Below are 57127 nucleotides of genomic sequence, written 5' to 3' on the forward strand. Positions count from 1 at the left end.
TCAAAACTAGATAACATTGCTTCATATTATATGGTTAAGTCCTCGATCTATTAGTATTCGTCAGCTCCACATGTCACCATGCTTCCACCTCGAACCTATCAACCTGATCATCTTTCAGGGATCTTACTAGCTTACGCTATGGGAAATCTCATCTTGAGGGGGGCTTCATGCTTAGATGCTTTCAGCACTTATCCCTTCCGCACATAGCTACCCAGCTATGCCCTTGGCAGAACAACTGGTACACCAGCGGTGCGTCCATCCCGGTCCTCTCGTACTAAGGACAGCTCCTCTCAAATTTCCTACGCCCACGACGGATAGGGACCGAACTGTCTCACGACGTTCTGAACCCAGCTCGCGTACCGCTTTAATGGGCGAACAGCCCAACCCTTGGGACCGACTACAGCCCCAGGATGCGATGAGCCGACATCGAGGTGCCAAACCTCCCCGTCGATGTGGACTCTTGGGGGAGATAAGCCTGTTATCCCCGGGGTAGCTTTTATCCGTTGAGCGATGGCCCTTCCATGCGGAACCACCGGATCACTAAGCCCGACTTTCGTCCCTGCTCGACTTGTAGGTCTCGCAGTCAAGCTCCCTTATGCCTTTGCACTCTACGAATGATTTCCAACCATTCTGAGGGAACCTTTGGGCGCCTCCGTTACACTTTAGGAGGCGACCGCCCCAGTCAAACTGCCCACCTGACACTGTCTCCCGGGTCGATAAGACCCGTAGGTTAGAATTTCAATACAGTCAGGGCGGTATCCCACCAGCGCCTCCACCGAAGCTAGCGCTCCGGTTTCAATGGCTCCCGCCTATCCTGTACAAACTGTACCAAAATTCAATATCAGGCTACAGTAAAGCTCCACGGGGTCTTTCCGTCCTGTCGCGGGTAACCTGCATCTTCACAGGTACTATAATTTCACCGAGTCTCTGGTTGAGACAGTGCCCAAATCGTTACACCTTTCGTGCGGGTCGGAACTTACCCGACAAGGAATTTCGCTACCTTAGGACCGTTATAGTTACGGCCGCCGTTTACTGGGGCTTCAGTTCAGAGCTTCGCTTACGCTAACCCCTCTCCTTAACCTTCCAGCACCGGGCAGGTGTCAGCCCCTATACTTCGCCTTACGGCTTCGCAGAGACCTGTGTTTTTGCTAAACAGTCGCTTGGGCCTATTCACTGCGGCTTTCCGTTAAGAAAGCACCCCTTCTCCCGAAGTTACGGGGTCATTTTGCCGAGTTCCTTAACCAGAGTTCTCTCGCACACCTTAGGATTCTCTCCTCGCCTACCTGTGTCGGTTTGCGGTACAGGCACCTTTTATCTCGCTAGAAGCTTTTCTTGGCAGCGGGGAATCAAAGACTTCGCTCCATAAGGAGCTTCCCCATCACAGCTCAGCCTTCACGATAAGCGGATTTGCCTACTTATCAGCCTAACTGCTTGGACGTGCACAACCAATCGCACGCTTCTTCTATCCTTCTGCGTCCCTCCATTGCTCAAACGATAAAGAGGTGGTACAGGAATATCAACCTGTTGTCCATCGCCTACGCCTGTCGGCCTCGGCTTAGGTCCTGACTAACCCTGAGCGGACGAGCCTTCCTCAGGAAACCTTAGGCATTCGGTGGACGGGATTCTCACCCGTCTTTCGCTACTCATACCGGCATTCTCACTTCTAAGCGCTCCACCAGTCCTTCCGGTCTGACTTCACTGCACTTAGAACGCTCCCCTACCACTGATACCATTGGTATCAATTCGCAGCTTCGGTGGTGTATTTAGCCCCGGTACATTTTCGGCGCAGAGTCACTCGACTAGTGAGCTATTACGCACTCTTTAAATGGTGGCTGCTTCTGAGCCAACATCCTAGTTGTCTAAGCAACTCCACATCCTTTTCCACTTAATACACACTTTGGGACCTTAGCTGGCGATCTGGGCTGTTTCCCTCTTGACTACGGATCTTATCACTCGCAGTCTGACTCCTAAGGATAAGTCATTGGCATTCGGAGTTTGACTGAATTCGGTAATCCGATGAGGACCCCTAGTTCAATCAGTGCTCTACCTCCAAGACTCTTACACTTAAGGCTAGCCCTAAAGCTATTTCGGGGAGAACCAGCTATCTCCAGGTTCGATTGGAATTTCTCCGCTACCCACACCTCATCCCCGCACTTTTCAACGTGCGTGGGTTCGGGCCTCCATTCAGTGTTACCTGAACTTCACCCTGGACATGGGTAGATCACCTGGTTTCGGGTCTACGACCACGTACTAAACGCCCTATTCAGACTCGCTTTCGCTGCGGCTCCGCCTCTTCAGCTTAACCTCGCACGGGATCGTAACTCGCCGGTTCATTCTACAAAAGGCACGCCATCACCCATTAACGGGCTCTGACTATTTGTAGGCACACGGTTTCAGGATCTCTTTCACTCCCCTTCCGGGGTGCTTTTCACCTTTCCCTCACGGTACTGGTTCACTATCGATCACTAGGGAGTATTTAGCCTTGGGAGATGGTCCTCCCAGATTCCGACGGAATTTCACGTGTTCCGCCGTACTCAGGATACATTCAAGAGAGAACGAAGTTTCGACTACGGGGTTGTTACCCTCTGTGACGGACCTTTCCAGGTCGCTTCGTCTACCTCGTTCCTTTGTAACTCCGTATAGAATGTCCTACAACCCCAAGAGGCAAGCCTCTTGGTTTGGGCTAGATTCCGTTTCGCTCGCCGCTACTCAGGAAATCGCATTTGCTTTCTCTTCCTCCAGGTACTTAGATGTTTCAGTTCCCTGGGTCTGTCTTCCATACCCTATGTATTCAGGTAAGGATACCATACCATTACGTATAGTGGGTTTCCCCATTCGGAAATCTTCGGATCAAAGCTTACTTACAGCTCCCCGAAGCATATCGGCGTTAGTCCCGTCCTTCATCGACTCCTAGTGTCAAGGCATCCACCGTGCGCCCTTTCTAACTTAACCAAACTAAAATTAAAAAAATATGAGCTACACTGTTATCTAGTTTTCAAAGAACATACATTTAAACTTGAGAGATAGTTCTCTCAAAACTGAACGAAACGAAACAAGTCAACGTTTATTGATGAACTGCGTTCATCAATTCTCCATAGAAAGGAGGTGATCCAGCCGCACCTTCCGATACGGCTACCTTGTTACGACTTCACCCCAATCATCTGTCCCACCTTAGGCGGCTGGCTCCATAAAGGTTACCCCACCGACTTCGGGTGTTACAAACTCTCGTGGTGTGACGGGCGGTGTGTACAAGGCCCGGGAACGTATTCACCGCGGCATGCTGATCCGCGATTACTAGCGATTCCAGCTTCATGTAGGCGAGTTGCAGCCTACAATCCGAACTGAGAACGGTTTTATGAGATTAGCTCCACCTCGCGGTCTTGCAGCTCTTTGTACCGTCCATTGTAGCACGTGTGTAGCCCAGGTCATAAGGGGCATGATGATTTGACGTCATCCCCACCTTCCTCCGGTTTGTCACCGGCAGTCACCTTAGAGTGCCCAACTTAATGATGGCAACTAAGATCAAGGGTTGCGCTCGTTGCGGGACTTAACCCAACATCTCACGACACGAGCTGACGACAACCATGCACCACCTGTCACTCTGCTCCCGAAGGAGAAGTCCTATCTCTAGGATTTTCAGAGGATGTCAAGACCTGGTAAGGTTCTTCGCGTTGCTTCGAATTAAACCACATGCTCCACCGCTTGTGCGGGCCCCCGTCAATTCCTTTGAGTTTCAGCCTTGCGGCCGTACTCCCCAGGCGGAGTGCTTAATGCGTTAACTTCAGCACTAAAGGGCGGAAACCCTCTAACACTTAGCACTCATCGTTTACGGCGTGGACTACCAGGGTATCTAATCCTGTTTGCTCCCCACGCTTTCGCGCCTCAGTGTCAGTTACAGACCAGAAAGTCGCCTTCGCCACTGGTGTTCCTCCATATCTCTACGCATTTCACCGCTACACATGGAATTCCACTTTCCTCTTCTGCACTCAAGTCTCCCAGTTTCCAATGACCCTCCACGGTTGAGCCGTGGGCTTTCACATCAGACTTAAGAAACCACCTGCGCGCGCTTTACGCCCAATAATTCCGGATAACGCTTGCCACCTACGTATTACCGCGGCTGCTGGCACGTAGTTAGCCGTGGCTTTCTGGTTAGGTACCGTCAAGGTGCCAGCTTATTCAACTAGCACTTGTTCTTCCCTAACAACAGAGTTTTACGACCCGAAAGCCTTCATCACTCACGCGGCGTTGCTCCGTCAGACTTTCGTCCATTGCGGAAGATTCCCTACTGCTGCCTCCCGTAGGAGTCTGGGCCGTGTCTCAGTCCCAGTGTGGCCGATCACCCTCTCAGGTCGGCTACGCATCGTTGCCTTGGTGAGCCGTTACCTCACCAACTAGCTAATGCGACGCGGGTCCATCCATAAGTGACAGCCGAAGCCGCCTTTCAATTTCGAACCATGCAGTTCAAAATATTATCCGGTATTAGCCCCGGTTTCCCGGAGTTATCCCAGTCTTATGGGCAGGTTACCCACGTGTTACTCACCCGTCCGCCGCTAACTTCATAAGAGCAAGCTCTTAATCCATTCGCTCGACTTGCATGTATTAGGCACGCCGCCAGCGTTCATCCTGAGCCAGGATCAAACTCTCCAATAAAGTTAGTTTGTCTAGCATCTAAAAATAAAAATTGACGTTCACGTTGTTTGTTTCGTTCAGTTTTCAAAGAACTACTTGGTCGCTCATTTGCGACTTCCTTATGTTAACATCTTCATTTTTAGATGTCAACTAAGTTTTTCAATTTCTTTTTTGTCGTTTTCTGCGTTTCTGCATCAGCGACGGTTATTAATTTATCATATACTTACTCTTAACGTCAACACTTTTTAATAAAAAATTCTTTTTCTTATATAACGAATACATTCTTCTCTATTAGCAACTCTCCGAAATAAACAAAAAATGATTTTATACCTTTCTTCCATCGCCTTTTTCACAACGCTATGTATACGCTCATCTTCAAAATCAAATAAAAGTTCCTCTAACTCTCTCTTCAGTATGTATTCCATTTCTTTTTTCTCTTCCTTCGTCAACATAATCCCAAGCAAATTATCACCCCAATAACTCCTTACATGTACCGATAAACGCCCCACTCATTTTCAATTATCAATAATGTATTATCAAAAAACAAAATTCTATCACTCATTATATCCACCACTTACGATATTAATCCCTTGTTCTCTTTTTTTAATTTAAAGCATATATGTAACTGAAAAGGATTGGACAAAGGGGCGTAATATTATGTTTTTCTTTTTTATTACGAGTAAAAGAACATTTAAACACATTAGCTTAATAGTCGTACTTTCCTTATTTACAGCATGGCTACTCTTTTTAAAAACATATTCACATGAATCTGCTTTTTCAACTGCTACTGGCCCTAAGGTGATTTACAAAGGGGACACTGCAAAAAAACAAGTTGCATTCACGTTTGACATTAGTTGGGGAGACCAAAAAGCTATTCCAATCCTTAACACACTCAAAGAAAGAGAAATTAAGAACGCAACCTTCTTTCTCTCTGCTGCATGGGCTGAAAGACACCCTGATATTGTCGAACGCATCATGAAAGATGGACATGAGATTGGTAGTATGGGCTATAATTACACGTCCTACACTTCACTAGAAGCAAATGAAATACGAAGAGATCTTTTGCGGGCACAGGATGTTTTTACAAAACTTGGCGTAAAACAAGTCAAGCTATTACGTCCACCTAGTGGCGATTTTAACAAAATAACTCTTAAAATAGCGGAATCACTCGGATACACCCTCGTTCATTGGAGTAACAATTCAAATGACTGGAAAAATCCCGGCGTAAATAAAATCGTTTCCACAGTCTCTAACAATTTAAAGGGTGGAGATATTGTCTTATTGCATGCTTCTGATTCTGCTCTTCAAACAAATAAGGCTTTACCATTACTCTTACAAAAATTAAAGAGCGACGGATATGAACAAACATCTGTATCACAACTTATTTCCAACACAAGTACAAAAAGTGAAGATATTAAGTAGTTCTTTTCCACACGGTTCTTCACACATAAAAAGCTCTGCTATCTTTCGTTAAGATAGCAGAGCTTTTTTTATCCTAGTATTTACAAACGATAAGAATCTGGCTAATTAAAAACCCAATCTCTCCTCATTAAGCTGACTCACTCTTTTGTCCAATTAAACGATGCAATACAAGTAACTGATATGTATTACACAATAGAAGTGGTATCACCATTAAATACAACCAATCTGTATCATTAATCCGGAGCGCTGGTACCCATTCAAGAATTGTTACAACAACCATAAAGAACAGAGCGGGAACAAATGCTTTTTTATTTGTTTCTTTACTCTTTATGTAAGCGACAATTGCCCCAAACACAAATAACAGCCCAGCAACAAGTATGTTATTCCCTAATGAAACTTCTCCATTTGCAATAAGTACTGACCTTAAATAAACGAAATCAAATAATACGAACGCAATAAAGAACAGTTGCACTGCATTCCATAAAGAAGATGACCGGAACATCCCTAATCCAAAACGATGGATCGTTAAATACGCAAAGAACCCCATTTGACTTATAACACTAAAAATAAATCCTACGCCCATCAACCAGAAAGAAACTGCTAGAATTTCCTTTCCGTCGAAATTTTGAAAAAATTTAGCGTACTTGTCCCACTCTAAAACAAAACCAATAAAGACCGTGCTAATCCCACCAAGAAACAACGTCGTAAAAAATAGTCGTACCCACTTGCGGCTATTCACAACACATCCCCCATTATTCTTATATTTCTAATTAAATTGTATCAATGACAATTTCAAAAAGCTAGCCATGTTAATGTATAAATTCCTTAAAGAGATTTATATTAAAAAAAGAGAACTGTGCTGAAAGGAGCTCCAACTTATGAAACGGATGCTGCTCGTTTTGATTTCTTCTTTTCTATTTATGGCACTAGTGGCATGTGCACAAGAAAAAGAAGCAAAATCCGAACTTGATTATGATCAAACAAAAAAAATGATTGTTGATATTTTAAAAACCGACCAAGGAAAAAAGGCAATCAAAGATGTATTAACTGATGAAAAAATGAAACAAGCCCTCATACTAGATGAAACAGTAGTAAAGAAAACGATTGAAGATGCGATGGTATCTGAAAAAGGGCAACAATTCTGGGAAAAGCTCTTTAAAGACCCTGAGTTCTCATCAAAATTTGCTAAAAGTATGGGAAAAGAACAAACAAACTTAATGAAAACTTTACTAAAAGATCCTGAATACCAATCAGGTGTTATAGAGATTATGAAAAATCCTGAAGTAGAGAAAATTATGTTACAAACAATGAAGAGCAAAGAATATCGCCAATATTTACAGCAAGTACTAACCGAAACTGCCGAAAGTCCACTCTTCCAAGCTAAGATGATCGACATCATTAGTAAAGGTGTACAAAAAGCCGAAAAAGGTGGGTCTGATAAGAAAGGTGCAGGCGGTGAAGGTGGTTCTCAAGATGGGAACAAAGAACAACAATAAAGATTATAGTAATGAGTGGACAATGTATATATTATCCACTCATTACTACTTTATTTTTGTGTAACAGCTGTTTTATCAATAACCGTCTCAGCTATCGTACGATAAATAAGACCCGTTGTATGTGTATCTTCATATACTGACGGCGCAAAGTCCTCTTTATTCCAATCAGGTTGTTGAAGTGGAATTCGGCCAAGTACGTCCGTTTGAAGTTCCGTAGCTAATTTATCTCCTCCACCTCTTCCAAACACATACTCTTTTTCACCAGTTGCTTTACTTTCAAAATACGCCATATTTTCAACAACACCAAGAATACTATGTTCTGTACGTAAAGCCATGGCTCCAGCGCGCGCTGCTACAAATGCTGCTGTTGGATGCGGCGTTGTTACAATAATCTCTTTACAAGCCGGCAACATCGAATGCAAGTCTAACGCAACATCACCAGTACCTGGTGGCAAGTCTAATACTAAATAGTCTAAATCGCCCCACTCTACTTCTGTGAAGAAGTGATTTAACATTTTCCCGAGCATAGGTCCTCTCCAAATAACTGGAGCATTATCTTCTACAAAGAATCCCATTGAGATTACTTTCACGCCTAGACGCTCCACTGGTATTATCTTATCACCTCTTACGATAGGACGTTTTTCTATTCCCATCATGTCCGGTACACTAAAACCGTAAATATCCGCATCAATGATACCAACCTTTTTCCCTAGACGAGCTAAAGCAATCGCAAGGTTAACGGAAACTGTTGATTTTCCCACTCCACCTTTTCCACTCGCCACTGCTAAAAATGTTGTTTTTGAGTTTGGTGATAATAAAGATTCACTCTTCTCTTCTTGTGGTGGTGCAAACTGAGCTAATTCCTCTTCCGTAAACTCTGCAAAACGAAGTCCAACTGTTGCTGCTCCAAGTTCTTTTACTAACTTTACAATTCCAGACTGCAATTGCATTTGTTCCGCCGTACCCATTTTTACAATTGCAATTTTAACACTCACATGTTCCTTCTCTGGCTTGACTGTTACTTCTTTAATTGCATTTGTTTCTTTTAACGTTTTATGTAAAAACGGATCTACAATCCCTTCTAACGCTTCCACTACTTGTTCTTTTGTTACCATAATTAGTCCAGCCCCCTGTATGAAAAATAACGTAATGTTAATTGAATTTATCTTTCTTTATCCCTGAAATAAATGCGTTTACATTTCCAGTATAACATATTTTCGGAAAACTTCGTTAACGAGAGAAACTCAAAAAATCCTCCTTATTCTGGAGGATTTCCTTTTTCCGTAAAATAACGTAATATACCACGATATATTGCAGCCGCTACTTTTTGCTGGTATTTCTCCGAATTTAACATATATCTTTCATTCACATTCGATAAAAAGCCAGCTTCAATTAAAGCACCTGGTTTTTTGGCATACTTCAATAAATACACGTGAGGAATTGTTTTAGCAGAACGATTCGTATTTTCTAAGCTTGTTCTCAATTCAGCTTGTATAAATTTTGCAGCCCGTTCATTTTCAATCGAAGAACGGTAGTAGAACGTTTGTGCGCCCTTAGATCCACTACTAGTTAGGGCATTTAAATGAATACTCGCAAAAAAGTCTACATCAGGCTTATTAATGATTTCAACACGCTTTTTTAAATCCTCTGCTTTACGTCTACTATATGACTTTGTATCTTTATTAGCTAAATCATAATCTCCTTCACGCGTTAAAATAACTAAAGCACCTTGTTCTTGTAAATAATCTTGTACCTTTTTTGTAATCTCAAGCGTAATATCTTTTTCTACAATATCCTTTCCACCAACAGCCCCTCCGTCTGGTCCCCCATGCCCAGCATCGAGTACAATCACTTTCCCTGATAAGGGTAAATTCCAAGCTCGCCACGATTTTGTAATTTGAAATTCTTGTTTAACTAAAAAAAACAAAACAACCGCAGCGAGCGCAAAAGAGATAATTCGAATTCTCTTCATACCTTTCCTCCTCCAGCTAGTCCCTCTAATTACTTATATGGGACAAGAGGAAAGTTTATGCTTGTCTTAGTGTAGCTTTAATCGATATCTTCTTTCGCCTTTTTCATACCCTTCTTGCCACCACAAGCCGATAAACTGCTGGCACGATTCCAAAAGCAATTCCTCGTCTTGCAACTTAATTTCACGTATAGTCATACTCGTTAAAAATTGAAATAACGTTTCAGTTAATTGTTGCTCTTCTTCTAAAGCCCTATATTTCACATCAAAGAATGATTCACCATGATAACCAAATTTACTGTATCTCGCTCCTAATAAATAAGATTCTATCCCTAGTTCAATACAATAATCTTCATACTGACGATGGAGTTCTTGCATCTGAAAGGCATCACGAATATTTGAACGCAATGTTTTTAATGATAATTCTCGCAGCATCTTTCGCTCGTATTTTAACTGCTTTTCTTTTTGTTTTTCTTGTAAGTTGACAATGACATTCATAGTACTTATAAACCTCCCTAATACGTATTAGTCTAAACTTCTAAAGAAGAAGCATACGCGCGGCAGTAGCACTAAAATATTCCAAGCTACAAAAATTACAAAAGAAGAATTAAACATAAAAAAACCCCAACCAAAATGGTTGGGGTTTGTAGTTCGCAAAAATTAACGTTTTGAGAACTGAGGTGCACGACGTGCGCCTTTAAGACCGTATTTTTTACGCTCTTTCATACGTGCGTCACGAGTTAATAGACCTGCACGTTTTAATGTTAGACGGTATTCTGGATCAGCTTTTAATAAAGCGCGAGAAATACCGTGACGAATAGCACCAGCTTGACCAGTGTATCCACCACCATTTACGTTTACAAGTACATCGTAGTTACCTAAAGTTTCTGTTGCAACTAGAGGTTGTTTCACTACTTCACGTAATGCAGCAAATGGGATATAGTTTTCAAAATCACGACCGTTAATGATAACGCGTCCTTCGCCTGGAACTAGGCGTACGCGCGCTACTGAACTCTTACGACGTCCAGTGCCATAGTATTGAACCTGTGCCAAAGTAAGCCCTCCTTTAATTGATTATCCGCGAAGTTCGTAAACTTCTGGTTTTTGTGCTTGGTGTGGATGCTCTGCTCCAGCATACACGTTTAATTTCTTAGATACTTGACGTCCTAAACGTCCTTTTGGAAGCATCCCTTTAATTGCAAGCTCTAACATTTGTACAGGGTAGTTTGTACGCATTTCTAGAGCTGTTCTTTGCTTAAGTCCACCTGGGTGGTTAGTGTGACGGTAGTAAATTTTATCGTTTAATTTATTACCTGTTAAATGAATTTTCTCAGCGTTAATAATAATTACATGATCACCCGTGTCAACGTGTGGTGTAAATGTAGGTTTGTTTTTACCACGTAAAATGGATGCTACTTCAGTAGATAGGCGACCTAAAGTTTGACCTTCAGCATCAACCACATACCATTTACGCTCAACTTCGTTAGCTTTTGCCATAAAAGTCGTACGCATGTGTTTCCCTCCTCGTTATCTTTTCCATAGAAAAAATCTATTGTTTATCTTAAACACGATTTCCTTCCGGGGCTAATCGTGGTTTTAGAAACAATACCATATGTTATGATATACTTTTGAGTTTCTAATGTCAAGCAAATGTTACACCAGGATTAGTTGTTATAGTTTACCTGCCATAAGTAAAGCCCGTGACCTGGAGCCATCTTTCCAGCAAACTGGCGATTTTGTTTCGCTAAAATCTCTGGAATGCTATCAGGATCAAGCTTTCCTTGTCCTATGCTAAGTAACGTACCAACAATAATTCTGACCATATTATATAAAAATCCATTACCTACAAAACGAAAAATTAATTCATCGTCTTGCTCAATTAATTCGATTTCATAAATTGTTCGCACTTTATCTTTTTTGTCAGTTTTTGCCGAACAAAAAGAAGTGAAATCATGCGTTCCAATAAAATAAGGAATCGCTTTTCTTATAGAATTTATTTCGAGCGGATATGGATATTGATATACGTAATTTCTACGGAATACATCCGCAGTCTTTGATAATAATACACGATAGCGATATTCTTTTTTCTCGACACCGTAACGTGCATGAAATTCTTCTGTTTTTTTCTCTACCTGCCCAATAACAATATCATCCGGCAACATTGTATTTAAAGCATTACTCCATTGCCACTCTTCAAGAGACAAAGGCGTATCAAAGTGTATCACTTGTCCTTTGGCGTGAACGGTAGAATCCGTTCTGCCTGATGCCTGCACACGAACAAGTTCTCCTTTATGCAACTTCTGCAATGCTTTCTCTATTTCTTGTTGAACAGTACGATGCTGTGGTTGAATTTGGTAACCACAAAAATGAATGCCATCATATGCAACTGTACATTTTATTCTATCCATTTCTCTATTCTCCATTACGACCGCACCCATGCCAAAATACAAGCTAAACAAAGTAAGCTTACAATTGTTACTGTATCACTTATTTTCCAGCGTAGTTGCCTAAATTTAGTACGTCCTTCGCCACTTCGATATCCACGAGCTTCCATCGCAATCGCTAAGTCCTCTGCACGCTTAAAAGCACTGATAAATAGTGGAACGAGTAGTGAGATAATAGCTTTCATCCTATCTTTTATCGGTCCCCCAGCAAAATCAATACCACGTGACGCCTGCGCTTTCATAATTTTACTCGTTTCATCCATTAATGTGGGGATAAATCGAAGAGAAATTGACATCATTAATGCGATTTCATGAACAGGAACTTTCATACGCTTCAACGGCTTTAATAAAGTCTCTAAACCATCTGTAATCTCAATTGGTGTCGTTGTTAACGTTAATAATGTCGTCATTAAAATAATAACGAAAAATCGTATAGAAATGTAGATTCCTTGCTCTAATCCTTTTTCATGTATCGAAAACCAACCAAGCTGGAATAGTACTTCCCCTTCTTTATTTGTAAAAATATGCAGGAAAAATGTAAAAAGAAAAATCCATAAAATTGGTTTTAAGCCCGAAAGTACATAACGAATCGGCACTTTTGCAAAAAATAAAGCAATGAGTGCATATAAAAATAAAAATCCATATGAAATCGCATTATTTGCTAAGAAAACAACAAATACATATAAAAAGACAATCAACAGCTTCGTACGAGGATCAAGTTGATGAATGAGTGACTGACCTGGAATGTATCTCCCAATAATCAACTGCTGCATGATTCATGACCACCTTTTCGTAACACCTGTACAACTTCATGAGTAAGATCCTCTAAAGATAAGGTAGCCTTCGAAATTGAAATACCAAACTTCTCTTCAATTGCACGTTTATACTTTAAAGACATTGGAAGATCCACACCGATTTGTTCTAATTCATCAGCATGTGAAAATACTTCCTCTGCTCTTCCTTGCAAAAAGACCGTTCCTTTATGCATGACCACTATTTGATCTGCATACTTAGCGGCATCCTCCATATTATGGGTGACAAGAATGACTGTAAGCCCCTGTTCCTTATGCAAATTGTAAAACATCTCCATGAGCTCGTGCTGTCCTTTCGGATCAAGCCCCGCTGTAGGTTCATCTAATACAAGCACTTCGGGTTCCATCGCAAGTACGCCTGCTATTGCAACACGCCTCATTTGCCCACCGCTTAATTCAAACGGAGAACGTGCTAATAATTCTATGTCCAATCCAACAAGCTGGATTGCATCCTTTGCCTTTTGTTTCGCCTCTTCTTCAGATACACCAAAATTAGTAGGCCCAAAACAAATGTCCTTTTCAACTGTTTCTTCAAATAGTTGATGTTCTGGAAACTGAAAGACAACCCCTACTTTTTTTCGTAGCGGCTTAAGTTTCTTCTCTTTCTTCCCTGCTGAAATTAAATGTTCACCAATTTGAACCGTACCATTTGTCGGCTGCAATAAACCATTTAAATGTTGAATCATCGTCGACTTACCTGAACCAGTATGACCGATAATGGCATAATAGCCCCCACTTGGAAACGACACGTCTACATCATAAAGTGCGCGTCTTTCAAATGGAGTTTTATATTGATAACGATGTTCTACTTTTTGGAATGTAATCTCCAAAGTTCGTTCACCAAGCTTTCCATTGTAAGATGCATATTTTGCAAGTGAATTTCATTTCTTTTTAATAATTCTGCTATTTTTACCGAAAAAGGTACATCTAATCCAATCTCTTGGAGCATATGAGAGGATTTGAAAATTTGCTCTGGAGTACCTTCCTCTAATATTTCTCCCTTGTTCAAAATAATAATACGGTCTGACTGTGCCGCTTCTTCTAAATCGTGCGTAATTGATAAAACCGTAATACCCTTTTGACTAACAAGTTGTCTGACCGTTTCTACTACTTCACGTCTTCCCTGAGGGTCTAACATTGAAGTTGCTTCATCTAGTATTAAAATAGATGGCTGAAGTGCTAAAATACCTGCTATTGCGACTCGCTGCTTTTGTCCACCAGATAACGAATGGGGTTCTTCATTTAAAAAATCTTCCATACGGACAAGTTGCAGAGCTTGTTCTAGTCTTTCTATCATCTGCTCCCTTGGCATTCCGATGTTCTCAAGGCCGAATACAACGTCATCTTGTACTGTCGTTCCAACAAATTGATTATCTGGATTTTGAAATACCATCCCAATTTGTTTTCGAACATCCCATACTGTTTCCTCTGATAAAATCATTGTATCATTTACAGTAATTGTCCCTGATTCCGGTAAAAATAAGCCATTCAATAATTTTGCAAGTGTAGACTTCCCTGAACCATTTTGTCCAATAACAGATACCCATTCTCCTTCATATAAGGAAAACGAAACATCTTTTAATGCATAAGAGGCTGCCCCAGGATATTGAAATGATATATTTTCTGTCCGAAGTTTCTCTTTTTTCAATACAAGGCACCCTTTCTATCGCCAAGTTAGCCTATTTTTTTATACTTAAAAAAAAAGGGCCATGACCAGTTACTTGAAAAGAACTGTCCTGCCCTTTTAATCATCATTATACTAACTCGATAATTACCATTGGTGCTGCGTCTCCGCGACGTGGACCAATTTTTGCAATACGAGTGTATCCGCCTTGGCGCTCAGCATAGCGTGGAGCTACATCAGCGAATAATTTTTGAAGTGCATCTTGACCAGTCTCAGCGTTAGCAACCTCATTACGGATGAAAGCTGCTGCTTGACGACGAGCATGAAGATCTCCGCGTTTACCTAAAGTGATCATTTTTTCCACTACAGAACGAAGTTCTTTTGCACGAGTTTCTGTCGTTTGGATGCGCTCGTTGATAATTAAATCAGTAGCTAAATCACGTAACATAGCTTTACGTTGCGCACTTGTACGGCCTAATTTTCTGTATGCCATTCGTAGTTCCCTCCTTTGTTGATGGGTTTAAATCCTCAGTCGTCTTTACGTAAACCTAAACCTAATTCCTCAAGTTTATGTTTAACTTCTTCTAAGGATTTACGTCCTAAGTTACGAACTTTCATCATATCTTCTTCTGTTTTGTTCGCAAGCTCTTGTACAGTATTAATTCCTGCACGTTTTAGGCAATTATAAGAACGAACAGAAAGATCCAGTTCTTCGATAGTCATCTCTAGAACTTTTTCTTTTTGATCTTCTTCCTTCTCGACCATAATCTCAGCATTTTGTGCTTCGTCAGTTAAACCAACAAAGATATTTAAATGCTCAGTTAAGATTTTGGCACCTAAAGAGATAGCTTCTTTTGGCCCGATGCTTCCATCCGTCCATACATCAAGCGTAAGCTTATCATAATTAGCCACTTGTCCGACACGTGTCTTTTCCACTTGGTAAGTAACACGTGATACTGGAGTATAAATAGAATCAATAGGAATTACTCCTATTGGTTGATCTTCGCTTTTATTTGCATCAGCTGGCGTATACCCACGGCCACGCTTTGCAGTTAAACGCATGCGGAAATGCGCATTTTTTGCTAACGTCGCAATGTGTAAATCTGGATTTAAGATTTCAACATCACTATCGTGAGTAATATCAGCAGCTGTGACAATACCTTCGCCCTGTACATCGATTTCCAACGTCTTCTCTTCTTCAGAGTAGATTTTAAGAGCTAACTTTTTCAAGTTTAAGATGATCGTCGTAACGTCCTCTACTACGCCCTCAACTGTTGAAAATTCGTGTAAAACGCCATCGATTTGGATAGCAGTTACAGCGGCACCAGGGAGTGAGGATAAAAGAATACGACGTAAGGAGTTACCCAAAGTAGTACCATATCCACGCTCAAGCGGTTCAATCACGAATTTGCCATACTTAGCATCTTCGTTAAGTTCAACCGTTTCGATTTTCGGTTTTTCGATTTCAATCATTAACTAAACCCTCCTTCAAAACGTCGAAACCCCGGTTAAACAAAGGAAGAACCTCTGTTCAACCGAAAGTCCCCCTTAGGCAGTTCCCGATTGTGCACAACAAGCGATGTTTCTGTACGAAATTTCTCGATAATGCATCATATCCATTATAGACAAAAGGGAAAATTCTATACAGAAAAATTACACACGACGACGTTTTGGTGGACGACATCCATTATGAGGAACTGGAGTAACATCTCTAATTGCTGTTACTTCTAGGCCTGCAGCTTGAAGAGCACGAATTGCAGCTTCACGACCAGCACCAGGACCTTTAACAGTAACCTCTAAAGTTTTTAAACCATGCTCCATTGCAACTTTAGAAGCAGCTTCAGCAGCCATTTGCGCAGCGAATGGAGTAGATTTACGAGATCCACGGAAACCAAGTGCACCAGCACTAGACCAAGAAAGTGCGTTACCGTGAGTATCTGTAAGAGTTACGATTGTGTTGTTGAAAGTAGAACGAATATGAGCTATACCAGCTTCAATATTCTTTTTCACACGTTTTTTACGAGTGTTTGTTTTACGTGCCATTGTTAGTTCAACCTCCTTTACTTATTATTTCTTTTTATTTGCTACTGTACGACGTGGACCTTTACGTGTACGAGCATTGTTTTTAGAGTTTTGACCACGAACTGGTAAACCACGACGGTGACGAAGACCACGGTAAGAACCGATCTCCATTAGACGTTTAATGTTAAGAGATACTTCACGACGAAGGTCTCCCTCAACTTTAATACGATCGATGATATCACGGATACGTCCTAATTCATCTTCCGATAAATCACGAACTCGTGTTTCCGAAGAAATACCAGCTTCTGTAAGAATTTTTTCAGCAGTTGTGCGACCAATGCCGAATACGTAAGTTAAAGAAATAACAACGCGCTTGTCACGAGGAATATCTACACCTGCGATACGTGCCATTCTGAATGCACCTCCTTCTGATTAACCTTGTTTTTGTTTATGTTTAGGGTTTTCACAAATAACCATTACTTTTCCACGTCTACGAATAACTTTACATTTTTCGCAGATTGGTTTAACTGACGGTCTTACTTTCATGTCTCGAACCTCCTTAAAGATTACGGAGTGCTATATTATTTAAAACGGTACGTAATACGACCACGATTTAAATCGTACGGAGATAATTCTACCGTAACTTTGTCTCCTGGTAAAATACGAATGAAGTTCATACGGATTTTACCAGAAACGTGAGCCAATACGACATGCCCATTCTCTAATTCTACTTTGAACATAGCATTTGGCAACGTTTCAAGAACGGTACCTTCGACTTCAATTACATCATCTTTAGCCATTCAATAGTTCTCCCTTCTTCAAATCAGTAACATTTTACACTGCTCTGAAATCCCGGAGAGCCAGCTACTTATAAAGTGGTAAGGATTTCGTATCCTGCTTCTGTAAGAGCAATCGTGTGCTCAAAATGGGCACACCATTTACCATCTACCGTTACCACTGTCCAGTCATCAGATAGTGTTTTTACATATCGTCTTCCTTGATTCACCATCGGCTCAACACAGATGACCATTCCCGGCTTTAATCTAGGGCCTCTATTTGGTGGACCATAGTGCGGGATTTGAGGGTCCTCATGTAAGTCTTGCCCGATTCCGTGACCAACATACTCCCTAACGATCGAGAATCCATTCTCTTCAGCATGGGTTTGAACCGCATGCGAGATATTTGATAATCTTTCGCCTGGTTTTACTTGTTCTAGACCAAGATACAACGATTTTTCTGTGACATCAAGTAGCTTTTGAACAGATTCAGAAATGTTTCCAACTGGATACGTCCATGCAGAATCTCCATGGTACCCATTGTATTTCGCACCAATATCGATACTGATGATATCGCCCTCTTCGAGCTTACGCTTCCCTGGAATCCCGTGTACAAGCTCTTCATTTACAGAAGCACATATGCTCCCCGGAAATCCGTTGTATCCTTTAAAAGATGGCGTAGCACCATATTTTCGAATCGTCTTTTCCGCTATTTGATCGAGCTCTTTCGTTGTAATTCCTGGAGTAATTTGTTGTTTCAACTCTTGATGAGTTAAAGCAACGATCCTGCCAGCTTCTCGCATGATTTCTATCTCGCGAGGAGTTTTGCAGATGATCATTACGCTAAGCCTCCGATGAGAACATCGATATCAGCAAATACTTTATTGATATCTTGCTCACCATTAATGCTTTCTAAGTAACCAAGCTCCTCGTAGAAATCAAGCAAAGGTTTTGTTTGCTTAATATTTACATCTAAACGATTTGCTACAGTTTCTTCATTGTCATCAGAGCGTTGATATAATTCGCCACCACATTTATCGCACACATCAGCTTTTGCTGGTGGATTGAATTCTAAGTGGTAAGTCGCACCGCACTCTTTACAAATGCGACGGCCTGTAAGGCGTGTTAATAACAACCCTGAATCCACATTAATGTTTAAAACATAGTCGATTTTTTTGCCAAGATCTTTCATAATCTCTTCAAGAGCTGATGCTTGTGCAACAGTTCGTGGGAAACCATCTAATAAGAAGCCTTTAATACAGTCTTCCTGACTTAAACGTTCACGAACAATTCCGATTGTAACTTCATCTGGAACAAGCGCACCTTTATCAATAAAAGATTTTGCTTGTAAACCAAGTTCAGTTTCAGCCTTCATAGCTGCACGGAACATATCTCCTGTTGAGATGTGAGGGATGTTATACTTGGCAACAATCTGTTCGGCTTGTGTACCTTTACCAGCACCAGGAAGCCCCATTAAAATTAAGTTCATCCTTGTTCCCCCTCAGTACATGAGCATGTAGGGAAGACAATTCTTCCCACTTACTCACTGCTTGATAAACCCTTTGTAATGGCGTTTTACCAATTGGCTTTCTAGCTGCTTCATTGTTTCTAAAGCAACGCCGACAACGATTAACATACTCGTTCCACCAATCTGTGCAGATGGAGGAAGATTTCCCAATTTCGTAAAGATAACTGGTAATATTGCAATCGCTGCTAGGAAAATTGATCCCACAAAGGTCAAACGATACAAGATTTTTGTTAGATATTGTTCTGTATTCTTACCCGGACGAATACCTGGAACATATCCACCTTGCTTGTTTAGATTCTCTGACATTTGCTCTGGATTAACCTGAACAAATGCATAGAAATATGTGAAGGCTACAATGAGCGCAACATATATAATCATTCCCACTGGGTGAGAATAGTTAAAGTTTGCAATAATCCACTGCGACACATCATGTTTCGGGAAGAACTGTGCAATAGTTGGAGGCGTAATTAAGAATGAAACAGCAAAAATGACTGGAATAACACCCGCACTATTTACCTTAAGTGGTAAATGAGTGTTTTGTGCTCCAGCATGATTCCCATTCCCTCCTGTTACACGCTTCGCATATTGAATTGGAATCTTTCTAACAGCCTGTTGAATGAAAATAACACCAACAATAACTGCTAGCACAGCTAGTAAGATCAATGCAACTTTAACGATACTCATGAACAATTGATCTCCGATATTTTGAAACTGTTGTTGATACACTTGAGATATAACACTTGGGATCGCTGCGGCAATACCACCAAAGATGAGGATGGAAATACCATTACCTACACCTTTAGATGTAATCTGTTCACCTAACCACATTAAAAATGCAGTACCAGCAGTCAGTACCGTAGCAATGTATAAATAAGTGCTCCAACCAGGATTCAAAATTAATTGCCCACCTACCATACCGTTAAAACCGATCGACATACCAAACCCCTGAATAAACGCAAGAACAATTGTAAAGTAACGCGTGAATTGCGTTAGTTTACGACGGCCCATTTCACCTTGCTTCGACCATTCCGAAAATTTAGGAACAACATCCATCTGCAATAATTGCACGATGATGGATGCTGTAATATACGGCATGATTCCCATCGCGAAGATGGAGAAGTTCTTCAAGGCGCCACCGCCAAATGTATTTAGTATACCTAAGGCATTTAATTGATCTTGTGCTTTCAGTACGTCTCCATTTGTAAATGGCACTGGGATAAACGTGCCAATCCTGAATACGATTAACATCGCTAAAGTGAATAATATTTTACGTCTTATCTCAGCAACGCGCATAAAGTTGGAGATTGTACGAAACATTAGATCACCTCAACTGATCCGCCAGCTGCTTCAATTGCTTCTTTAGCACTTGAAGAGAACTTGTGCGCTTTAACAGTTAATTTTTTCTCTACTGCACCGCTTGCAAGAATTTTAACACCGTCGTTTAATTTGCTGATAACGCCAGTTTCCAGCAATAATTCAGGTGTTACTTCTGTACCATCTTCAAAACGATTTAACGTTGATAAGTTTACAATAGTAAACTCTTTACGGTTAATGTTTGTGAAGCCGCGTTTTGGTAAACGACGGAATAGTGGAGTTTGACCACCTTCGAAGCCAAGACGAACACCGCCGCCAGAACGTGCGTTTTGTCCTTTATGACCTCTACCAGCAGTTTTACCGTTACCAGAACCGATACCACGACCGACACGGTTACGTACTTTACGAGAACCTTCTGCAGGTTTTAATTCATGAAGTTTCATTCCCAGGCACCTCCTTATATTAATGAGTTATCCTTAAGCTTCTTTTACAGTTATAAGGTGAGAAACTTTGTTGATCATACCAAGAATAGCAGGAGTTTCTTCCTTAACTACAGTTGAATTCAACTTTTTAAGACCTAAAGCTTCTACCGTCGCACGTTGATCTTGTGGACGACCAATTACACTACGAGTGAGGGTAATTTCTAACTTTTTCGCCATTTGTTTTCCCTCCTTAACCTAGTAGCTCTTCTACAGATTTACCGCGTAATTTTGCAACATCTTCAGCGCGCTTAAGTTCGCTTAATCCGTTCACAGTAGCGCGAATCATGTTGATTGGTGTGTTAGAACCAAGAGATTTCGAAAGAATGTCTTGTACACCAGCTAATTCTAGTACCGCACGAACAGGTCCACCAGCAATAACACCAGTACCCTCAGCAGCAGGTTTTAAGAATACTTCACCAGCTCCAAAATGACCGTTGATTGTGTGTGGAATTGTTGTACCAACTAATGGTACTGCGATTAGGTTTTTCTTAGCGTCTTCGATAGCTTTACGAATTGCGTCTGGTACCTCTTGTGCTTTACCAGTACCGAATCCAACATGACCGTTTTTATCGCCAACTACAACTAGTGCAGCAAAGCGGAAACGACGACCACCCTTAACAACTTTCGCGACACGATTTATCGTAACTACACGTTCTTCAAGTTCTAATTTACTTGGGTCAATGCGTTGCATCAATTTTCCCTCCTTTGACCATTAAAATTGTAATCCAGCCTCACGAGCAGCTTCAGCTAGAGCTTTAACACGGCCATGGTATAAGTAACCACCGCGATCAAATACTACTTCTTTAACGCCTTTCTCTACAGCACGCTTAGCAACTGATTCTCCAACTTTCGTAGCAGCTTCAGTATTGCTAGTACCGTTAAGAGCAAGGTCTTTATCAAGAGTAGATGCACTTACTAATGTTACACCATTTACATCATCAATAACTTGAGCGTAAATATGTTGGTTAGAACGGTACACGTTTAAACGTGGACGTTCTGCAGTACCAGTAAGTTTAGCACGTACACGTGCATGTCTTTTCTTACGAGTCGCATTTTTAGCAGCTTTAGTGATCATTCTTGTCACTCCTTTCTCTCACCTAACGGGTTTACTTAGCAGTTTTACCTTCTTTACGACGAACAACTTCGCCTTCGTAACGAATACCTTTACCTTTATATGGTTCAGGAGCACGTACAGCACGGATGTTAGCAGCAAATTCGCCAACACGTTGCTTGTCGATACCTTTAATTACGATTTTAGTTGGTGCAGGTACTTCAACTTCAAGACCTGCTTCCGGAGTCATTTCTACTGGATGAGAATAACCTACGCTTAAAACAAGTTTATCTCCTTGTTTTTGAGCACGGTAACCAACACCGACTAATTCAAGTCCGCGTGCGAAACCTGCAGTTACACCTTCAACCATGTTTCCGATTAAAGCACGAGTTGTACCGTGTAATGCACGGTGTTCCTTCTGTTCAGATGGACGCTCAACTGTTAGTGTATTTTCTTCAATTTTGATAGACATATCAGCATTGAATGTACGAGTTAATTCACCTTTAGGGCCTTTTACTGTTACAGTATTGTCTTCTGCAATTGTAATAGTAACACCTGCAGGGATTTCAAGAATCTTTTTACCAATACGAGACATGTGGTCACACCTCCGTTCGTTTTAAATATATATTACCAAACGTATGCTACTACTTCTCCACCAGTTTGTAATTGACGAGCGTCTTTGTCTGTCATTACTCCCTTAGATGTAGAAACAAGAGCGATACCTAATCCGTTAAGTACACGTGGTACTTCGTCAGCTTTAGCGTAAACGCGTAAGCCAGGTTTACTGATACGTTTTAATCCAGTGATTACACGTTCATTGTTTGCACCATATTTCAGGAAAATACGAAGGATACCTTGTTTGTTATCCTCGATGTATTCTACATCACGAATGAAACCTTCACGTTTTAAAAGTTCAGCGATCTCTTTTTTGATTTTAGAAGCAGGAACCTCTAATTTCTCATGACGTACCATGTTCGCATTACGGATGCGAGTAAGCATGTCTGCAATTGGATCTGTCATCACCATGTGTTTTACCTCCTTCCCATTTGTGGGTTTTACCAACTAGCTTTTTTAACACCAGGAATTTGACCTTTATATGCAAGTTCACGGAAACAAATACGGCAAAGCTTAAATTTGCGGTATACAGAATGCGGACGACCGCAGCGTTCGCAACGTGTATACTCTTGTACTTTAAACTTAGGAGTACGCTTTTGTTTCGCGATCATAGATTTTTTAGCCACGTTTTCGCCTCCTCTACTTAGCGTTGGCTTCCATTATTTTTGGAATGGCATACCGAATTGTGTTAAAAGTTCACGAGCTTCTTCATCAGTTTTCGCTGTAGTAACGATTACGATGTCCATACCGCGGACTTTACTTACTTTATCATAATCAATCTCAGGGAAAATTAGTTGCTCTTTAACACCTAATGTGTAGTTCCCACGACCATCGAATGATTTCTTAGAAACACCACGGAAATCACGTACACGTGGTAAAGAAACTGATACTAATTTGTCGAAGAACTCATACATTTGTTGTCCGCGTAAAGTTACTTTCGCACCGATTGGCATACCTTCACGAAGACGGAAACCAGCGATTGATTTTTTAGCGCGAGTTACAACAGGTTTTTGACCTGCGATTTGAGTTAATTCTTCTACTGCATTGTCTAAAGCTTTTGAGTTAGATACCGCGTCACCAACACCAGTGTTGATTACGATCTTTTCGATTTTCGGTACTTCCATCACAGATTTATAGTTAAACTTGCTCATTAGAGCAGGAGTAATTTCCTTTTGGAACTTCTCTTTAAGGCGATTCAATGAAGTGACCTCCTTTCTTAAGAAAATTATTTATCTAATAATTCACCAGATTTTTTTGCAATACGAACTTTTTTACCATCTTCTACTTTGAAGCCTACGCGAGTAGGTTCGCCTGTTTTCGGATCTAATACCATAACATTAGAAACGTGAATAGGTGCTTCTTTCGTAATAATTCCACCTTGTGGATTTAATTGAGATGGCTTAGAGTGTTTTTTAACGATGTTAACACCCTCAACGATAACACGGTTTTGCTTTGGGAAAGCCACAAGGATAACGCCTTGTTTTCCTTTGTCTTTACCAGTGATTACCTGAACTTTATCACCTTTTTTTACATGCATCTTAATTCTGCACCTCCTTAGCAAGGCAATACCTTAAATTATAGAACTTCTGGAGCTAAAGAAACGATCTTCATGAAGTTGCTATCACGTAATTCACGAGCTACTGGTCCGAAGATACGAGTACCACGTGGGCTCTTATCGTCTTTGATGATAACCGCTGCGTTTTCATCAAATTTAATGTAAGAACCGTCCGGACGACGAGCTCCGCTCTTCGTACGTACCACTACTGCCTTAACAACGTCACCTTTTTTAACAACGCCACCTGGTGTTGCTTGTTTTACCGTAGCAACGATAATATCACCAATGTTAGCATATTTACGACCAGAGCCGCCCAATACTTTAATTGTTAAAAGTTCACGTGCACCAGAGTTGTCAGCAACTTTCAAACGAGATTCTTGTTGGATCATGTTATGAAACCTCCCTTCGGACTAAAAATTCCGATTCGTCTATTTAGATAACAACCGCTTCTTCAACGATTTCAACTAAACGGAAACGCTTAGTAGCAGAAAGCGGGCGAGTTTCCATGATTTTAACGATATCGCCAAGTTTTGCTTGGTTTTGCTCATCATGGGCTTTGTACTTTTTAGAATACTTAACACGTTTTCCGTACAAGGAATGAGTTTTGTAAGTTTCAACTAAAACTGTAATCGTTTTGTCCATTTTATCAGACACAACACGACCAGTATAAACTTTGCGTTGGTTACGTTCGCTCACTATGCAAACCTCCCCTCAATTTATCGATTAATTCCGATCTCTCTTTCACGAACTACAGTTTTCATACGAGCAATCGCTTTACGCACTTCACGGATGCGAGTTGGATTCTCTAATTGTCCTGTAGCAAGTTGGAAGCGAAGATTGAATAATTCTTCCTTTAAAGCTTTAACTTTTGTTTCGATTTCGGCAGTGGTTAATTCACGAATATCATTAGTTTTCATTAGATTCACCACCATTTTCTTCACGTTTTACGAATTTACATTTCACAGGTAACTTGTGAGCTGCAAGACGTAATGCTTCGCGTGCTACCTCTTCAGATACACCCGCGATTTCAAACATAATTTTCCCAGGTTTTACTACTGCTACCCAGCCTTCTGGTGCCCCTTTACCGGAACCCATACGTACTTCTAGAGGTTTTGCAGTGTAAGGTTTAGAAGGGAAAATTTTAATCCATACTTTACCGCCACGTTTCATGTAACGAGTCATTGCACGACGAGCAGCTTCGATTTGACGGTTTGTAATCCATGAAGCAGCTTGTGCTTGTAAACCGAATTCACCGAAAGCAATTTCAGTTCCACCTTTTGCACGACCACGCATTTTACCACGATGCTCTCTACGATATTTTACGCGTTTTGGCATTAACATATTATTTTCCTCCTTCCTCAGAAGCTTTCTTTTTTGTAGGAAGGACTTCTCCACGGTAGATCCATACTTTTACGCCTAATTTACCGTATGTTGTATCAGCTTCAACTGCTGCATAGTCAATATCAGCGCGAAGTGTATGAAGTGGAACAGTTCCTTCACTGTAAGATTCTGCACGAGCGATATCAGCTCCGCCAAGACGACCAGAAACCTGTGTTTTAATACCTTTTGCTCCTGCACGCATAGCACGTTGAATAACTTGCTTTTGTGCACGACGGAATGATACACGGTTTTCTAATTGACGAGCGATGTTTTCGCCTACTAATTTAGCGTTAAGATCAGCTCTCTTAACTTCTAAAATGTTAATGTGTACACGCTTGCCTGTTAATTGGTTAAGTGCTTTACGAAGTGCTTCAACTTCAGTACCACCTTTACCAATTACCATACCAGGTTTTGCAGTGTGAATTGTAACATTTACACGATTTGCTGCACGTTCGATTTCTACTTTAGCAACAGCAGAATCTTTTAAGCGTACAGTAATGTACTCACGGATTTTGATGTCTTCATGTAATAATGTAGCGTAATCTTTCTCAGCGAACCAACGAGATTCCCAGTCACGGATAACACCGACACGAAGACCAATTGGATTAACCTTCTGACCCATCGATTATCCCTCCTTCTTTTCTGATACCACAACTGTGATGTGGCTTGTGCGTTTGTTAATTTGGCTTGCACGACCCATTGCACGTGGACGGAAACGTTTCAACGTTGGACCTTCGTCAACGAAGACTTTTTCAACAACTAGGTTGTTAATATCCATCTCATAATTGTGCTCTGCATTTGCGATTGCAGATTTTAAAACTTTTTCTACAACTGGAGAAGCAGTTTTTGGTGTGTGGTTAAGGATAGCAATCGCTTCACCCACTTGCTTACCTCGGATTAAGTCTACTACTAAACGAACTTTACGAGGAGCAATACGAACTGTTCTCGCTACTGCTTTAGCTTGCATTGAAGTGCCTCCTCTCATTATCTTCTAGTTTTCTTATCGTCAGCAAGGTGACCTTTATACGTACGAGTTGGTGCGAATTCACCTAACTTATGGCCAACCATATCCTCAGTGATGTACACAGGTACGTGTTTACGACCATCATATACAGCGATTGTGTGTCCGATGAACTGAGGGAAGATAGTTGAACGGCGAGACCAAGTTTTAACAACTTGTTTTTGCTCAGATGCAACTAATTTTTCCATTTTGCTCATTAAGTGATCATCGACAAATGGTCCTTTTTTTAAGCTACGAGCCATTTTGGTGCCTCCCTTCGTGATTGGCGTACGGTTCTTGAAGCGAACCGTACTACAATCCCATTATTTTTTACGACGACGAACGATAAATTTATCAGACGCTTTGTTTTTCTTACGAGTCTTGAATCCAAGAGTTGGTTTACCCCATGGAGACATTGGAGACTTACGTCCGATTGGAGAGCGACCTTCACCACCACCGTGTGGGTGATCAACCGGGTTCATTACAGAACCACGAACTGTTGGGCGCTTACCTAACCAGCGAGAGCGACCTGCTTTACCGATTTTGATAAGTTCGTGTTGTTCGTTACCAACTTGACCGATTGAAGCGCGACAAGCAGATAATACAAGACGTACTTCACCAGAAGTTAAACGTACAAGTACGTATTTTCCTTCTTTACCAAGTACTTGAGCAGATGTACCAGCAGAACGAACTAATTGTCCGCCACGACCAGGCTTAAGCTCGATGTTATGAACAACAGTACCTACTGGAATGTTGATTAATGGTAATGCGTTACCGATTTTAATGTCAGCTTCAGGGCCAGACATAACTTCCATACCTACTTCTAAAGTTTTAGGAGCAAGAATGTAACGTTTTTCACCGTCAACGTAGTTAATTAATGCGATATTCGCAGAGCGGTTTGGATCATATTCGATCGTAGCAACGCGTCCTGGAATTCCATCTTTATTACGCTTAAAGTCGATGATACGGTATTGACGCTTATGTCCGCCACCTTGATGACGTACAGTAATTTTACCTTGGTTATTACGACCAGCCTTTTTGCTTAAAGGAGCAAGTAAAGACTTTTCCGGTCTGTCAGTCGTGATTTCAGCGAAATCATTCGTAGTCATGTTACGACGACCGTTAGTAGTTGGATTATACTTTTTAATTCCCATCTCAATTTCCCTCCTTCTTTAGTAAGAATTAAACGCCTTGGAAGATTTCGATTTCTTTGCTGTCAGCAGTTAGCTTAACGATTGCTTTACGACGACGGCTAGTAAAACCAGCGTGACGACCAACGCGTTTTGCTTTCGGCTTGTAGTTCATGATGTTTACTTTGTCTACATTAACACCAAAGATCGCTTCGATAGCGTCTTTAACTTCTGTTTTATTAGATTTAACGTCCACGTCGAACGTGTATTTTTTTTCAGCCATCATTTCCATAGAACGTTCAGTGATAACTGGGCGCTTAATGATATCACGAGGATCTCTCATTATGCAAGCACCTCCTCTACTTTTTCCACTGCCGCTTTTGTCATGATTAGCTTATCATGATGAAGCACATCTAGCACGTTTACGCCATCAGCAGTGATTACTGTTACTCCAGGGATATTGCGAGCAGATAACTCTACAGATTCGTTTGCATCAGCAGTTACGATAAGAGCTTTCTTCTCAACAGTTAATCCTTTAAGTACTGCTACCATGTCTTTTGTTTTTGGTGCATTTAACACTAGGTCCTCAAGAACTACAATGTTGTTCTCAACTACTTTAGTAGCTAATGCAGATTTAATCGCTAAACGACGAACTTTCTTAGGAAGTTTGTACGCATAGCTTCTTGGTGTAGGTCCGAATACCGTACCACCACCACGCCATTGAGGAGAGCGGATAGAACCTTGACGAGCACGTCCAGTTCCTTTTTGACGCCATGGTTTACGACCACCACCGCGAACTTCAGAGCGAGTTTTTACTTTGTGTGTACCTTGACGTAAAGATGCACGTTGCATCATTACAGCTTCGAAAAGTACAGCTTCATTTGGTTCGATACCGAAAATAGCTTCAGCTAATTCGATTTCACCAACCTGTGAACCAGTTTGGTTATATACAGTAACTTTTGGCATTGGAATTCCTCCTTCCTATTGTGAATTATTTGCTAACCTTCACAGCGCCTTGAACAACTACAAGAGATTTCTTAGCACCTGGAACGTTACCTTTTACTAGTAATAAGTTGCGCTCAGTGTCAACTTGAACGATTTCTAAGTTTTGGATAGTAACTTGGTCTCCACCCATACGTCCAGCAAGTTTTTTGCCTTTAAATACACGGTTCGGAGCAACTGGGCCCATTGAACCTGGACGACGGTGATAGCGAGAACCATGAGACATAGGTCCGCGAGATTGTCCGTGGCGTTTGATAACACCTTGGAAACCTTTACCTTTAGAAATTCCTGTTACGTCAACGATTTCACCTGCAGCGAAAACTTCAACTTTTACCTCTTGACCAACCTCTAATCCGTCCACGTCTGCATCGCGGATTTCGCGAATGAAGCGCTTAGGAGTTGTAGATGCTTTAGCAGTGTGGCCTTGTTCAGGTTTGTTAGTTAACTTTTCACGTTTATCTTCGAATCCTAACTGGATTGCATTGTAGCCATCAGTTTCAGTTGTTTTCTTTTGAAGAACAACGTTTGGATTAGCAGCGATTACCGTTACTGGGATTAACTCACCGTTCTCAGCAAATACTTGAGTCATACCGATCTTTCTTCCTAAGATTCCTTTGGTCATGAGTTACACCTCCTACATTTTTAAGTTATATAAATTATAGTTTAATTTCGATATCTACACCAGACGGTAAGTCTAAACGCATTAATGAATCTACTGTTTGCGGAGTAGGACTCACGATATCGATTAAACGTTTGTGTGTGCGCATTTCGAATTGCTCACGAGAATCTTTGTACTTATGAACAGCACGAAGAATTGTGTAAATAGTCTTCTCAGTTGGTAATGGGATCGGACCAGAAACTGTTGCCCCAGAACGCTTAGCTGTTTCTACAATTTTCTCAGCTGATTGATCAAGAATACGGTGATCATAAGCTTTTAAACGGATACGAATTTTTTCTTTTGCCATTATTTTCCCTCCTTCGTTCGCCTATTTCTAAAATAGACCTTCTCCATGGAAATTTCCCCACACCATGCCATGGCAAAGCGGCCGGGTGTGTCAGCAACCTTCCACTTCATCGCAGTCAAAGACCAACATTGTCTATTATACAATGTTATTCGTCTAGATGCAAGCATCTTTTTGTTTGCATCTGCTTTTCTCTACTTTTGCTATTATACATGGCACTTTAAAGAATATCAAGTTTTCACCCGCTCTTATTTAACTTACAGTTTTTGGGTGTTATCGTCGTTTTTATATACTATAGAAGAAACTCATTCAAAAATCGAAAACACGCCTCTTTCTTCTATATTAATAAGCAATAAAAAAACTCAAGGGAGAATCCCTTGAGTTTTTAATAATCTATTTAAAGATTACTCAGCAACGATTGTAGCAACTACACCGTAACCTACTGTACGTCCACCTTCACGAATAGAGAATTTAGTTCCCTCTTCGATAGCGATTGGAGCGATAAGTTCGATAGTCATTTCGATGTTGTCACCAGGCATTACCATTTCAGTACCTTCTGGTAATTGGATGATACCAGTTACGTCAGTTGTACGGAAGTAGAACTGAGGACGGTAGTTAGCGAAGAATGGAGTATGACGTCCACCTTCTTCTTTAGATAATACGAAAACTTCAGCTTTGAATTTAGCGTGAGCTTTTACAGAGCCAGTTTTAGCAAGAACTTGTCCACGTTGGATGTCTTCACGAGCAACCCCACGAAGAAGAGCACCGATGTTGTCTCCAGCTTGAGCTTGGTCAAGAAGCTTACGGAACATTTCTACACCAGTTACAGTTGTAGAAGCATTCTCTTCAGCAAGACCGATAATTTCTACTACGTCACCAACTTTAACGATTCCGCGCTCTACACGACCAGTTGCAACTGTACCACGACCTGTGATAGAGAATACATCCTCGATAGGCATTAAGAATGGTTTGTCAGTTTCACGTTCTGGAGTTGGGATGTAAGCATCAACTTCAGTCATTAATTCAATGATTTTTGCTTCCCAATCAGCTTCTCCTTGAAGAGCTTTAAGAGCAGAACCTTTGATTACAGGAATGTCGTCGCCTGGGAATCCGTATTCAGATAATAGGTCGCGAACTTCCATTTCTACTAATTCTAATAATTCTTCGTCGTCTACCATGTCGCATTTGTTTAAGAATACAACGATGTAAGGAACACCTACTTGACGAGAAAGAAGGATGTGCTCACGTGTTTGAGGCATTGGGCCATCAGCAGCAGATACTACTAAGATACCGCCGTCCATTTGAGCAGCACCAGTGATCATGTTTTTAACATAGTCAGCGTGACCTGGGCAGTCAACGTGTGCATAGTGACGAGTTTCAGTTTCGTACTCAACGTGTGCAGTTGAGATTGTGATTCCGCGCTCTCTTTCTTCTGGAGCAGCGTCGATTTGATCGTATCCGCGTGCTTCAGCACCACCAGCTTTTGCAAGAACTGTAGTGATCGCAGCAGTTAATGTAGTTTTACCATGGTCAACGTGGCCGATTGTACCGATGTTAACATGGGGTTTAGAACGTTCGAATTTAGCTTTAGCCATTCTAAATTCCTCCTTAGTTTATATAGGTTATTTTATATTCAGACTAGAAAGTGAAACTTACGTCCCACTTTCTAAGCTTACATAAGTAGTTATACTTGAACAATCGATAAAAATCAATTATTCACCTTTATTTTTTTTAATAATTTCTTCAGAAACAGACTTCGGTACTTCTTCATAATGATCAAATGTCATTGAGAATGTTCCGCGTCCTTGAGTGTTAGAACGTAATGCCGTTGCATAACCGAACATTTCAGAAAGTGGAACCATAGCGCGAACAACTTGAGCGTTACCGCGAGCTTCCATACCTTCTACACGTCCACGACGAGATGTTACGTCGCCCATAATGTCACCCATGTACTCTTCAGGAATTACAACTTCAACTTTCATCATTGGCTCAAGAATTACTGGGCTACATTTAGAAACCGCAGCTTTAAGCGCCATAGATGCAGCGATTTTGAACGCCATCTCAGATGAATCGACATCATGGTAAGATCCGTCAACTAACGCAGCTTTGATGTCAACTAGTGGATAACCAGCTAGTACACCATTTTTAAGTGAGTCTTCAAGACCCGCTCCAACAGCTGGGATGTATTCACGTGGAACTACACCGCCGACGATTTTGTTTTGGAATTCAAAACCTTTACCTTCTTCATTAGGTTCAAACTCAATCCAAACGTGACCGAATTGTCCACGACCACCAGATTGACGAGCGAACTTACCTTCAACTTTCGCAGCAGCGCGGAAAGTCTCACGGTATGCTACCTGAGGAGCACCAACGTTTGCTTCCACTTTGAATTCACGGCGCATACGGTCAACGATGATATCAAGGTGAAGTTCACCCATACCAGCGATGATTGTTTGGCCAGTTTCTTGGTCAGTGTGAGCACGGAATGTTGGATCTTCTTCAGAAAGCTTAGATAATGCTGTACCCATTTTATCTTGGTCAGCTTTAGATTTTGGTTCGATAGCTACAGAGATAACTGGTTCTGGGAATTCCATAGACTCAAGGATAACAAGACTCTTCTCATCACAAAGAGTATCACCAGTAGTAGTATCTTTTAAACCTACAGCAGCAGCGATATCACCAGCGTAAACTGTTGAAATTTCTTCACGGCTGTTAGCGTGCATTTGTAGGATACGACCTACACGCTCACGCTTACCTTTAGTTGAGTTTTTCACGTATGATCCAGAGTTTAACACACCAGAGTACACACGGAAGAACGTTAACTTACCAACATAAGGGTCAGTCATGATTTTGAATGCTAAAGCTGCGAATGGTTCTTCATCGCTAGACTTACGTTCTACAGCTTCATCTGTATCCGGAAGAGTACCTTTAATAGCAGGTACATCTAATGGAGATGGTAGGTAGTCGATAACTGCGTCTAACAGAATTTGAACACCTTTATTTTTGAATGCAGAACCACAGATTACTGGGAAGAATTCTACAGAAGTTGTAGCCTTACGGATACCAGCTTTAAGCTCTTCTACAGTGATTTCTTCACCTTCTAGGTACTTCATCATCATTTCTTCATCAAGCTCAGCTACCGCTTCAATAAGTTTTCCACGGTATTCTTCAGCTAATTCTTTGTGCTCTTCAGGAATTTCGACACGCTCGATGTCTGTTCCTAAATCGTTACCGTACATGTAAGCACACTCTTCAACAAGATCAATGATACCATTGAACTCATCTTCAGCACCGATTGGTAACTGAATTGGATGTGCGTTTGCTTGTAAACGATCGTGGATTGTTCCTACAGAGTATAAGAAATCTGCACCAATCTTATCCATTTTGTTAACGAATACGATACGAGGTACACCGTAAGTAGTAGCCTGACGCCAAACAGTTTCTGTTTGTGGTTCTACACCAGATTGTGCATCAAGTACTGCTACCGCGCCATCAAGTACACGTAAAGAACGTTCTACTTCTACTGTGAAATCTACGTGTCCTGGAGTGTCAATGATGTTTACACGGTGACCTTTCCATTGAGCTGTAGTTGCAGCAGAAGTAATTGTGATACCACGCTCTTGCTCTTGCTCCATCCAGTCCATCTGAGATGCACCTTCATGAGTTTCACCGATTTTATGAATACGTCCTGTGTAATACAGAATACGCTCAGTTGCTGTTGTTTTACCAGCATCGATGTGAGCCATGATACCAATATTACGAGTGTTTTCTAAAGAGAACTCTCTTGTCATTTGGTGTCTTGCTCCTTCCATATATGGATTGGATTATTTTATTTTAAGTAGCAAAAAAGCCACTTTATATTGTTACATATGCCAGTGTCTTGTACCCTCATTATGTAAAACGAGCGCCCAACGAAAGGGAGAGGCATTCTCCCTCTCCACACTTCCATAAGCGACAAATAAAGCGGTTTATGCTTACATTTATTTTACGTTGAATCCTACCAACGGTAATGAGCAAATGCTTTGTTAGCTTCTGCCATTTTATGAGTGTCTTCACGTTTCTTAACAGATGCACCAGCGTTGTTAGCTGCATCTAAGATTTCGTAAGCTAGACGCTCTTCCATAGTTTTTTCACCACGAAGACGAGCATAGTTTACTAACCAGCGAAGACCTAAAGTTGTACGGCGTTCTGGACGAACCTCAACTGGAACTTGGTAGTTAGCACCACCAACACGACGAGCGCGTACTTCAAGAACAGGCATGATGTTCTTAAGAGCTTGCTCGAATACTTCCATTGGTTCTTTATCTGAACGTTCACGAACGATATCGAAAGCGTTATAAAGAATTGTTTGAGATTTACCTTTTTTACCGTCAACCATCATTTTGTTGATTAGGCGTGTTACAAGTTTAGAATTGTACATTGGATCTGGTAACACGTCACGTTTCGCAACAGGTCCTTTACGAGGCATATTGAGTTCCTCCTTTCATTATAAGTTTATTATTTTTTAGCAGGTTTTGGTCGCTTAGTACCATATTTAGAACGTCCTTGCATACGTTTGTCAACACCAGCTGTATCAAGCGCACCACGAACGATGTGGTAACGTACCCCTGGTAAATCCTTTACTCGACCACCGCGAATTAATACTACGCTATGCTCTTGTAGGTTATGACCGATACCTGGGATGTAAGCTGTAACTTCAATACCATTTGTTAAACGTACACGAGCGTATTTACGTAACGCTGAGTTCGGTTTCTTCGGAGTCATTGTACCAACACGAGTACATACACCACGTTTTTGAGGTGCAGAGATATCAGTTGATTTTTTCTTTAAAGAATTAAAACCTTTGTTTAACGCAGGTGATTTAGACTTCCATACTTTATCAGTACGACCATTTCTCACTAATTGGTTAATAGTAGGCATTTGATTATCCTCCCTTCGCATGTTTGTATGACCACATATCCAGGTGGTTCATTATTAGTTGAAAACAAAGTTTTTGCAAGGAAGAGCAAATGCTCTCTCCTCACAAAAACAGTTTTAACTTATTATTCCTATTGCTGAAGCTCCCACTTGAATCCCCGAAACTTTTCCAAGCTTACGAACTGATTCAACTTTGGTTATGGGTATGTTATGTTGCAAAGCAGTACGAATGATAACGTGAGTTAATCTCACATCAGCATCTTCGGCAATGACAACTTCTTTAACTATACCATCTTTGATTGCTTCCAATGTTCGTTTATGACCAACGACTACATTTTCAGCATTTGACACTTTTTGATAAGACATATAAATATCCTCCAAAGCATCGTTCAGGAGCAACCTTGATTATAGTAACATTTTGACTCATACAATGTCAACTAGGATTAGCTGTTTTTATACAAAATTTACGACGGAAAATTTTACTGTTCCACATAAACTTCATCGTTTTCTACATTCATGTTATCTTGTGTTGTTTTTACAAGATCCACTTTGCGATAACGATTCATACCTGTTCCAGCAGGAACAAGCTTACCGATAATAACATTTTCTTTCAATCCTAGAAGCTCATCGCGTTTACCCTTAATTGCTGCATCTGTTAGAACACGAGTTGTTTCTTGGAACGATGCTGCAGATAAGAACGAATCAGTTTCAAGTGAAGCTTTAGTAATACCAAGTAGAACTGGTCTAGCTGTTGCTGGTTGTTTACCTTTCAGTAACACCTTCGCATTCGCATCAGTAAACTGATGGATATCTAGTAATGTTCCTGGTAATACATCTGTTTCACCCGCGTCACTTACACGAACTTTACGTAGCATTTGACGTACCATTACTTCTACATGTTTGTCACCAATTTCTACCCCTTGCATACGGTATACTTTTTGAACTTCACGTAATAAGTATTCTTGAACGGCTGTAATGTCCGTTACTTTTAGTAATTCTTTCGGATCAATAGAACCTTCTGTTAACTCTTTACCGTGGCTAATTGGCTGTCCTAGAGTTACTTTCAGACGAGCACCGTAAGGAATAGCATACGTACGAGCTTCAACTTCACCCTGTACAACTACTTCTTGGCGATCTTTAACATCGTTGATCGCTGCGATAACACCGTCGATTTCACTGATAACTGCCTGACCTTTCGGATTACGAGCTTCGAAGATCTCTTGGATACGAGGTAAACCTTGTGTGATATCATCTCCGGCAACCCCACCTGTATGGAACGTACGCATCGTTAACTGTGTACCTGGCTCACCGATAGATTGAGCTGCGATAATACCTACCGCCTCTCCTACTTCTACGTCTGTACCAGTTGCTAAGTTACGACCGTAACACTTCTTACATACACCATGGCGAGTATTACACGTAAACGCTGAACGGATATTTACAGTTTCAACACCCGAATTTTCAACGATATGAGCGATATCTTCAGTAATTAATTGGTTTTCACTAACTAATACTTCACCTGTTTCAGGATGTTTTACAGTTTTTCTTGCAAAACGTCCAACAAGACGATCATATAGTGACTCAATAACTTCATTACCCTCTTTAATCGCACCAATTAGTAAACCACGATCTGTTCCACAATCATCTTGACGAACAATTACATCTTGTGCAACGTCTACAAGACGACGTGTTAAGTAACCAGAATCGGCAGTTTTAAGTGCTGTATCGGCAAGACCTTTACGCGCACCATGCGTAGAGATGAAGTACTCAAGTACTGTTAAACCTTCACGGAAACTTGATTTGATCGGAAGCTCAATGATACGACCAGATGGATTGGCCATCAGACCACGCATACCAGCAAGCTGAGTAAAGTTCGATGCGTTACCACGGGCACCGGAATCACTCATCATGAAGATTGGATTGCGTTTATTCAAGGATTTCATCAGTTTTCCTTGGATAACATCTTTTGCATTACTCCAAATAGAGATAACGCGATCGTAACGTTCTTCTTCCGTGATTAAACCACGACGGAATTGTTTAATTACATTATCTACTTTTGCTTGTGCTTCATGGAGAATTTCATCTTTTTCACCTAATACAAGAATGTCTGATACCCCAACTGTAATACCAGCTTTTGTAGAGTATTTAAATCCTAAGTTTTTCATACGGTCAAGCATGCGAGATGTTTCTGTAATTTGGAAACGTTTGAATACTTCCGCAATAATGTTACCAAGGATTTTCTTGCTAAATGGTGCCACTTCTTCGCGACTAGCAATAATTTCTTTAATGTTCGCACCTTTTTCAACGAAATATTCCGCTGGTGTTTCTTTTTCAAGGTTTGAGTTTGTTGGTTCATTAATATAAGGGAACGACTCTGGTAAGATTTCGTTAAATATTAATTTACCAACTGTTGTTAATAGAAGCTTACTCTTTTGCTCTTCAGTAAACGTTACATTATTTACCGAACTCGCAGCAACTGCAACACGTGTGTGCAGATGTACATATCCATTTTGGTATGCAAGTATTGCTTCGTTTGCATCTTTGAAGACCATACCTTCACCGATTGCACCCTCGCGCTCAAGTGTTAAGTAATAGTTACCTAATACCATATCCTGAGATGGAGTAACAACTGGTTTTCCGTCTTTTGGATTCAAGATGTTTTGTGCCGCTAACATAAGAATACGCGCTTCTGCTTGTGCTTCTGATGATAACGGAACGTGAACCGCCATTTGGTCACCGTCAAAGTCCGCGTTGTATGCAGTACATACAAGTGGGTGAAGACGGATTGCACGACCTTCTACTAATGTAGGTTCAAACGCCTGGATACCAAGACGGTGAAGTGTTGGTGCGCGGTTTAGAAGTACCGGATGCTCTTTGATCACAGATTCTAAAACGTCCCAAACTTCAGGGTGTACACGCTCGATTTTACGTTTAGCACTCTTAATGTTGTGTGCTAATCCTTTTCCAACTAACTCTTTCATAACGAAAGGTTTAAACAATTCAAGCGCCATTTCTTTCGGCAATCCACATTGGTACATCTTTAAGTTCGGTCCTACAACGATTACAGAACGGCCAGAGTAGTCAACACGTTTACCTAATAAATTTTGACGGAAACGTCCTTGTTTACCTTTAAGCATGTGAGATAGTGATTTTAATGGACGGTTACCTGGTCCAGTAACTGGACGGCCACGGCGACCATTATCGATTAATGCGTCTACAGCTTCTTGTAACATACGTTTTTCGTTTTGAACGATGATGCTTGGTGCACCTAAGTCCAATAGACGTTTTAAACGGTTGTTACGGTTAATTACACGACGATATAAGTCGTTTAAGTCAGAAGTAGCAAAACGTCCACCATCTAACTGTACCATCGGGCGTAGTTCTGGTGGGATAACTGGAAGAACATCTAAGATCATCCAAGATGGGTGATTTCCAGAGTTACGGAATGCTTCTAATACTTCTAGACGTTTAATAGCACGAGTACGGCGTTGTCCTTGTGCTGTTTTTAATTCTTCTTTTAAGAAGTCTACTTCTTTATCTAAATCGATGTCTTGTAGTAGTTTTTTAATCGCTTCTGCACCCATAGCAGCATGGAATGTGCTGCCATATCGATCACGATATGCACGGTATTCTTTTTCAGAAAGTAATTGCTTCTTATCAAGTGGTGTATCTCCACTTTCTGTTACAACATAAGAAGCGAAATAAATTACTTCTTCAAGCGCGCGAGGGGACATGTCTAAGACAAGTCCCATGCGGCTCGGGATACCTTTGAAATACCAAATATGAGATACAGGAGCAGCTAATTCGATATGACCCATACGTTCACGACGAACTTTTGCACGCGTTACTTCAACGCCACATCGATCACAAACTACACCTTTATAACGTACACGTTTATATTTTCCGCAATGACATTCCCAGTCCTTTTGTGGTCCGAAAATACGCTCACAGAACAAGCCATCTTTTTCAGGCTTTAACGTACGATAGTTAATTGTTTCTGGTTTCTTAACTTCACCGTATGACCAAGAACGAATCTTGTCAGGTGAAGCAAGTCCAATCTTCATATATTCAAAGTTATTTACATCTATCAAGGGGCCTACCTCCCTTTTAGTCTACAGGTTATCCCAATTATTCCTTAGTTGTCTCAACTTCAACATTCAATTTATCTGCTGATTGATGATCATCGTCATCTTCCGTATCACGCATTTCAATTTCTGTATCGTTGATAGACATCATTTTAACGTCCATACCTAAACTTTGCAGTTCTTTAATCAATACTTTGAATGATTCAGGAACGCCTGGTTCTGGAACATTTTCACCTTTAACAATTGCTTCATACGTCTTAACACGTCCAATAACATCATCAGACTTCACTGTTAAGATTTCTTGAAGAGTATAAGCAGCACCATAAGCTTCAAGTGCCCAAACCTCCATCTCACCGAAACGCTGTCCACCGAACTGAGCTTTACCTCCAAGAGGTTGCTGCGTTACAAGTGAGTATGGTCCAGTAGAACGAGCATGAAGTTTATCGTCAACCATGTGCGCAAGTTTGATCATATACATGACACCAACAGATACGCGGTTATCGAATGGCTCACCAGTACGTCCGTCATACAGGACTGTTTTCGCGTCATTTGCCATACCAGCTTCTTCAATTGTGCCCCATACATCTTCCTCACGAGCACCATCGAATACCGGTGTTGCAATGTGAATACCAAGGTATCTTGCTGCCATACCAAGATGAAGCTCTAATACCTGACCGATATTCATACGAGATGGTACCCCTAATGGGTTTAACATGATATCGATTGGCGTACCATCTGGTAAGTAAGGCATATCTTCTTCCGGTAAAATACGGGAAATAACACCTTTGTTACCATGACGACCAGCCATCTTATCGCCTTCAGAAATTTTACGTTTTTGAACGATATATGCACGTACAAGTTGATTCACGCCTGGTGGCAATTCATCGCCATCTTCACGGTTGAACACTTTTACGTCTAAGATAATACCGCCACCACCGTGTGGTACACGTAGTGATGTATCACGTACTTCACGTGCTTTTTCACCGAAGATTGCATGTAATAGACGTTCTTCTGCTGTTAATTCTGTTACACCTTTAGGTGTTACTTTACCAACAAGTAGATCTCCATCTTTTACTTCAGCACCGACGCGAATAATACCACGCTCATCAAGGTTACGAAGTGCATCTTCTCCGACGTTTGGAATATCACGTGTAATTTCTTCTGGTCCAAGCTTCGTATCACGAGCTTCTGACTCATATTCTTCAATATGAATAGAAGTGTACACATCATCTTTTACAAGGCGCTCACTCATAATGATCGCATCCTCATAGTTATAACCGTCCCATGTCATGAAGCCAACAAGCACGTTACGTCCAAGTGCTAGTTCACCTAATTCCATAGAAGGACCATCCGCAAGGATTTCACCTTTTACAACCTGATTTCCAACACTTACGATTGGACGCTGGTTGTAACAAGTTCCTTGGTTAGAACGAATGAATTTTTGCATTTTGTAGCGATCTAAGTCGCCTTTTACTGTTTGACCGTCAACGTCTACATAGCGACGTACCCAAACTTCACGTGCTTCTACGCGTTCAACAACACCAGGGTGTTTACAGATTACTGCAGCACCTGAGTCTTTTGCTGATACGTACTCCATACCTGTACCTACAATCGGAGATTCCGGATTCATTAACGGAACCGCCTGACGTTGCATGTTCGCTCCCATAAGTGCGCGGTTAGAGTCATCGTTTTCTAAGAACGGAATACAAGCTGTCGCTGCCGACACTACTTGTTTTGGAGATACATCCATGTAGTCGATGCGTTCTTTATTTGTGACAATGTTTTCACCACGGAAACGAGCTACGATATCTTCATCAAGGAATTCCCCTACTTCAGATAATTTCATATTCGCTTGGGCTACAACATAGTTATCTTCTTCATCTGCTGTTAAATAATCAACCTGCCCTGTTACAAGACCAGTTTCTGGGTCAACACGACGGTATGGCGTTTCAATGAAACCAAACTCATTTACTTTCGCAAACGAAGATAATGAGTTGATCAAACCGATGTTTGGTCCCTCTGGTGTTTCGATTGGACACATACGACCATAGTGAGAGTAGTGAACGTCACGCACTTCAAAGCCTGCGCGCTCACGTGTTAAACCACCGGGTCCTAATGCAGATAGTCTTCGTTTGTGAGTTAACTCTGCTAACGGGTTTGTTTGATCCATGAACTGAGATAACTGAGAACTTCCGAAGAACTCTTTAATAGATGCAATAACCGGGCGAATGTTAATTAACGCTTGTGGTGTAATTGCATTTGTATCTTGAATCGACATTCTCTCACGAACAACACGTTCCATACGAGAAAGACCGATACGGAATTGGTTTTGTAGTAACTCTCCTACAGAGCGCAGACGACGATTTCCTAAGTGGTCAATATCATCTGTATCCCCTACTTTATATAGCAGGTTAAAGAAGTAGCTAATAGAAGCAAGAATATCACCTGGTGTGATGTGTTTTATATCACGAGTAATATTTGCATTCCCAATTACGTTTATAGATCGTTCGCCTTCTGATTCTGGAGCGTAAATCTTAATAGATTGCAGCTCAACATCGCCTGCTACCACTCCACCCATTGGTTTCGCTGTTTTGAATCCAATGTTTTTCTCTAAGTAAGGTAGAATGCGATCCAGTGTACGACGATCTAAGACTGTTCCTTCTGCCGCTAAAATTTCACCAGTTTCTGGATCCACCAGTGTTTCAGCTAAACGTTGGTTAAACAATCTGTTTTTAATGTGTAGCTTTTTGTTGATCTTATAGCGACCTACATTTGCTAAATCGTAGCGCTTCGGATCAAAGAAACGAGACACAAGTAAGCTCTTTGCATTTTCTACTGTTGGTGGTTCACCAGGGCGTAGACGCTCATAAATTTCAAGCAATGCTTTTTCTGTGCTATCTGTGTTGTCTTTTTCTAACGTATTGCTTAAGTATTCGTTATCACCTAAAAGCTCGGTGATTTCTTGATCAGAGCCAAACCCTAATGCGCGTAACAAAACAGTTACAGGAAGTTTACGCGTACGGTCAATACGCACATATACAACATCCTTAGCATCTGTTTCATACTCTAACCAAGCTCCGCGGTTTGGAATTACAGTAGCAGTAAAACCACGTTTTCCGTTTTTATCCACTTTGCCACTATAGTATACGCTTGGAGAGCGAACTAACTGGGAAACGATAACACGTTCTGCACCGTTAATTACGAATGTTCCAGTCTCTGTCATGAGTGGGAAATCTCCCATGAACACATCTTGTTCTTTTACTTCACCAGTTTCCTTGTTGATTAGACGCACTTTTACACGAAGTGGTGCTGCATACGTCACATCACGCTCTTTGCATTCTTCTACAGAGTATTTAGGTTCACCTAAGCTGTAGTCGATAAATTCAAGCGATAGATTTCCCGTAAAGTCTTCGATCGGAGAAATGTCCTGGAACATTTCTCGCAAACCCTCATCAAGAAACCACTGATAAGAAGAGGTTTGAATTTCGATAAGATTTGGTAACTCTAATACTTCACTAATACGGGCATAACTTCTTCGTTGGCGGTGGCGTCCGTATTGAACTAGTTGACCTGTCAACTGCTTCACCCCTCAAATCATGAGTATTATAAATGCACAAAAAAATTTGTGCAAAATCACAAATAAAAACAACTACTGCTATTAGCGTAGTTTTTTTCTCTTAAAGATAGATACGTTGAGTCTTTCTACCTGCTCAAAAAAGAAAAATGGCTTCTATAAGAAAACCATCATTCTGTTTCATAATCTGCTGATTTTACTATCTTTTCCAAGAGAAACAAAAATATACATCTTTCTCAACGCAGAAAATCATATATTGGCATTGTATAATGTTAACATAGCCAAAAATAACCGTCAACGCTTTTTTGATTTTATGATATAATATCCTTTTTTCTTTTCTACAACTTCAACTTCAGAAAATACTTCTTCTAGTTTTTTCATCGCAGATGGCGCACCTTGTTTCTTTTGAATAACAATCCACAATTCTCCACCTGAAACTAAATACTCCACAGCCTTTTCTAAAATCTCATGCACGATATCTTTACCAGCACGAATTGGAGGATTAGATAGAATAACAGCATACTTGCCATCTACATTTTCATAGACACTACTTTGCAAAATACGTATATTTTCAATTCTGTTATTAGCGGCATTTTCTTTTGCAAGTCCCAAGGCCCTTTCATTCACATCCACCATGTGAATTTCACGATTTTGAAACTCTTTCGCTAACGACAAACCGATTGGACCGTACCCACATCCTACGTCTAACACATCACCTTTAACATCTGGCATTTGAAACGCTTCAATTAAAAGACGAGAACCAAAGTCCACTTCGTTTTTCGAGAACACCCCATGGTCAGATAAAAAAGTAAATCGAGATTCACGAAGTGTAACTTCCCATCGTTTACGATCACTTTTACTAGAAGGGTCGTTAGAAAAATAATGGTCTGCCATATGGCCACCTCTTTTCTTTACAGTTAAAAAAAAAGCTCGCATGAGAGCGAGCTTTTTTTAAAGCACCAAAAGTTAATTACTTAACTTCTACAGCAGCGCCAACTTCTTCAAGTTTAGCTTTCATTTCTTCAGCTTCCTCTTTAGTAACGCCTTCTTTGATTGCTTTTGGAGTGTTGTCAACTAATTCTTTAGCTTCTTTTAAGCCAAGACCAGTGATTTCACGTACAGCTTTGATAACTTTGATTTTTTGAGCGCCAGCACTTGCAAGTACTACGTCAAATTCAGTTTGCTCAGCAGCAGCTTCACCAGCGCCACCAGCTACAGCTACAGGAGCAGCAGCAGTTACGCCGAATTCTTCCTCGATAGCTTTTACTAAGTCGTTAAGTTCTAATACAGTCATAGATTTAACTGCTTCAATGATTTGTTCTTTAGTCATTGTAAATATCCTCCCTTAAATAGGTTTGTATTGTTTTATAGATAACAAGTAATTATCTTTTAAAAAATTAAGCGCCTTGCTCTTCCTTTTGATCTGCAACTGCTTTAGTAGCAAGTGCAAGGTTACGGATTGGAGCTTGAAGAACGCTAAGAAGCATAGAAAGTAAGCCTTCACGTGATGGAAGAGTAGCGATAGCTTTAACCTCATCAAGTGTTACAAGTTTACCTTCGATTACGCCCGCTTTAATTTCTAAAGCTTCATGATTTTTAGCGAAGTCGTTTAATACTTTCGCAGGAGCAACTACATCCTCGTTACTGAACGCGATTGCGTTTGGTCCTGTTAAGAATTCATTTAACTCAGCCATTTCAGCAGACTCTGCAGCACGACGAGTTAAAGAGTTTTTGTAAACTTTGAACTCAACGCCAGCTTCACGTAATTGCTTACGTAATTCTGTTGCTTCAGAAACTGTTAAACCACGGTAGTCAACAACGATTGTAGATTTACTAGCGCGAAGTTTGTCCGCGATTTCAGTTACAACTTGTTGTTTAGTTTCGATTACTTTGCTCATGTTATTACACCTCCTGTAGATTATATAGAAGATGTACCGAAAGTGCACTAAAAACCTCCATGCCCAACTTGTAGACATGGAGGCATATAGTCACAGAAAAAAGATTCCGTTTCGTATATTAACACCTAGGTAGGGAATTAAGTCGAATTGACTCCTACTGTCTACGGTACACTATTAAAATTCACAACATAAATGATTATATTAAAACTTCTTTATGAAGTCAACTTCCAATTTTTACGCAAGTGTAGAAACGTCTACGCGCACGCCAGGTCCCATTGTAGAAGCAACAGTTGCGTTCTTCATGTAAGTACCTTTTGCAGCAGCTGGCTTAGCTTTTTGTAGCGTATCAGCAATTGTTTTGAAGTTTTCTACTAATTTAGCATCTTCGAAAGATACTTTACCGATTGGAACGTGGATGTTACCAGCTTTATCAACGCGGTATTCAACTTTACCAGCTTTGATTTCGTTAACAGCTTTAGTTACATCGAAAGTAACTGTTCCAGTTTTAGGGTTTGGCATTAAACCTTTAGGTCCTAATACACGACCAAGTTTACCAACTTCACCCATCATGTCAGGAGTTGCTACTACTACATCGAAATCGAACCAACCTTGTTGGATTTTACCGATGTAATCAGCATCGCCTACGAATTCAGCGCCAGCAGCTTCAGCTTCTTTTGCTTTTTCGCCTTTAGCGAATACTAATACACGTTGTACTTTACCAGTACCGTGTGGAAGAACAACTGCACCACGAATTTGTTGGTCAGCTTTCTTAGGGTCAACACCTAAACGGAATGCAGCTTCTACAGTTGCATCAAATTTAGCTGTGTTTGTTTTCTTTACTAATTCTACTGCTTCTGTTGCAGAGTAAGCAGATGCACGATCAACAAGCTTCGCAGCTTCAACGTACTTTTTACCTCTTTTAGCCATGTTTGTTTCCTCCTTGAATGTGGTTTTAGCGGAATAACCTCCCACGTTTACGCCTTCATTCCGGGAACCCCCGAGGATGTGCGCCCATCCATTTATTTAAAAATGATAATCATTTACGATAATAAAGGTTGCGAATTGGAATTCCAGACCCGCAACCTTTTTTACAAAAAACAAATCGAATTAGTCTTCGATAACGATGCCCATACTGCGCGCAGTACCTTCAACCATACGCATTGCAGCTTCTACGCTAGCAGCGTTTAGGTCAGGCATTTTAGTTTCAGCGATTTCGCGTACTTTATCACGCTTAACAGTTGCCACTTTATTACGGTTTGGTTCACCAGAACCAGACTCAATACCAGCTACTTTCTTAAGAAGAACAGCAGCAGGAGGAGTTTTAGTAATGAAAGTGAATGAACGGTCCTCAAATACCGTAATTTCAACAGGGATGATAAGACCAGCTTGATCAGCTGTACGAGCGTTAAACTCTTTACAGAAGCCCATGATGTTAACACCTGCTTGTCCTAATGCTGGACCAACCGGCGGAGCTGGATTAGCTTTACCTGCAGGAATCTGAAGTTTTACCATTTTAATTACCTTTTTAGCCACGAGACACACCTCCTTAAGTCCGTGATGTGGTCAATTGGGCAGTGATTTGCCCTCCCACTTCATATTTTATCATAATGATAAAATCTTTTTCAAAAAACGTCTCCGTTACCGAAGACGTACTGACTTAAAAGATATTATCACTTTTTACAGTTCATTTCAAGTTTCATTTTATAATTTTTCAATTTGATGGAAATCAAGTTCAACCGGAGTCTCGCGACCGAACATGTCTACAAGCACGCTAACTTTTTTCTTTTCCACATCAATTTCTTCAATCGCACCTGTATAATCCGCGAATGGTCCCTCATTTACACGCACTGTTTCATGAAGTTCAAATTCGAAATCAACCACTTCATTGTCCATTCCCATATGCTTCATGATGGTAACAACTTCCTCTTCTAATAGAGGCGATGGTTTAGATCCTGAACCAGAAGAACCGACAAAGCCTGTTACACCTGGCGTATTACGAACAACATACCAAGAATCGTCAGTCATGATTAGTTCTACTAATACGTAACCTGGGAACACTTTTCTTTTCGTTATTTTTTCTTTACCATTTTTCATTTCTACTTCTACTTCTTCCGGGACAACAACACGGAAAATTTTATCTTGCATACCCATTGATTCTACACGTTTCTCTAGGTTTGCTTTTACTTTATTTTCATATCCAGAATAAGTATGGACAACATACCAACTTTTTTCCATTCATTTAGGACGAGCGTCCTTCCCTCCCTGACGTACATTTTTTTGCGCAAATGAAAAAACCCGTTCACCGGGCTTTTACACAGTTCTTATAAATAACATTATATCATGGATAAGTGCTTCTTATTCAAGAATTAACCAAGAATTAACCGAATTAAAGAAGAAATGCCCATATCAACCACTGCGAAGAAAATCGCAAAGAACACAACTGTCGCGATAACAGTCGTTGTTGAGCGGAGTAATTCATCTTTTTTAGGCCAACTTACTTTTTTCATTTCGCGACCTACATCGCCGAAAAAGTTCGTTAAACGCATCTACGTGACCTCCAGTGTATTATTTCAATTATTTATTTTGTTTCTTTGTGAACTGTATGCTTATTGCATGTTTTACAAAACTTCTTTATCTCAAGTCGCTCTACTGAGCTCGTATCTTTCATCGTAGAGTAGTTTCGATTTTTACACTCTTCACATGAGAGTACAACTTTTTTCCTCATTAGTTACACCAACCTTGTAACATTGTCCCTAAAAATGTATCATACAACAAAAGACAATGTCAATGTCATGACTTTCACTCTCTTCGCAAAAAGAAAACAGGTGAATTATTTTACACCTGCGGCACTTGCTATGAATTTAAAGTTGTACTCTCTCTCATCTCCATATATCTTTCTAATTTCCTTTTTACACGCTGTAATGCGTTATCAATAGATTTCACATGCCTGTTTAACTGTTCTGAAATTTCTTGATAGGAACGACCATCTAAGTATAAAGAGAGCACTTTTCTTTCTAAATCGCTTAATAATTCAGATATTTTTGATTCTATGTCTGTATATTCTTCCTGACTTATAATCATCTCTTCTGGATCAGTTACTTTCGATTCCGAAATAACATCTAATAGTGTTCGATCAGATTCCTCATCGTAAATTGGCTTATCTAAAGACACATACGAATTTAATGGAATATGCTTTTGCCTTGTTGCTGTTTTAATAGCGGTAATAATTTGTCGAGTGATACACAGTTCAGCAAATGCTTTGAACGAAGACAGCTTGTCCCCTTTATAATCACGAATGGCTTTAAACAATCCAATCATGCCTTCTTGAACAATATCTTCTCGATCGGCACCCACTAAGAAATAAGATCTTGATTTCGCGCGAACAAAGTTCTTATATTTGTGAATTAAATATTCTAGAGCGTCAGTATTACCTTTTCGAACTAACTCAACGATTGCCTCATCCTCTAAATCACGAAATGTAACGTCGCCTACACTTACGAAGCCTGCTTCCACCTTGATCCCTCCGACCGCTATATATTTAGCAATATTATACAGTAAAAAGATAAAGAGCGTCAATGCTTCAACGCTCTCCTCTTCTTAATTTTTCTAATTTTTCTGTAATATCTTCACTAAATATCTTTCGCATGGCGGGTTGCTTTTCTTTCGTGTCTTTTGTACGCCTTCTTACTTGTTGTTCCATCGCTTGCACTTCTAACTCTAATTCACGCGCAGATTTTCTAAGTGCACCTTGCGCAAATATAATCCATTGCTCCGTATAATCCGAAGTTGCAACGTATATTTGTGTATTTATATTTCTAAGCTCAATCGCAAGTTGTTCTATCTTTTCATCTGCAGTTTGATTCTTTCTCGTGAATATTACTTCCACCCGCGATTGTTTCATCTTTTTTTCAATACCATAGACTGTATAGGCATCAAAGACAATCATTACCTTTGTGCCTGTATAGCCTTGATAATCCGCCATCTTATCAATAAGTGCGTCTCTTGATGATTGTAAATCTACATCCCGCAGTTTCTTCAAGTCTCCCCAAGCTCCGATAATGTTGTAACCGTCAACGATTAAAATATCGTCCATTTTTTATTTACCAATTTCGTGACGTTTACGATATACCTCATACATTAACAAACTTGCGGCTACCGAAGCATTTAAGGATGTAACTTTACCGACCATCGGTAAAGTAATTAGGAAATCACACTTTTCACCAATAATACGACTCATACCTTTTCCTTCACTACCAATTACTAGTCCGATTGGCATATTACCATCTAAATTACGGTAATCTGTTTTCCCTTTAGCATCTGTACCAGCAATCCAAAGTCCACGTTCTTTTAATTCATCAATTGTACGTGATAAATTTGTTACACGTGCAACAGGAATATATTCAATTGCCCCAGTCGATGCTTTCGCAACTGACGCTGTAAGTCCCACCGCTCTTCTTTTTGGAATAATAACCCCATGAGCCCCTGTTGCATCCGCAGTACGCATAATAGAACCTAAGTTATGCGGGTCTTCAATTTCATCTAAAATTAAGAAGAACGGATCTTCATTACGTTTTTCTGCTAATTTAAACAAATCCTCTAACTCAGCATATTGATATGCAGCTACTTGAGCAATTACACCTTGATGATTTCCTTCAACCAATTGATCTAATTTCTTCTTTGGTGCGTGTTGCAAAATAACCTTATTCTCTTTTGCTAATGCTAGTACGATCTGCACTTGTCCTTTGGCAGCACCTTCCGCTACCCAAATTTTATTAATATCTCGCCCTGATCGTAACGCTTCAATTACAGGGTTACGTCCGATAATATATTCACTACTCATGATGATGTGCCCCCTTCCTTTTCTTCCAAAACGTCAATCGCCTTATATACAATCTCGTCCAATCTTTCACGATTATTCAACAAGTGATGATAACCGATTAGCGCTTCAAAGGCTGTACTGTGTCGATATGTTTGTACATCCGTATTTTTCGGAACGGTACCTGAATTTGCATTACGCCCTCTTCTTAATACCGCCTCTTCTTCTTCTGTCAAAAATGACGTCTCTAATAAATGATAAACAACTTTCGCCTGTGCTTTTGCCGAAACAAAGCTCGTCCCTAAGCGATGTAATTGATTAGGGCGAACTTTTCCTTTTTGAAGGAGGTGATGGCGGATATATTGTTCATATACCGCATCACCCATATATGCTAACGCTAAGCTGTTTAATTGCTTTGCATCAATCATTCTTATCCTCTTTTCCATCTTGTACCTTGAGCGGTATCTTCTAAAATAATATTACGTCCTTTTAAATCATCGCGAATTTGATCAGATAATGCGAAGTCACGATTTTGACGAGCTTCAATACGCTTTTGGATTAGTGCTTCAATTTCTTCATCAAGCAACTCTTCTTGCGCTAATTCTAATCCTAAAATACTAAATAATGTTTCAAGTTGTTTTACATACGCTTCAATTACAACTTTAGAAGTATGTTCTTCTAACAAATATTGATTTGCATGATTTGCTACGTTATATAATTCAGTAATCGCATTAGCCGTATTGAAATCATCATCCATCGCTTCTTCGAATGCTACCTGGAATTTTTCCATTTCAGCTAACCATTTTTCATTATGGTCCGTTAAATCCGTACTACTTTCCATACGATGCTTTAAGTTACCGTAAGCTGTTTTAATTCTTTCTAGTCCATTATTAGTACTTTGCAATAAATCTTCACTAAAGTTAATCGGGTGACGGTAATGTACCGATAGCATAAAGAACCTGATTAACTGTGGATCATATTGTTTAATGATATCATGAACTAAAATGAAGTTTCCAAGCGACTTAGACATCTTCTCGTTATTAATATTAATATATCCATTATGCATCCAATAACGTGCAAATGTTTTTCCTGTCAACGCCTCAGACTGCGCAATTTCATTTTCATGATGAGGAAATGCTAAATCTTGGCCACCAGCATGAATATCAATTGTATCCCCTAAATATTTACGCGCCATTGCTGAGCATTCAATATGCCACCCTGGACGTCCTTTCCCCCAAGGGCTTTCCCAGAAGATTTCTCCTTCTTTCGCAGCTTTCCATAAAGCAAAGTCAAGAGGATCTTGTTTCTTTTCTCCTACTTCAATACGTGCACCGTGACGTAAGTCTGCAATCGGTTGATGTGATAATTTACCGTAGCCTTCGAATTCTTTCGTTTTAAAGTACACATCACCTTCTGATTCATATGCATACCCTTTATTCACAAGTTCTTGAATAAATTCAATAATGATATCCATATTTTCCGTTACACGTGGGTGAACCGTTGCATGCTTGCAACCTAGTGCCGTTACATCTTCAAAGTAAGCTTCAACAAAACGATCTGCAATTGTTGGCACATCTTCACCTAATTCATTTGCCGCCTTAATTAATTTATCATCCACGTCAGTAAAATTAGATACATACTGCACATCATATCCTTTATATTCTAAGTAACGGCGTACTGTATCAAATACCATAGGTGGTCTTGCATTCCCAATGTGAATGTAGTTATAAACTGTAGGTCCGCACACATACATCTTTACCTTATTTTCTTCTAATGGCATAAACTCTTCTTTTTGACGCGTTAACGTATTATAAATGTGAATAGTCATTTTTATCCTTCCTTTCTACCTTTACTTCGAGTTGCTTTCTCAATTTATCAAGTTCTGCTTCCATAACCTTTAATTTATCAAAAATCGGATCTGGAAGATCAGAATGATTTAATTCTTGACCAATCTTTACTCCATTTTGAATAACGACTCGGCCAGGTATACCTACAACTGTAGAATGCGCAGGAACTTCCTTCAACACGACAGATCCTGCTCCAATTTTAGAATTCTCTCCAACAGTAATAGAACCTAGTACTTTAGCACCTGTTGCAATTAATACATTATCCTGAATTGTAGGGTGCCTCTTTCCTTTTTCTTTACCTGTACCACCTAATGTGACACCTTGATAAATTGTTACGTTTTCGCCAATTTCACACGTTTCTCCAATTACAACCCCCATTCCATGATCAATGAAAAAACGACGACCAATAGTTGCTCCTGGATGAATCTCAATGCCAGTAAAAAAACGACTAACTTGCGAAATCCAACGTGCCATAAAGAAAAAATTCCTTTTATAAAAAGCATGTGCAATTCGATGGGCCCAAACTGCATGTAATCCAGAGTAAGTTAAAATGACTTCGAAATAACTTCGTGCCGCTGGATCCTGTTCAAAAACGACTTCAATATCTTCCCGAAGCCTCTTAAACATCGATGTTCCCTCCCCTTTATGGGCTGCTTTTTTCCAGTAAACTAACTCCCTTAACTCCCCCTAAATCTTTATACAAGGTGATAAAACTTATACTCACACCCATTTACATGGTATAAAAAAAGACGCCTCTGTCATATAGACAGAGACGCCTTTTAAGCGCGGTTCCACTCTGTTTAGGCTAAAGAAGCCTCAAACTCATCCATGATAACGGTTTACACCGCTTCTGTTTACTTTGCGCCCTAAGACGTTCCGCGAAATACTTCGCTGTTCAACAGAAGACTCGAAGGGGCATTTCAAAAATCCGCTTATAAACCACTTCCAGCCTAAAGGTGGTTCTCTCTGTAAAAAGCCTGATTTTCTACTTCTCCTTCTCGTCGCTTTTCCTTATTAGATTTTAGGTATACTTATTATATTGCTAAACCTAGAAAATGTTAACCAATTACTTTTTGAATACGATTTAAAACTTTTTCTTTTCCAAGAAGAGCAATAGCGTTAGGAAGCTCCGGACCATGTGTTTGTCCAGTAGTAGCAACACGGATTGGCATAAATAGATTTTTACCTTTATGTCCTGTTTCCTTTTGAACTGCTTTAATAGCCGCCTTAACTGCCGCTGGCTCCATTGCTTCTAAAGCTTCTAATTGATCGGCAAATGTACGAAGTACTTCAGGTACTTGTTCACCTTTCAATACTTCTTGTCCCTCTTCTTCATGATCAACATGATCTTTAAAGAACATTTCAGAAAGCTCTACAATTTCAGCTCCAAAGCTCATTTGGTCATGATATAAAGCAATTACATCACGAACCCACGCTTGTTCTTGTTCGCTTAAGTTTTCACCTACGCGACCCGCTTTCACTAAATGCGGTAAGCTTAGTTCAACAACCGTATCTAAATCTTGTTTTTTCATATATTGGTTGTTCATCCATTTTAGTTTTTGAGAATCAAATAATGCAGGTGATTTTGATAAACGAGCTGCATCAAACATTTTGATAAACTCATCTTGAGAGAAGATTTCTTCTTCACCTACTGGCGACCAACCTAGTAATGCAATAAAGTTAAAGATTGCTTCTGGAAGATATCCAAGCTCTTTATATTGCTCAATAAATTGAATAATAGATTCGTCACGCTTACTTAGCTTTTTACGGCTTTCGTTTACAATTAAAGTCATATGACCGAACTGCGGAATATCCCAACCGAAAGCTTCATAAATCATCATTTGTTTTGGCGTGTTTGAAATATGATCATCACCACGAAGTACGTGTGTAATCTCCATCAAGTGATCATCTACTGCTACCGCAAAGTTATAAGTTGGAATTCCATCTTTTTTCACGATAACGAAATCACCAAAATCATTTGAATGGAATGCAACTTCATCTTTTACGATATCTTTAAACGTGTAGTCGCTATCAGCCGGCACACGGAAGCGAATACTTGGAATACGGCCTTCAGCCTCAAAGCCTTTAATTTGCTCCTCAGTTAAATCACGGTGGTTTCCTGCATAACGCGGTGTTTCACCACGAGCGATTTGACCTTCACGCTCTGCCTCTAGCTCTTCTTCTGTCATATAACATTTGTAAGCTAGATCACGCTCTAATAAATCTTCATATAATTTTTTATAAATATCTAAACGCTCTGTTTGACGATATGGTCCAAATTCACCACCAACATCAACACCTTCATCCCAGTCCATACCGAGCCATTTCAAGTATTTTAATTGGCTTTCTTCTCCACCAGCAACATTACGTTTCACATCAGTATCTTCAATACGAATAATAAACTTACCATCTTGATGACGAGCAAATAAATAATTAAATAATGCCGTACGCGCATTTCCGATATGTAAGTGTCCTGTTGGACTTGGCGCATAGCGCACTCTCACTTGCTTTTCCATAATTGGTACACCTTCCAATCTTAATGTCAACACATTCTATAATTGTACACCAAAAAAACGTGATTATCCATCTTACGAATTAAAAACCACTATTTTTTCTGTAATAAAACAACCGCTTGAGAAGCAATCCCTTCTTCTCTACCTGTAAATCCTAATTTTTCTGTTGTTGTTGCCTTTACATTAATATTATCAATAGACGTTTCTAATAGTTCACTAATGCGTTTACGCATACTTTCGATATGCGGTGCCATTTTTGGCTTTTGAGCAATAATTGTACAATCTAGATTTCCTAACTCATAACCTTGTTCACGCACAAATCCCCAAACTTTTTGTAACAATATAGCTGAATCTGCATCTTTAAAGGCAGGATCTGTATCAGGAAAATGCTTCCCAATATCTCCTGCTGCAATTGCTCCTAAACATGCGTCAGCAATCGTATGTAACAATACATCCGCATCCGAGTGACCAATTAATCCTTTCTCATGAGGAATTGTAATTCCGCCGATAATTAACGGTCTACCTTCCGCAAATTCATGTACATCAAAACCTTGTCCAATTCGAAACATTCTTTACATCCTCCTCAATCTAAACTACTTTATGAATTCTATATTATATTGCTATCCCTATAAAGAAAAGCCCGGCAACGGCCGAGCTTTTCTTTACTATAATACCATCACTTCTATTTCTTCTGAACATGAAGGAAGCTTTCAGCAATTAGTAAATCCTCTGGAGTCGTCACCTTAATATTATAGTAACTCCCCTCTACTACGCCTACTTGCTTCCCGACACGTTCTACGAGACTTGCATCATCTGTACCAAGAAAACAACTTTGCTTTGCACTTCTATGAGCTTCTAATAAAAGAGGAACAGAAAATCCTTGCGGTGTTTGAACCGCTTTAAGCTGAGAACGTTCTATCGTTTCAACAACAACACCCTGTTCTACTTTCTTAATGGTATCCTTCACTGGCACCGCACAAATGGAAGCACCATATTTCTCTGCTGCAGTTAATACATCTTGCATCATCTTATTCGTTACGAACGGGCGCGCACCATCGTGTACGAGAACATATTCAACACCACTCACATACTGAAGCGCATTATACACACTATCTTGTCTTTCGGCCCCGCCTTGAATAAATTGCACCTGCTTTTCAACCGGATACTTCTGCATTAACTCCTCAAAATAAGGGCGTTCCTCTTCGTTAATTGCCATGATAATACGTTTACATGCTTTATCTTTTTCAAAAGCACGTAATGTATGCATAATGATAGGTACTCCATTTATAAGTAAGAACAATTTGTTTTTGCCAGCACCCATCCGTTTCCCTTGACCCGCTGCCGGAATAATTAACGTATACATATTAATAATCCTCTACTTATAATGCTTTTTCTAATAATTTACGTTTTGCGAAAATCATACGACCAGCCGATGTTTGCAACACACTTGTAACTAGTACATTAAGTTGCGAACCGACAAATTCTCTACCGTCTTCTACTACAATCATCGTACCATCATCTAAGTATGCAACACCTTGATTTTGCTCTTTACCATCTTTTACAACATAAACACTTAATTCTTCGCCAGGGAGTACGACTGGTTTAATTGCATTTGCTAAATCGTTAATGTTTAACACTGTTACTCCTTGTAATTCAGATACTTTGTTTAAGTTGAAATCATTTGTTACAACAGTTCCACCAGTGATTTTAGCTAACTTTACTAGCTTGCTATCCACTTCTTGGATATCCTCGAAATCACCTTCATAAATTTCCACCGGAATTGGTAGCTCTTTTTGAATACGATTTAAAATGTCTAATCCTCTGCGACCACGATTACGCTTTAAAGCATCAGAAGAATCGGCAATATGCTGAAGCTCTTCTAATACGAATTGTGGAATCACAATTGTTCCTTCTAAAAACTTCGTTTGGCAAATATCCGCAATACGTCCATCAATAATTACACTTGTATCGAGAATTTTCCAATGAGTTGTAGATTTTTCTACCTCTACCTCTTCGTTCTCGCTATTGTTTTTCTTCTTACCTCCGCGCTGGGGTAATGTAAATAATCCTAGCAATTCATTTCTCTTTTTAAATCCTACTTGGAATCCTAAATAACCAAGTAAAAGAGTAAAGAACACTTGTAATACTGTACTAATGACTGGAATCGTGAATTCACGAATTGGTATCAAAATTAAATATGCAACAATAAGACCAGAGATCAACCCTAATGTACCGAATAAAACATCCGCTACCGGTGCCTTTACAAGGGCTTCTTCGATATGTTTAATAAGTTGAACAATATAATCCACAAGCCAAAATGTTGTTAAAAATAAAATAATTGCACCAATAATCGCACGAACGTACGATCCCTCAAGCCAAGGAACAGCACCGACGTCCAATACATTAATAACTTTTGGGATTAGAAAAATCCCTAACGCTCCCCCGATCACTAAAAAGAAGAGCTGCACGATCCTTTTTAACATCCAACCACCTCCTACTCATTATTAACCATTGTTTTGCTAATCAAAACGCCGAATGCAAAAGCGGACGTGTTTTTTTTGTAAATAGTTTTATTTACCAATATACCATATCATATACCAAAAATGTTCTAGTGTCCTTATATTATGGAATCAATGTAATATTCTTAATTGTGTCTACTCATATAGAGATGCTCTTGAATTCTTTTTAGGCCCTCTCGTATTTTCTTCGCCCTAACTTCTCCAATTCCTTCCACATCATCCAATTCATTAATAGTTGCACGACAAACACCTTGCAATGTTTTAAATCGATTAATTAAATTTTCAATGATAAGTGGTGGAACACGAGAAATTTTGCTTGCGATTCGGTACCCCCTCGGTGTCACGCTTTCTTCTAAGCTCATTTGCCCTGGATAGCCGAGCAATTTAACTAAATCGCTATCCTCTAAAAGCTGTGTATTTGCAAGATCTTGTAACTTTTTCAAAATTTGATGGTGATCCTGCGTTTTTTCTTGATAATAATCTTTAATTAATAACGCCGCTTCTGCTTCTAAGTCGGCTAGTAATTCTGTAAGTTGTAAACGAATTAACCTTCCTTCCGTTCCTAACTCATGAATGTAGCTCAATATTTCATTTTTAATACGCAGTACCATTTCAACACTATGTAAAACGTGAACTACCTCGGACATCGTAACGACCTCTTCAAATTCTAGAATGCCCAAATTCGTAATCCCATCATTCCATACAGCTTTATATTTTTCTAACGTTTGAATAGCTTGGTTTGCCTTTGTTAAAATTACACCTATATCTTTTAGTGTATAACGTAAGTTCCCTTGATATAGTGTAATTACGTTACGTCTTTGTGAAATAGCCACAACAAGGCTAGCCGTCTGCTTTGCTACACGCTCTGCCGTTCGGTGACGCATACCTGTTTCAATAGAATCAATGGATGGATCTGGAACTAATTGTGCGTTTGCAATTAAAATTTTGCTCCCAGTTTCATTTAAAATAAGTGCTCCATCCATTTTTGCTAATTCATATAAACTAGCCGGTGAGAATGCACAATTAATGTGAAATCCTCCATCAACAATACTTTTAATTTGCTCATTATACCCAAGAACGATTAACCCTCCAGTTTGCGCACGAAGCACGTTATCTATCCCTTCGCGTAGTGGTGTTCCTGGGGCAACGAGCTGTAGAATGTTAATCATACTTTTGACACGTTGCTTGTTTTCCTCCATAGCCTAGCCTCCTAATGTCAAACGAAGCGCTTCTCCTAAATTAGAAACACCTACTACCTCAATCCCATCTGGAATTGTCCATCCTCCCAAATTTTTTCTAGGAATAATAGCACGTTGAAATCCTAATTTCGCTGCTTCTTGTACACGTTGTTCAATTCTTGATACTCTTCTTACTTCTCCAGTTAGGCCTACTTCTCCTATTACCGCATCGGTTGGTGCAGTAGGTTTATCTCTGAAACTTGAAGCAATACTTAATGCAACGGCTAAATCGATTGCTGGCTCATCTAATTTCAAACCACCCGCGACTTTTAAATATGCGTCTTGATTTTGCAATAATAAACCTGTTCTTTTTTCTAGCACTGCCATAATAAGTGAAACGCGGTTATGATCAATTCCCGTCGCCATTCTTCGAGGATTTCCAAAACTAGTAGGGGAGATTAATGCTTGTATTTCTACTAAAACCGGTCTTGTTCCTTCCATTGAAGCAACCACTGTGGATCCTGCAACTCCAACTGGACGTTCCTCAAGGAAAATTTCAGAAGGATT

70 protein-coding genes, 2 rRNA genes and 2 other annotated features (1 of these 74 running past the window's edge) are annotated in these 57127 nt (G+C 40.2%); of the genes, 2 read left to right on the top strand and 70 right to left on the bottom strand.

Annotated elements, in window-relative coordinates; all coding sequences use genetic code 11:
- Window positions 1-30: 30 nt before the first annotated feature.
- From QCI75_RS25925 to QCI75_RS25935, 3 genes are all read right to left on the bottom strand, one after another.
- Window positions 31-2952, bottom strand: a 23S ribosomal RNA gene (locus QCI75_RS25925).
- Between the two features lie 146 nt (window positions 2953-3098).
- Window positions 3099-4650, bottom strand: a 16S ribosomal RNA gene (locus tag QCI75_RS25930).
- The 16S and 23S rRNA genes sit together here, the layout of an rRNA operon.
- A 224-nt stretch (window positions 4651-4874) precedes the next feature.
- Entirely contained in the window at window positions 4875-5093 is a 219-nt protein-coding gene (locus QCI75_RS25935; RefSeq protein ID WP_070140542.1) for a hypothetical protein, read from the bottom strand.
- A 193-nt stretch (window positions 5094-5286) separates the two neighbouring features.
- On the opposite strand from QCI75_RS25935, the gene pdaB reads away from it, so the two are divergent.
- On the top strand, window positions 5287-6051 hold the full coding sequence (pdaB, locus tag QCI75_RS25940) for a polysaccharide deacetylase family sporulation protein PdaB (RefSeq protein WP_353761436.1): 765 nt from the start codon (window positions 5287-5289) through the stop codon (window positions 6049-6051).
- Between the two features lie 127 nt (window positions 6052-6178).
- On the opposite strand, the gene kbaA is transcribed toward pdaB, so the two are convergent.
- Entirely contained in the window at window positions 6179-6790 is a 612-nt protein-coding gene (gene kbaA, locus QCI75_RS25945) for a KinB signaling pathway activation protein KbaA (RefSeq protein WP_353761438.1), read from the bottom strand.
- Window positions 6791-6929: 139 nt separating this feature from the next.
- Between kbaA and gerD the strand changes: the two genes are divergently transcribed.
- Window positions 6930-7547: a spore germination protein GerD gene (gerD, locus tag QCI75_RS25950; RefSeq protein ID WP_353761439.1), complete on the top strand. Its 618-nt coding sequence runs from the start codon at window positions 6930-6932 to the stop codon at window positions 7545-7547.
- 50 nt (window positions 7548-7597) lie between these two features.
- Here the strand turns inward: gerD and QCI75_RS25955 are convergent, their stop codons facing one another.
- The 66 genes from QCI75_RS25955 to radA all read right to left on the bottom strand — a co-directional run.
- Window positions 7598-8662, bottom strand: a complete 1065-nt coding sequence (locus QCI75_RS25955; protein WP_144505026.1) for an Mrp/NBP35 family ATP-binding protein — start codon at window positions 8660-8662, stop codon at window positions 7598-7600.
- Between the two features lie 143 nt (window positions 8663-8805).
- The gene (cwlD, locus tag QCI75_RS25960; RefSeq protein ID WP_002113331.1) at window positions 8806-9519 is read right to left on the bottom strand and encodes an N-acetylmuramoyl-L-alanine amidase CwlD; all 714 of its coding nucleotides are present in this window, start codon (window positions 9517-9519) and stop codon (window positions 8806-8808) included.
- A gap of 66 nt (window positions 9520-9585) precedes the next feature.
- Entirely contained in the window at window positions 9586-10014 is a 429-nt protein-coding gene (locus tag QCI75_RS25965) for a DUF2521 family protein (RefSeq protein WP_070140539.1), read from the bottom strand.
- A gap of 162 nt (window positions 10015-10176) precedes the next feature.
- Complete coding sequence (gene rpsI, locus QCI75_RS25970; protein ID WP_000079986.1) at window positions 10177-10569, bottom strand: 30S ribosomal protein S9; 393 nt, start codon at window positions 10567-10569, stop codon at window positions 10177-10179.
- Window positions 10570-10590: 21 nt separating this feature from the next.
- Window positions 10591-11028 carry a 50S ribosomal protein L13 gene (gene rplM, locus QCI75_RS25975; protein ID WP_001260795.1) on the bottom strand — a complete coding sequence of 146 codons (438 nt, stop codon included), beginning with the start codon at window positions 11026-11028 and terminating at the stop codon, window positions 10591-10593.
- Between the two features lie 152 nt (window positions 11029-11180).
- Window positions 11181-11924 (bottom strand): tRNA pseudouridine(38-40) synthase TruA, encoded by a 744-nt coding sequence (truA, locus tag QCI75_RS25980; RefSeq protein WP_353761441.1) that lies wholly within the window; start codon window positions 11922-11924, stop codon window positions 11181-11183.
- Between the two features lie 14 nt (window positions 11925-11938).
- Window positions 11939-12733, bottom strand: a complete 795-nt coding sequence (locus QCI75_RS25985; RefSeq protein WP_070140538.1) for an energy-coupling factor transporter transmembrane component T family protein — start codon at window positions 12731-12733, stop codon at window positions 11939-11941.
- Window positions 12721-13602 carry an energy-coupling factor ABC transporter ATP-binding protein gene (locus QCI75_RS25990; RefSeq protein ID WP_002113327.1) on the bottom strand — a complete coding sequence of 294 codons (882 nt, stop codon included), beginning with the start codon at window positions 13600-13602 and terminating at the stop codon, window positions 12721-12723. The genes QCI75_RS25985 and QCI75_RS25990 overlap by 13 nt, the downstream gene beginning before the upstream one ends.
- Window positions 13578-14420, bottom strand: a complete 843-nt coding sequence (locus QCI75_RS25995; RefSeq protein ID WP_353761443.1) for an energy-coupling factor ABC transporter ATP-binding protein — start codon at window positions 14418-14420, stop codon at window positions 13578-13580. The genes QCI75_RS25990 and QCI75_RS25995 overlap by 25 nt, the downstream gene beginning before the upstream one ends.
- 106 nt (window positions 14421-14526) lie before the next feature.
- Window positions 14527-14889 (bottom strand): 50S ribosomal protein L17, encoded by a 363-nt coding sequence (rplQ, locus tag QCI75_RS26000; protein WP_000331490.1) that lies wholly within the window; start codon window positions 14887-14889, stop codon window positions 14527-14529.
- A gap of 35 nt (window positions 14890-14924) precedes the next feature.
- Complete coding sequence (locus QCI75_RS26005; RefSeq protein WP_000569644.1) at window positions 14925-15869, bottom strand: DNA-directed RNA polymerase subunit alpha; 945 nt, start codon at window positions 15867-15869, stop codon at window positions 14925-14927.
- A 180-nt stretch (window positions 15870-16049) separates the two neighbouring features.
- Window positions 16050-16439 (bottom strand): 30S ribosomal protein S11, encoded by a 390-nt coding sequence (gene rpsK / locus QCI75_RS26010; RefSeq protein WP_002009745.1) that lies wholly within the window; start codon window positions 16437-16439, stop codon window positions 16050-16052.
- Window positions 16440-16463: 24 nt separating this feature from the next.
- Window positions 16464-16829 (bottom strand): 30S ribosomal protein S13, encoded by a 366-nt coding sequence (gene rpsM / locus QCI75_RS26015; RefSeq protein WP_002009746.1) that lies wholly within the window; start codon window positions 16827-16829, stop codon window positions 16464-16466.
- Window positions 16830-16850: 21 nt separating this feature from the next.
- On the bottom strand, window positions 16851-16964 hold the full coding sequence (gene rpmJ, locus QCI75_RS26020; RefSeq protein ID WP_000868344.1) for a 50S ribosomal protein L36: 114 nt from the start codon (window positions 16962-16964) through the stop codon (window positions 16851-16853).
- A gap of 35 nt (window positions 16965-16999) precedes the next feature.
- Window positions 17000-17218, bottom strand: a complete 219-nt coding sequence (gene infA / locus QCI75_RS26025; protein WP_001029884.1) for a translation initiation factor IF-1 — start codon at window positions 17216-17218, stop codon at window positions 17000-17002.
- Window positions 17219-17286: 68 nt separating this feature from the next.
- Window positions 17287-18033: a type I methionyl aminopeptidase gene (map, locus tag QCI75_RS26030; protein WP_098778585.1), complete on the bottom strand. Its 747-nt coding sequence runs from the start codon at window positions 18031-18033 to the stop codon at window positions 17287-17289.
- Window positions 18033-18683 carry an adenylate kinase gene (locus QCI75_RS26035; RefSeq protein ID WP_098778584.1) on the bottom strand — a complete coding sequence of 217 codons (651 nt, stop codon included), beginning with the start codon at window positions 18681-18683 and terminating at the stop codon, window positions 18033-18035. Before QCI75_RS26035 ends, map begins: the two co-directional genes overlap by 1 nt.
- A 54-nt stretch (window positions 18684-18737) precedes the next feature.
- Window positions 18738-20039: a preprotein translocase subunit SecY gene (gene secY / locus QCI75_RS26040; protein WP_070140535.1), complete on the bottom strand. Its 1302-nt coding sequence runs from the start codon at window positions 20037-20039 to the stop codon at window positions 18738-18740.
- Window positions 20039-20479 carry a 50S ribosomal protein L15 gene (gene rplO / locus QCI75_RS26045; RefSeq protein ID WP_002009754.1) on the bottom strand — a complete coding sequence of 147 codons (441 nt, stop codon included), beginning with the start codon at window positions 20477-20479 and terminating at the stop codon, window positions 20039-20041. Before rplO ends, secY begins: the two co-directional genes overlap by 1 nt.
- Window positions 20480-20512: 33 nt before the next feature.
- Window positions 20513-20695, bottom strand: coding sequence for a 50S ribosomal protein L30 (gene rpmD / locus QCI75_RS26050; RefSeq protein WP_001085231.1), 183 nt, complete (start codon window positions 20693-20695; stop codon window positions 20513-20515).
- Window positions 20696-20708: 13 nt separating this feature from the next.
- Window positions 20709-21209: a 30S ribosomal protein S5 gene (rpsE, locus tag QCI75_RS26055; protein ID WP_002009759.1), complete on the bottom strand. Its 501-nt coding sequence runs from the start codon at window positions 21207-21209 to the stop codon at window positions 20709-20711.
- A gap of 21 nt (window positions 21210-21230) precedes the next feature.
- On the bottom strand, window positions 21231-21593 hold the full coding sequence (gene rplR, locus QCI75_RS26060) for a 50S ribosomal protein L18 (protein WP_002009761.1): 363 nt from the start codon (window positions 21591-21593) through the stop codon (window positions 21231-21233).
- Window positions 21594-21624: 31 nt separating this feature from the next.
- Window positions 21625-22164, bottom strand: a complete 540-nt coding sequence (rplF, locus tag QCI75_RS26065) for a 50S ribosomal protein L6 (protein ID WP_002115328.1) — start codon at window positions 22162-22164, stop codon at window positions 21625-21627.
- A 32-nt stretch (window positions 22165-22196) separates the two neighbouring features.
- A complete protein-coding gene (gene rpsH, locus QCI75_RS26070; protein ID WP_000245511.1) occupies window positions 22197-22595 on the bottom strand; it encodes a 30S ribosomal protein S8 in 399 nt (132 codons plus the stop codon).
- Window positions 22596-22624: 29 nt separating this feature from the next.
- A complete protein-coding gene (gene rpsN, locus QCI75_RS26075; protein WP_001085700.1) occupies window positions 22625-22810 on the bottom strand; it encodes a 30S ribosomal protein S14 in 186 nt (61 codons plus the stop codon).
- A gap of 33 nt (window positions 22811-22843) precedes the next feature.
- Complete coding sequence (gene rplE, locus QCI75_RS26080; RefSeq protein ID WP_002091528.1) at window positions 22844-23383, bottom strand: 50S ribosomal protein L5; 540 nt, start codon at window positions 23381-23383, stop codon at window positions 22844-22846.
- A 26-nt stretch (window positions 23384-23409) separates the two neighbouring features.
- The gene (rplX, locus tag QCI75_RS26085; protein WP_000558201.1) at window positions 23410-23721 is read right to left on the bottom strand and encodes a 50S ribosomal protein L24; all 312 of its coding nucleotides are present in this window, start codon (window positions 23719-23721) and stop codon (window positions 23410-23412) included.
- A gap of 38 nt (window positions 23722-23759) precedes the next feature.
- Window positions 23760-24128: a 50S ribosomal protein L14 gene (gene rplN / locus QCI75_RS26090; RefSeq protein ID WP_000615912.1), complete on the bottom strand. Its 369-nt coding sequence runs from the start codon at window positions 24126-24128 to the stop codon at window positions 23760-23762.
- A gap of 43 nt (window positions 24129-24171) precedes the next feature.
- The gene (rpsQ, locus tag QCI75_RS26095; protein WP_002091526.1) at window positions 24172-24435 is read right to left on the bottom strand and encodes a 30S ribosomal protein S17; all 264 of its coding nucleotides are present in this window, start codon (window positions 24433-24435) and stop codon (window positions 24172-24174) included.
- Between the two features lie 20 nt (window positions 24436-24455).
- The gene (gene rpmC, locus QCI75_RS26100) at window positions 24456-24656 is read right to left on the bottom strand and encodes a 50S ribosomal protein L29 (RefSeq protein WP_000855718.1); all 201 of its coding nucleotides are present in this window, start codon (window positions 24654-24656) and stop codon (window positions 24456-24458) included.
- Window positions 24646-25080 carry a 50S ribosomal protein L16 gene (gene rplP, locus QCI75_RS26105; RefSeq protein WP_000928969.1) on the bottom strand — a complete coding sequence of 145 codons (435 nt, stop codon included), beginning with the start codon at window positions 25078-25080 and terminating at the stop codon, window positions 24646-24648. The genes rpmC and rplP overlap by 11 nt, the downstream gene beginning before the upstream one ends.
- Before the next feature lies 1 nt (window position 25081).
- On the bottom strand, window positions 25082-25741 hold the full coding sequence (rpsC, locus tag QCI75_RS26110; RefSeq protein WP_000529958.1) for a 30S ribosomal protein S3: 660 nt from the start codon (window positions 25739-25741) through the stop codon (window positions 25082-25084).
- Between the two features lie 3 nt (window positions 25742-25744).
- Complete coding sequence (rplV, locus tag QCI75_RS26115; RefSeq protein WP_001148024.1) at window positions 25745-26086, bottom strand: 50S ribosomal protein L22; 342 nt, start codon at window positions 26084-26086, stop codon at window positions 25745-25747.
- A gap of 17 nt (window positions 26087-26103) precedes the next feature.
- Window positions 26104-26382, bottom strand: a complete 279-nt coding sequence (rpsS, locus tag QCI75_RS26120) for a 30S ribosomal protein S19 (protein WP_000124454.1) — start codon at window positions 26380-26382, stop codon at window positions 26104-26106.
- Between the two features lie 60 nt (window positions 26383-26442).
- On the bottom strand, window positions 26443-27273 hold the full coding sequence (rplB, locus tag QCI75_RS26125) for a 50S ribosomal protein L2 (protein WP_000511584.1): 831 nt from the start codon (window positions 27271-27273) through the stop codon (window positions 26443-26445).
- Between the two features lie 28 nt (window positions 27274-27301).
- Entirely contained in the window at window positions 27302-27592 is a 291-nt protein-coding gene (gene rplW / locus QCI75_RS26130; protein WP_001205557.1) for a 50S ribosomal protein L23, read from the bottom strand.
- Complete coding sequence (gene rplD / locus QCI75_RS26135; RefSeq protein ID WP_001127261.1) at window positions 27592-28215, bottom strand: 50S ribosomal protein L4; 624 nt, start codon at window positions 28213-28215, stop codon at window positions 27592-27594. Before rplD ends, rplW begins: the two co-directional genes overlap by 1 nt.
- A 25-nt stretch (window positions 28216-28240) precedes the next feature.
- Window positions 28241-28873: a 50S ribosomal protein L3 gene (gene rplC, locus QCI75_RS26140; RefSeq protein WP_000160209.1), complete on the bottom strand. Its 633-nt coding sequence runs from the start codon at window positions 28871-28873 to the stop codon at window positions 28241-28243.
- A 34-nt stretch (window positions 28874-28907) separates the two neighbouring features.
- A complete protein-coding gene (gene rpsJ / locus QCI75_RS26145; protein WP_001040595.1) occupies window positions 28908-29216 on the bottom strand; it encodes a 30S ribosomal protein S10 in 309 nt (102 codons plus the stop codon).
- Between the two features lie 401 nt (window positions 29217-29617).
- Window positions 29618-30808: an elongation factor Tu gene (tuf, locus tag QCI75_RS26150; RefSeq protein ID WP_001029616.1), complete on the bottom strand. Its 1191-nt coding sequence runs from the start codon at window positions 30806-30808 to the stop codon at window positions 29618-29620.
- A gap of 117 nt (window positions 30809-30925) precedes the next feature.
- A complete protein-coding gene (fusA, locus tag QCI75_RS26155; protein WP_100062070.1) occupies window positions 30926-33004 on the bottom strand; it encodes an elongation factor G in 2079 nt (692 codons plus the stop codon).
- Between the two features lie 206 nt (window positions 33005-33210).
- Window positions 33211-33681, bottom strand: coding sequence for a 30S ribosomal protein S7 (gene rpsG, locus QCI75_RS26160; protein WP_001137492.1), 471 nt, complete (start codon window positions 33679-33681; stop codon window positions 33211-33213).
- Window positions 33682-33710: 29 nt separating this feature from the next.
- The gene (gene rpsL, locus QCI75_RS26165) at window positions 33711-34133 is read right to left on the bottom strand and encodes a 30S ribosomal protein S12 (protein WP_001142341.1); all 423 of its coding nucleotides are present in this window, start codon (window positions 34131-34133) and stop codon (window positions 33711-33713) included.
- A 114-nt stretch (window positions 34134-34247) separates the two neighbouring features.
- Window positions 34248-34496, bottom strand: coding sequence for a ribosomal L7Ae/L30e/S12e/Gadd45 family protein (locus QCI75_RS26170; protein WP_070140532.1), 249 nt, complete (start codon window positions 34494-34496; stop codon window positions 34248-34250).
- Window positions 34497-34609: 113 nt separating this feature from the next.
- Window positions 34610-38221 carry a DNA-directed RNA polymerase subunit beta' gene (gene rpoC, locus QCI75_RS26175; protein WP_098778583.1) on the bottom strand — a complete coding sequence of 1204 codons (3612 nt, stop codon included), beginning with the start codon at window positions 38219-38221 and terminating at the stop codon, window positions 34610-34612.
- Window positions 38222-38258: 37 nt separating this feature from the next.
- Complete coding sequence (rpoB, locus tag QCI75_RS26180; RefSeq protein ID WP_144505032.1) at window positions 38259-41792, bottom strand: DNA-directed RNA polymerase subunit beta; 3534 nt, start codon at window positions 41790-41792, stop codon at window positions 38259-38261.
- 291 nt (window positions 41793-42083) lie between these two features.
- Window positions 42084-42683 carry a class I SAM-dependent methyltransferase gene (locus QCI75_RS26185; RefSeq protein WP_098778581.1) on the bottom strand — a complete coding sequence of 200 codons (600 nt, stop codon included), beginning with the start codon at window positions 42681-42683 and terminating at the stop codon, window positions 42084-42086.
- 76 nt (window positions 42684-42759) lie between these two features.
- Window positions 42760-43119, bottom strand: a complete 360-nt coding sequence (gene rplL / locus QCI75_RS26190; protein WP_002009788.1) for a 50S ribosomal protein L7/L12 — start codon at window positions 43117-43119, stop codon at window positions 42760-42762.
- Between the two features lie 67 nt (window positions 43120-43186).
- On the bottom strand, window positions 43187-43687 hold the full coding sequence (rplJ, locus tag QCI75_RS26195) for a 50S ribosomal protein L10 (protein ID WP_144505034.1): 501 nt from the start codon (window positions 43685-43687) through the stop codon (window positions 43187-43189).
- 39 nt (window positions 43688-43726) lie between these two features.
- Window positions 43727-43872 (bottom strand) — a sequence feature (ribosomal protein L10 leader region).
- 49 nt (window positions 43873-43921) lie between these two features.
- Window positions 43922-44614, bottom strand: a complete 693-nt coding sequence (rplA, locus tag QCI75_RS26200; protein WP_144505036.1) for a 50S ribosomal protein L1 — start codon at window positions 44612-44614, stop codon at window positions 43922-43924.
- A 180-nt stretch (window positions 44615-44794) separates the two neighbouring features.
- Complete coding sequence (rplK, locus tag QCI75_RS26205; protein ID WP_001085872.1) at window positions 44795-45220, bottom strand: 50S ribosomal protein L11; 426 nt, start codon at window positions 45218-45220, stop codon at window positions 44795-44797.
- A gap of 168 nt (window positions 45221-45388) precedes the next feature.
- Window positions 45389-45922: a transcription termination/antitermination protein NusG gene (nusG, locus tag QCI75_RS26210; RefSeq protein WP_002009795.1), complete on the bottom strand. Its 534-nt coding sequence runs from the start codon at window positions 45920-45922 to the stop codon at window positions 45389-45391.
- Between the two features lie 131 nt (window positions 45923-46053).
- Window positions 46054-46233 (bottom strand): preprotein translocase subunit SecE, encoded by a 180-nt coding sequence (gene secE, locus QCI75_RS26215; RefSeq protein ID WP_002009797.1) that lies wholly within the window; start codon window positions 46231-46233, stop codon window positions 46054-46056.
- Between the two features lie 32 nt (window positions 46234-46265).
- Window positions 46266-46412, bottom strand: coding sequence for a 50S ribosomal protein L33 (rpmG, locus tag QCI75_RS26220; protein WP_012260172.1), 147 nt, complete (start codon window positions 46410-46412; stop codon window positions 46266-46268).
- A 128-nt stretch (window positions 46413-46540) separates the two neighbouring features.
- Window positions 46541-47200: an RNA polymerase factor sigma-70 gene (locus tag QCI75_RS26225; protein WP_002009799.1), complete on the bottom strand. Its 660-nt coding sequence runs from the start codon at window positions 47198-47200 to the stop codon at window positions 46541-46543.
- Between the two features lie 67 nt (window positions 47201-47267).
- A complete protein-coding gene (locus QCI75_RS26230; protein ID WP_070140529.1) occupies window positions 47268-47780 on the bottom strand; it encodes an NYN domain-containing protein in 513 nt (170 codons plus the stop codon).
- Between the two features lie 3 nt (window positions 47781-47783).
- Entirely contained in the window at window positions 47784-48527 is a 744-nt protein-coding gene (rlmB, locus tag QCI75_RS26235) for a 23S rRNA (guanosine(2251)-2'-O)-methyltransferase RlmB (protein ID WP_098778579.1), read from the bottom strand.
- A complete protein-coding gene (locus QCI75_RS26240) occupies window positions 48524-48931 on the bottom strand; it encodes a Mini-ribonuclease 3 (RefSeq protein WP_144505038.1) in 408 nt (135 codons plus the stop codon). Before QCI75_RS26240 ends, rlmB begins: the two co-directional genes overlap by 4 nt.
- A 2-nt stretch (window positions 48932-48933) precedes the next feature.
- Complete coding sequence (gene cysS, locus QCI75_RS26245) at window positions 48934-50331, bottom strand: cysteine--tRNA ligase (protein WP_002091500.1); 1398 nt, start codon at window positions 50329-50331, stop codon at window positions 48934-48936.
- Window positions 50312-50977, bottom strand: a complete 666-nt coding sequence (gene cysE, locus QCI75_RS26250; RefSeq protein ID WP_002113299.1) for a serine O-acetyltransferase — start codon at window positions 50975-50977, stop codon at window positions 50312-50314. The genes cysS and cysE overlap by 20 nt, the downstream gene beginning before the upstream one ends.
- A gap of 138 nt (window positions 50978-51115) precedes the next feature.
- Window positions 51116-51361: a binding site (T-box leader), on the bottom strand.
- A 47-nt stretch (window positions 51362-51408) separates the two neighbouring features.
- The gene (gene gltX / locus QCI75_RS26255) at window positions 51409-52866 is read right to left on the bottom strand and encodes a glutamate--tRNA ligase (RefSeq protein WP_144505040.1); all 1458 of its coding nucleotides are present in this window, start codon (window positions 52864-52866) and stop codon (window positions 51409-51411) included.
- Between the two features lie 89 nt (window positions 52867-52955).
- Window positions 52956-53432, bottom strand: coding sequence for a 2-C-methyl-D-erythritol 2,4-cyclodiphosphate synthase (gene ispF, locus QCI75_RS26260; RefSeq protein WP_000488383.1), 477 nt, complete (start codon window positions 53430-53432; stop codon window positions 52956-52958).
- Between the two features lie 113 nt (window positions 53433-53545).
- On the bottom strand, window positions 53546-54226 hold the full coding sequence (gene ispD, locus QCI75_RS26265) for a 2-C-methyl-D-erythritol 4-phosphate cytidylyltransferase (RefSeq protein WP_353761446.1): 681 nt from the start codon (window positions 54224-54226) through the stop codon (window positions 53546-53548).
- Between the two features lie 16 nt (window positions 54227-54242).
- Entirely contained in the window at window positions 54243-55346 is a 1104-nt protein-coding gene (locus tag QCI75_RS26270) for a PIN/TRAM domain-containing protein (RefSeq protein ID WP_002113296.1), read from the bottom strand.
- Between the two features lie 161 nt (window positions 55347-55507).
- Window positions 55508-56581, bottom strand: coding sequence for a DNA integrity scanning diadenylate cyclase DisA (gene disA / locus QCI75_RS26275; protein ID WP_000392161.1), 1074 nt, complete (start codon window positions 56579-56581; stop codon window positions 55508-55510).
- 3 nt (window positions 56582-56584) lie between these two features.
- Window positions 56585-57127, bottom strand: partial view of a DNA repair protein RadA gene (gene radA / locus QCI75_RS26280; protein WP_144505044.1) — the 3' portion only. 834 nt of this gene lie beyond the right edge of the window; the window shows 543 of its 1377 coding nt (coding positions 835-1377); its start codon lies beyond the right edge, outside the window; its stop codon occupies window positions 56585-56587.

This window comes from Bacillus cereus group sp. RP43 (assembly GCF_040459645.1).
GTDB classification, from domain to species: Bacteria; Bacillota; Bacilli; order Bacillales; family Bacillaceae_G; genus Bacillus_A; species Bacillus_A mycoides_C.

What these genes read in the sequence shown, in the direction of transcription:
- pdaB (WP_353761436.1), top strand. Translation starts at nt 5,287, where the DNA reads ATGTTTTTCTTTTTTATTACGAGTAAAAGAACATTTAAACACATTAGC.
- gerD (WP_353761439.1), top strand. Translation starts at nt 6,930, where the DNA reads ATGAAACGGATGCTGCTCGTTTTGATTTCTTCTTTTCTATTTATGGCA.
- QCI75_RS25955 (WP_144505026.1), bottom strand. Translation starts at nt 8,662, where the DNA reads ATGGTAACAAAAGAACAAGTAGTGGAAGCGTTAGAAGGGATTGTAGAT.
- cwlD (WP_002113331.1), bottom strand. Translation starts at nt 9,519, where the DNA reads ATGAAGAGAATTCGAATTATCTCTTTTGCGCTCGCTGCGGTTGTTTTG.
- QCI75_RS25965 (WP_070140539.1), bottom strand. Translation starts at nt 10,014, where the DNA reads ATGAATGTCATTGTCAACTTACAAGAAAAACAAAAAGAAAAGCAGTTA.
- rplM (WP_001260795.1), bottom strand. Translation starts at nt 11,028, where the DNA reads ATGCGTACGACTTTTATGGCAAAAGCTAACGAAGTTGAGCGTAAATGG.
- truA (WP_353761441.1), bottom strand. Translation starts at nt 11,924, where the DNA reads ATGGATAGAATAAAATGTACAGTTGCATATGATGGCATTCATTTTTGT.
- QCI75_RS25985 (WP_070140538.1), bottom strand. Translation starts at nt 12,733, where the DNA reads ATGCAGCAGTTGATTATTGGGAGATACATTCCAGGTCAGTCACTCATT.
- rplQ (WP_000331490.1), bottom strand. Translation starts at nt 14,889, where the DNA reads ATGGCATACAGAAAATTAGGCCGTACAAGTGCGCAACGTAAAGCTATG.
- QCI75_RS26005 (WP_000569644.1), bottom strand. Translation starts at nt 15,869, where the DNA reads ATGATTGAAATCGAAAAACCGAAAATCGAAACGGTTGAACTTAACGAA.
- rpsK (WP_002009745.1), bottom strand. Translation starts at nt 16,439, where the DNA reads ATGGCACGTAAAACAAACACTCGTAAAAAACGTGTGAAAAAGAATATT.
- rpsM (WP_002009746.1), bottom strand. Translation starts at nt 16,829, where the DNA reads ATGGCACGTATCGCAGGTGTAGATATTCCTCGTGACAAGCGCGTTGTT.
- rpmJ (WP_000868344.1), bottom strand. Translation starts at nt 16,964, where the DNA reads ATGAAAGTAAGACCGTCAGTTAAACCAATCTGCGAAAAATGTAAAGTT.
- infA (WP_001029884.1), bottom strand. Translation starts at nt 17,218, where the DNA reads ATGGCTAAAGATGATGTAATTGAAGTCGAAGGTACCGTTCTTGAAACG.
- map (WP_098778585.1), bottom strand. Translation starts at nt 18,033, where the DNA reads ATGATCATCTGCAAAACTCCTCGCGAGATAGAAATCATGCGAGAAGCT.
- QCI75_RS26035 (WP_098778584.1), bottom strand. Translation starts at nt 18,683, where the DNA reads ATGAACTTAATTTTAATGGGGCTTCCTGGTGCTGGTAAAGGTACACAA.
- secY (WP_070140535.1), bottom strand. Translation starts at nt 20,039, where the DNA reads ATGTTTCGTACAATCTCCAACTTTATGCGCGTTGCTGAGATAAGACGT.
- rplO (WP_002009754.1), bottom strand. Translation starts at nt 20,479, where the DNA reads ATGAAACTTCATGAATTAAAACCTGCAGAAGGTTCTCGTAAAGTACGT.
- rpmD (WP_001085231.1), bottom strand. Translation starts at nt 20,695, where the DNA reads ATGGCGAAAAAGTTAGAAATTACCCTCACTCGTAGTGTAATTGGTCGT.
- rpsE (WP_002009759.1), bottom strand. Translation starts at nt 21,209, where the DNA reads ATGCAACGCATTGACCCAAGTAAATTAGAACTTGAAGAACGTGTAGTT.
- rplR (WP_002009761.1), bottom strand. Translation starts at nt 21,593, where the DNA reads ATGATCACTAAAGCTGCTAAAAATGCGACTCGTAAGAAAAGACATGCA.
- rplF (WP_002115328.1), bottom strand. Translation starts at nt 22,164, where the DNA reads ATGTCTCGTATTGGTAAAAAGATTCTTGAAATCCCTGCAGGTGTTACT.
- rpsH (WP_000245511.1), bottom strand. Translation starts at nt 22,595, where the DNA reads ATGGTGATGACAGATCCAATTGCAGACATGCTTACTCGCATCCGTAAT.
- rplX (WP_000558201.1), bottom strand. Translation starts at nt 23,721, where the DNA reads ATGCATGTAAAAAAAGGTGATAAAGTTCAGGTAATCACTGGTAAAGAC.
- rplN (WP_000615912.1), bottom strand. Translation starts at nt 24,128, where the DNA reads ATGATCCAACAAGAATCTCGTTTGAAAGTTGCTGACAACTCTGGTGCA.
- rpmC (WP_000855718.1), bottom strand. Translation starts at nt 24,656, where the DNA reads ATGAAAACTAATGATATTCGTGAATTAACCACTGCCGAAATCGAAACA.
- rplP (WP_000928969.1), bottom strand. Translation starts at nt 25,080, where the DNA reads ATGTTAATGCCAAAACGCGTAAAATATCGTAGAGAGCATCGTGGTAAA.
- rpsC (WP_000529958.1), bottom strand. Translation starts at nt 25,741, where the DNA reads ATGGGTCAGAAGGTTAATCCAATTGGTCTTCGTGTCGGTGTTATCCGT.
- rplV (WP_001148024.1), bottom strand. Translation starts at nt 26,086, where the DNA reads ATGCAAGCTAAAGCAGTAGCGAGAACAGTTCGTATTGCTCCTCGTAAA.
- rpsS (WP_000124454.1), bottom strand. Translation starts at nt 26,382, where the DNA reads ATGGCTCGTAGCTTAAAAAAAGGACCATTTGTCGATGATCACTTAATG.
- rplB (WP_000511584.1), bottom strand. Translation starts at nt 27,273, where the DNA reads ATGGGAATTAAAAAGTATAATCCAACTACTAACGGTCGTCGTAACATG.
- rplW (WP_001205557.1), bottom strand. Translation starts at nt 27,592, where the DNA reads ATGAGAGATCCTCGTGATATCATTAAGCGCCCAGTTATCACTGAACGT.
- rplD (WP_001127261.1), bottom strand. Translation starts at nt 28,215, where the DNA reads ATGCCAAAAGTTACTGTATATAACCAAACTGGTTCACAGGTTGGTGAA.
- rplC (WP_000160209.1), bottom strand. Translation starts at nt 28,873, where the DNA reads ATGACCAAAGGAATCTTAGGAAGAAAGATCGGTATGACTCAAGTATTT.
- rpsJ (WP_001040595.1), bottom strand. Translation starts at nt 29,216, where the DNA reads ATGGCAAAAGAAAAAATTCGTATCCGTTTAAAAGCTTATGATCACCGT.
- tuf (WP_001029616.1), bottom strand. Translation starts at nt 30,808, where the DNA reads ATGGCTAAAGCTAAATTCGAACGTTCTAAACCCCATGTTAACATCGGT.
- fusA (WP_100062070.1), bottom strand. Translation starts at nt 33,004, where the DNA reads ATGACAAGAGAGTTCTCTTTAGAAAACACTCGTAATATTGGTATCATG.
- rpsG (WP_001137492.1), bottom strand. Translation starts at nt 33,681, where the DNA reads ATGCCTCGTAAAGGACCTGTTGCGAAACGTGACGTGTTACCAGATCCA.
- rpsL (WP_001142341.1), bottom strand. Translation starts at nt 34,133, where the DNA reads ATGCCTACTATTAACCAATTAGTGAGAAATGGTCGTACTGATAAAGTA.
- QCI75_RS26170 (WP_070140532.1), bottom strand. Translation starts at nt 34,496, where the DNA reads ATGTCTTATCAAAAAGTGTCAAATGCTGAAAATGTAGTCGTTGGTCAT.
- QCI75_RS26185 (WP_098778581.1), bottom strand. Translation starts at nt 42,683, where the DNA reads ATGGCAGACCATTATTTTTCTAACGACCCTTCTAGTAAAAGTGATCGT.
- rplL (WP_002009788.1), bottom strand. Translation starts at nt 43,119, where the DNA reads ATGACTAAAGAACAAATCATTGAAGCAGTTAAATCTATGACTGTATTA.
- rplJ (WP_144505034.1), bottom strand. Translation starts at nt 43,687, where the DNA reads ATGAGCAAAGTAATCGAAACTAAACAACAAGTTGTAACTGAAATCGCG.
- rplA (WP_144505036.1), bottom strand. Translation starts at nt 44,614, where the DNA reads ATGGCTAAAAGAGGTAAAAAGTACGTTGAAGCTGCGAAGCTTGTTGAT.
- nusG (WP_002009795.1), bottom strand. Translation starts at nt 45,922, where the DNA reads ATGGAAAAAAGTTGGTATGTTGTCCATACTTATTCTGGATATGAAAAT.
- secE (WP_002009797.1), bottom strand. Translation starts at nt 46,233, where the DNA reads ATGCGTTTAACGAACTTTTTCGGCGATGTAGGTCGCGAAATGAAAAAA.
- rpmG (WP_012260172.1), bottom strand. Translation starts at nt 46,412, where the DNA reads ATGAGGAAAAAAGTTGTACTCTCATGTGAAGAGTGTAAAAATCGAAAC.
- QCI75_RS26230 (WP_070140529.1), bottom strand. Translation starts at nt 47,780, where the DNA reads ATGGACGATATTTTAATCGTTGACGGTTACAACATTATCGGAGCTTGG.
- rlmB (WP_098778579.1), bottom strand. Translation starts at nt 48,527, where the DNA reads ATGAGTAGTGAATATATTATCGGACGTAACCCTGTAATTGAAGCGTTA.
- QCI75_RS26240 (WP_144505038.1), bottom strand. Translation starts at nt 48,931, where the DNA reads ATGATTGATGCAAAGCAATTAAACAGCTTAGCGTTAGCATATATGGGT.
- cysS (WP_002091500.1), bottom strand. Translation starts at nt 50,331, where the DNA reads ATGACTATTCACATTTATAATACGTTAACGCGTCAAAAAGAAGAGTTT.
- cysE (WP_002113299.1), bottom strand. Translation starts at nt 50,977, where the DNA reads ATGTTTAAGAGGCTTCGGGAAGATATTGAAGTCGTTTTTGAACAGGAT.
- gltX (WP_144505040.1), bottom strand. Translation starts at nt 52,866, where the DNA reads ATGGAAAAGCAAGTGAGAGTGCGCTATGCGCCAAGTCCAACAGGACAC.
- ispF (WP_000488383.1), bottom strand. Translation starts at nt 53,432, where the DNA reads ATGTTTCGAATTGGACAAGGTTTTGATGTACATGAATTTGCGGAAGGT.
- ispD (WP_353761446.1), bottom strand. Translation starts at nt 54,226, where the DNA reads ATGTATACGTTAATTATTCCGGCAGCGGGTCAAGGGAAACGGATGGGT.
- QCI75_RS26270 (WP_002113296.1), bottom strand. Translation starts at nt 55,346, where the DNA reads ATGTTAAAAAGGATCGTGCAGCTCTTCTTTTTAGTGATCGGGGGAGCG.
- disA (WP_000392161.1), bottom strand. Translation starts at nt 56,581, where the DNA reads ATGGAGGAAAACAAGCAACGTGTCAAAAGTATGATTAACATTCTACAG.